Here is a 55,492-nt window from a genome sequence, read left to right on the forward strand (position 1 = left end):
TAGAACGCTGGCTCCCCACTTCTTCCTCCAATCCCTGAAACTACCGTACCACAAGCTTTTTAGCAGCTTTCAGCCAACTTTTGTCAGTCAACCAGGGATGGCACTCACTACGCCAACGAGCTGTACTACCGGGCGCTGATCGTTGAGGTTGACAAGCGCACTCGTCTCTACCACCTAGCCTGCAAATTTTCTGAGCAGCGGGCCGGGGCGCTGGTCTCGGTTACTGACGAGCAGTGTAGCCTGTGGATTAGCCTGCGCAGTCAGATGATGGCGACCCAGCTATTGCAGCAGCGAGTGGCGGGGCTGCCCCGACCTCGGCTCTAGGACTAGGTTGTCCAGTGCATTACGCCGCCGTCAAGCGCCCCTTTGACTGCCAATGTAACGGGGTCAAACAGGGCTACATTGGCCTGATAGCCAGGGGCGAGCCGCCCCAAATAGCGATCGACGCCGATCGCCTGGGCGGGGTAGAGAGTGGCCATCCGCAGGGCTTCATATAGGGGTAGGTTCATATGCTGTACGCAGTTGCGGATAGCTTCGATCAGGGTGAGGGCAGCACCGCCGAGGGTACCGTCGGCTGAGACACAGCGGCCATCGCGGTAAAACACTTCCTGACCGCCAATGGTAAAGGATGTCATCTTGGTGCCTACCGGCGGGGTGGCGTCGGTGACCAAGATGAGCCGATTCTGCTTAATTTTTTGGGCCAGATGCACAGAGCCAAAATGGACGTGGTGGCCATCGGCAATAATGCCAGCGTAGATCTCGGGCTGGCTCAACACCGCCCCCACTACCCCAGGACTGCGGCCCTGCCAGGGAGACATAGCGTTGAAGAGGTGGGTGGCCATCGTCACCCCGGCCTGGAACCCAGTCAGGGCTTCCTCGAAGGTGGCCTCGGTGTGCCCGGCGGAAACGACAATGCCAGCCTGGGCCAGACGCTGAATATATTGGTTGGGCACCACTTCTGGGGCTAGGGTGACTAGCCGCACCACCTCGGGGCCAGCGTCAGCCATGCGATCGATCATGGCTGCGTCTGCCGGGCGAATGTCGGCCCGGTTGTGAATGCCGCCCCTCCGGGGGCTGAGGTAGGGGCCTTCGAAGTGTAGCCCTAGCACCCGATGGAGGTGGCGGCGGCGATACTCGGTGACTAAGGCGATCGCGGCTACCATGTCCGCATCGGGGGCCGTAATCAAGGTGGGCAAAAAACTCGTAGTGCCGCTGCGCAGATTGGTGCGGTGCATGGTGTCTAGGGTTGCAGCCGCAATGGCATCGTTAAACATCACCCCACCGCAGCCGTTGAGCTGGAGGTCGATAAAGCCAGGGGCCGCTGCCCAGCCCTGGCCCTCTAGGCGGGGTAAGTCTGAGCTGATCTGGGCAGCGGGCACCAGGTCGAGAATGCGACTGCCCTCGATCACCAGGGCATGATGGGGCAAGACCTGGGTGCCAGTGTATAGAGTGCAGTGGGTGAGGGCGTAGCGATCGGCCAGGGAAATGTTGGCCTGGGGAATGGACGTAGCCTCCCCAGCGTTAGAGTTGGACATAAATCCAGAGGACATAATCTATGCTTCGACCCTTTCACGTGGCGTTTCCAGTGTACGACCTGGTCAGCACCCGCCACTTCTATGAGACTGTGTTGGGCTGTTCGGTAGGCCGCACTTCCTCTAGCTGGATTGACTTTAATCTGTTTGGCCATCAGATCACGGCCCACCAGGTAACGGGCACTCGCCCGACAGTACCCACCAATGCCGTCGATCGCCACCAGGTGCCCGTCAGCCACTGGGGGGTAATTTTGACCCCGACGGAATGGCAGACGCTGACCGATCGCCTGCGGGCTGCCCAGGTAGAGTTTTTGATTGAGCCCCACCAGCGCTTTGTGGGTCAGGTGGGCGAGCAGGCCACGCTGTTTATCACTGACCCTAGCGGTAACGCCCTAGAATTTAAGGCCTTTGCCCACGACGAAAGCATTTTCGCTCCAGATCAGGTGGCCTAGGCTAGGCAAACATGTAGGGGTGACCTGGTGTCTATCGCTGCCAGGGCTGGCCGCGATAGATGCCCTCGGTCGGCGCGTCGGGGTTTGACAGTGCGTTGTCATCGGCTTTGGGGACGCGGTAGCGAATGCCTCGGTAGCAGAGTTCTTGGCCATCTTCGTTCAGAACATCTTCTGCCTGGTCTGGCAAAGTGTGAGCTGCCGTAGAATCTGGTTCAGGCTTGGTCTGGGGAATGTCCCGTTCTTGGGCAATCTGCTCATCGACCCAGGACTGGCGCTGGAGGCCGTAGAGAGCCGCGACCAGGCCCATGAGCAGCAGCTGCCAGGGAGCTTCTACCAACCCCACGGTCACTAGAGCGATCGCAGAGAGCCCGCCAACTGCAATCGCTAATAAGGTGACAAAAGTCATGGTTAAGCCCTAGCTAAGGCGTCGGGTTCGATCTGGGTACCTTTCACCATACTGGAAGCGTTAAGGAATGTCACTGGAGCAGTTGCAGTTTTTGTAACCATCCTGGCCTAGGCCCGGCCATTGCGTAGTTTGAAGGTATCAATTCGGCAGGAGCAGGAACCACCGTGCGCAACATCAGGCTTTGGCTATCCGTGGGTGCGATCGCCCTAATCACCATCCCAGCGACTGGGCTAAAGGCCTCAGAGGCCGCCCCCTCAACATTTATCGTGCCGGGTTCCCCCCTGCCCTCTCAGTCAGCGCCTAATCTAGCGCCCAATTCAGAGTCCAGTGCACGACCTACTCCACCCATCGTGCAGCGTCGGCACTATGACCGCTATCGCCAGGTGATCGAGCGCACCCAGGCGATGGTCAGCGACCCCGTTGCCCGGCGGCTGGCCGAGGCCTTTGATCTCGACGTGCTCAATGTCACCTGGGAAGATACGGGGCGCTTCTACGGCTCTGCGGTCGGCCCCAACATCAGCGATATGACCATCCAGGTGCAGCAGCAAAACCCCGATACCGGCCAGTACCAGCTGCACCTGATGCCGGTGATTCGCCATCCCAACTTTGCTGACCTCAGCGCCGACATTCCTCTCGATCGGTTTGCGGTGCTGGTGGGCAATGAGCGCGGCGACGAGCTGCGTCGGGTGCCCTTGAACGAGCTACTGGGCGATCTGCGGAGCTACCTCCATACCCCTAGCTCTTGGGCCGGGCGGGGGCGATCGCTGCTGGCTCCTGCCCGCGATAGCCACGTATTGGTCAGCGCCCAGGCCTGTTTTTTGCCGGTGCCCCAGGCGGGCTTGGCCACCTTCAACCCAGTGCTCTTCAACTACCAGTCCTACCCTGGCAATCCGGCGGTGCTGACGATCTTGGCCACCCGCGAGGGCACCAGCGTCACCGTCATCGACAACCAGCGCGATGGGTTTGAGGCCGGGCGCACCTGGGGGCAGCGGCTGTTTTTTAACAAAAATGGGGAGCGGGCCAGCTTTACCGGGCAGCGGCTGAGCGATTTTCAAGCTGACCCAGACCAGACCCTTGGCCAACCCGGCGATCGCCCCAACAGTCCGGCTGAAGCCAACTCCGACGGGCTCAATATGGTGCTGCTGATTCAGGTGCCGCTGAAGCAGCGTGCCCCCAGGGCTCAGGCTAACGTTGACAGTGGGATTGCCCCTATGCCAGCGGCGCCCAGTATGGAGATGCTGCGGGCGCCCAGCGATGTGGAGGCAGCCGTGATTGGCCACGGCGAGGTAGAAGGGCCGTTTACAGAGATCGATCAGCTGGCCATTGAGCGCGACCCAGACTATCCCATTCGTGTAACGGTGCAGTTTTACAAGGCAACTAGCAATGGGGTGGTGTCAGAGGCCGATATGGCCGAGATTCGCCAGCAGATCGATCGCGTCTACGCCGACGCCGACTACGTGGGCAGCCTGGTGGTAGACGGCCCCAGCGACCGCCCCACCGAGCACGACGGCCCCAAAGATGAGCCCGCCGACTGGTGGCAGCGGTTTTGGCAGCGCCAGCGCGGCTGGCTGCACTCCGCCCCCGAGAATAGCCCCTAGGGGCTATAGATGGCCTGCACAAAGCGATCGCGCCCGGCCAGATCGAGATGGGTCTGCATCTGGCTATAGCAGCCCTGGGCAACCAGCAGCTCCTCGACGGCTACTCCCTGACCGGCCATCATTTCTACCAGCCAGAGGCCCCCAGGCACCAGGTACTCTGGCGCTTGAGCGGCAAGCAGACGGAGGGCGGAGAGGCCATCTTTGCCGCCATCGAGGGCGATAACGGGCTCGTGGCCAATCACCTCAGGCTGGAGAGTCGGCAGCAGGGCCGAGGGAATGTAGGGTGGGTTCGACACCAGGGCGCTAATCTGCCCCCGGTACTGGGCTAAGGGCTCAAACCAAGAGCCTTGGTAGAAGGTGATGCGATCGCTCAACCCCGCCCGTCTAGCATTGTCCTCGGCCACGGCCAGGGCTTCTGGGCTGACATCGACGGCCAAAATGCTGGCCTGGGGAAAGGTTTGGGCCAGGGCTAGGGCGATCGCACCGCTGCCCGTTCCCAGGTCGACCCAGAGCCCCTGGGTTAGAGGTTCTAACCCAGGTTGGTAGGCGATCGCCGCTGCCAAATCAATGATCAACTCTGTCTCTGGCCGGGGAATCAGCACCGCCGGAGAAACCGTCAGGGTGAGGTCACGCCATGGGGTGGCCCCCACCAGATACTGCACCGGCACCCGTTGGTGAAGGCGAGCCTGCCAGCGCTGGTCGAGCTGGTCGAGGGAATATTTAAGCCTAACCTGAGGCCACTGCTCCGCAGTGCCGAGCCGCAGTGCTAGCTGGTCAAGGTCGCCCATCGCCAACAGCAGCCAATCGACCTCCTGGGGGTCTACCCCAGCAGCCTTAGCTGTAGCCAGTGCTCTCTGCCGCCAGACCCACAGATCTGACCCCAAAACTTCAACTCTGTGATCCAAGCTACCCCCGTGGCCATCGCCACCAATCGGTCACCACCCCAGGTACGACGCCAGCCGTTGTTCCTCGCTGGCGGACCAGCCCTAGCTAAAGCCGTTGGGATATGCCCCATACATCTGCAGCGGCTCAACGTTATGGCCCTGTCCCAATTTTCACCAGGGGCGCGAGTCGGTGTCCTCCACCCAGTGACAATCGCTAAATTTTAGGGGCTGCGGTAGTTCATTCGCCAATGACAATTCTATAATGCTTGCTGTCAAGCTACGGTGGTATCTCGTTACTATTCTGTCTGGAGCACAGTTCCATGGTTTGGGTTTTTTCCCTAGCACAGCGAATGCAGCAGGCCGCTCCGGGGTGGGGGCGGACGGCCCTCGGGGGCGCGGCGCTGGCGATCGCTCTTGGCACCCTGCCCGCTCTGGCGCAAGCCCCCGCCGATGAACCCATTCCCGTCGGTCAGCCAGCGTCACCGACGGTGAGCGGCGGTCGCATTGTGCGGCCTACCCTACAACTGGGCAACCAGGGCGAATCGGTGCGTGAGCTGCAATCGATGCTCATGCTGCTGGGCTACTACCCCGGCCCTATGACCGGCATTTACGCTGAAGACACCGTTGCTGCTGTGCGGCGCTTTCAAGCCGCTGCCAATATTACCGCTGACGGCATTGCTGGCCCCGCCACCTGGAGCCGCCTCTTCCCCACTCCGCCTGGGGAAGCCAGCCCCCCGACGGCGACCGTTCCTCCCGCCACCAGTACTACGGCGCCCCCGGCCACCGGCAGCACTACGCCGACGCCGAGTCCTTCCCCTACTTCCCCAAGCTCCAGCCCTGCTCCAGCTACGCCTGTTTTGCGGCTGGGTGCTGAGGGTGATGCGGTGCGCCAGCTCCAGCAGCGGCTGCGGGCCAAGGGCTTCTACAGCGGCCCCATCGATGGGTTATTTGGCGAGCAGACCGAGGCCGCCGTGCGCCGCGCCCAGAGTGCCAACAGCCTCACCGTAGACGGTATCGTAGGCCCGGCTACCTGGCGCGTTTTGAATTAATCCGCTTGAACTCAATCTCATCCCAGTCCAGAAGTGGAGTTCTGTCGAGGACAAAGCTACAGTTCTCGATCTGGCTGTGGCTTAGCACAGACCCGAGGTTTACCGACGACTGGCTCTAGGAGACAGGTTCTACGATCACCAGAGAGCCAGTCCCTGGCTGATTTTAAGGTTCATTTAGGGAGCACCCATGGCTCAATTGCAGGAACAGGGGCGCGGTAGTGCTCTGGTAGTAGGCGCTAGCCAGGGCATTGGTCTGGGCTTTGTGCGGCAGCTGTTGGCGGACGATCGCTTTGATCGTGTGTACGGCACCTACCGCCGTCCTGAGTCAGCCCAAGCGCTGCTGGCCCTAGGGCAGCAGCAGTCTCATCTGACCTGCCTGCCGATGGATGTCACCGAAGAAGACTCGATTACTCAGGCGATCGCCATTGTTCAAGCCCACGGTTCTCAACTGCACCGGGTCGTGTACTGTGTCGGAGTGCTCCACGACGGCGACTTTCAGCCGGAGAAGAGCCTGCGGCAGGTGACCAGCGAAAATTTGGTGCGATCGTTCCAGACCAATGCGATCGGTGCGGCGCTGCTAGCCAAACACCTGATGCCCTTGCTCAAGCATGACCAGCCCAGTGTTTTTGCCGCTATTTCTGCCAAAGTGGGCAGTATTGGCGACAATCGACTGGGAGGGTGGTATGGCTACCGAGCCTCTAAGGCGGCGCTAAACATGCTGATCAAAACAGCCTCTCTAGAATATGCCCGTCGCAGCCCCAACACCAGGCTTGCCCTGCTGCACCCTGGCACCACCGATACCCGTCTGTCGGAGCCCTTTCAGCGGGGAGTGCCGCCAGAAAAGCTCTTCTCTGTGGAGCGCACTGTGGCCCAGCTCATGACGGTGATGGATGGCCTGACCCCCGTTGACAGCGGCGAGTTCTTTAGCTGGGATGGCACGCTATTGCCCTGGTGAGGAGATTTTGGCATTTGGATTGGCCTGGGTTCTAGGAGAAATAACTTGGGGGAAAACAGTTGACTGGTCTTTGGCCAAGAGAGACAGGAGTGGAACAATTTGGGACAAGGAGACCTTGTGCCGCACTCAGCAACTAATTTCTTGTCGTTGTTTTGATCCACACCGCCCGGACGCTTCTTCTAAGGAGGCAATAGAGTTATCCCGAACTAAGATTACAGTAGGGTTTGCTTCTTAAGCATGTTAGGCACAAACTACAGAGACAACCTTGCAGCTGACCGACTGATGGGAGTAGAGACTGGATCTTCTGCTACTAGCCGGTCGTAATAGGTCGCCCACTCCCGAATGATGTTGGCCCACCGCCACTGCTCGGCCTTTTGCCGCGATGCCAACGACATTTGCTCGGCCAATTTATCGTTGGTGGCCAACTCATCTAAGTGCTCAGCAATTTTATCAGTAACAAACTCCCGATTCTTGGGCTTGACCAAGTAGCCGTTTTTGCCGTGATCAACCAATAGTTGAGGGCCGCCCCAGTCTAGGCATACAGCTGGCAAGCCCAACGCCATAGCTTCTTGCACAGCAATGCCGTTGGCATCTTCAATACTAGGGAAGACCAGCCCTCTGTATTGGTGCAGAGAGCTAAGCAATTCCCCATGAGTTGGATACCAGCCCAAAAAGTTAACTCTGTCTTCAATATTGAGCGCTCGTGCTAAAGACTGGCAACGCTCCAGTTCTGGCCCCTTACCAACGATATCTAGCACAATTTCATGCTTAGTCTTTACCAGACTTTCAATAATCAGGAAGGTGCACTTGTGAAAGACGAGCCTACCGAAAAATACAAACCGCCGGTTTTCTCCTTGGTGCTGAGTACGCGGGAATTGGAGGATATCATCTCTTATACCAAAGTCCAGACATTCGACAATCTGCTTTGATGTAACCCCCGCCGCAATCATCGACGAGGTAGTTCGCTCCCCCCCAGCAAGTAACAGAATGTTGGCTTTTGAGGCCCAGGGAAAAAGAATTGAATTTAATCTTTGGAGGGGAAAGTGAGAGATTCGCCGCAGCTTAGCGCGCAGAGATTCATGCTTCCGAAACATTTTAGGGTAGTAAATATTGCCATTAATAGGACCAACAACATTCTTGAATTTCTTCAAAATAGTGCGTTGGGAGACTGGCGAATTTGGCTCAGTGTGATGAACAATTACTTGCACAGGATCCAGTCCATGCTCTTTGACGTAGCTTTCGACAAGGGAAACTGCCCTCCTTGAGAACCAAACGTCCACAAATGACTTCAGAACAAATGAATTCCAACATAGTATCGAAACCAGGTCATCACGGACAAAAAGAACATCTTTGAGCTTGAGGCTCTCGACAATCTCTCTCTCATTTCTCTCATGGGTGATCTGAATGGTATTTGGATAAATCCTTTTGAGTTCCTGGAAAATTTGAAGGGCTTTCATTGCCTCGCCACCCAGTTGTTCTGATACGTTAGGGGCAATTAGAAAAATAGTTTTTGCTTTATTCATATGACAGTTCCTGAGTATATGAGATATGCCTCGACTAAGAGAATCCTTAGAACTCATCAGCCGACTGCCTGACAGAAATCTCAAAAGCCCTGAAAATACGTTGACATGAAGCCTGAAGACATAGCCCATCGACTGGAGGCAAAAGACTTAGTCTCAGGATTTTTGGCGCAACGTCTCTAAAGAGAAATTAGGAGTTTTCAAAAATAATATGTCAAGCAGCAGGGTTTATCAGCTTGGATTACTAGTCTATATCTTATCTGTATGAGAACCGCTATATCCTTGAAACTGCGGGGCTTTACTTAATCTTTTTTTAGGAGTGGAGCTGTCTACATAGGCTTTATAGTCGGTCACATTGCCTGGGCGGGCTTTAGCTCTGACTCAATCGGCTCAGTAGAATTTGGCACAGAGTTCACTGCGCTCAAAAATGTGCCCAAAATTACCCTAAGCTAAACCTCATCTAAGTCTAGAGATGGAGGTTTGCATGAGTGAGAATAGCGGATCATGACCTAAGGGTGCTACGGCGATCGCCAGAATCTTGAGGACATGCTAAAAGCCCCTAGGTATAAGCCATTCCTGCTCTCTCTGGTGGCAAAAGCACGTTATCTTAAGCGATTGACCGATACTGTGCTAAGAGACAGCTCTGAAGTAAAGTCTTTCTGTTTTCTTAGGAGCCCAATGGGTATCGTGATATACAGCGATGACCATGTGGTTTAGGACAAGGATGATCGATTTATTGCTAAAACTGAGATGACTCGCTAGTTCACAACCGTCAAAAAGCCCCTATCGAAACTTTCTACTTTCTATAGCGATTTTGATGTCGAGTCAATACAGCCCTTTGGATTCGGTATTGGAGATGAGTTCTACAATACTGCCGGAGTTGTTCCTCCGTAGCTGTGGGGCTATTCTTAGGCCAAAGGTACGGTGGCTGACCGTTAGCAAATGACTGGAAAGGAAGGCGCAATGGATCTACAACAGATGGACTGGCAGTTGGTGGAGAGCATTGGCCTCGGCCTCGGCCTGGGGGTGGCGGCTGGGTTTCGAGTGGTGGTGCCCTTTTGGGTGCTGAGCGCTGCCGCCCTGTTTGGTCACATGCAGCTGACCGACAGCATGACCTGGCTGGGCGGTACCACCGCCTTTGTCGGCCTCTCAATCGCCCTGGTGGTGGAGATTGCGGCCTACAGCATTCCCTGGCTTGACAATGCGATCGATACGGTGGCGCTGCCCATTGCGGCGATCGCCGGCACGCTGCTGATGGCGATCGCCGCTAACCAGCTCGACCCCTTTGCCCAGTGGAGCATTGCGATCGTGGCTGGGGGCGGGGCCGCTGCCACGGTAAAGGGGCTCAATGGTCTCACTCGGTTGGTTTCTACGGCCACTACGGGCGGGGCGACAAATCTAATTATTGCGGCAGTGGAATTGGTGGGAGCGATCGTGATCTCGGTACTGGCCCTGGTCGTTCCCATTGTCATGTTTGTGGTGGTGCTAACCTGCTTTATTTTGCTGGTGCGGTTTGCGATCAAAGCCTTCTACCGCTCCAAAAAAGCGGCTCCCAATGTCGATCAGACCAATAGCTGAAGAGATTGTCCTTATTGGGCGAGTCGCGCTTCGACGTGGATAGCCAGGGCCGTCATCGGCAGCAGGGTGGCGGTCATCTGCCCGGCCCGGTTGACCAGCACCACCTGGGCTTCGTTGGTGCAGGCGTTACCATCAGCGGTGAGGCCACCCTGCACCACGTTGCAATAGCGGCCCTGGGGCAGCTGAGTTTGAAAGGTGTGGCTTAGCGGTGACTCTGCACGGTTGATCGCCACAAAGCCCAGGTGACCTCGGCCAAAGGCGATCTGGTTGGCGCTATTGCTCCACCAGTCGGTGACTGTGGGTACAGCTTGGGTGGCGTTGCGAAAGCCCACCATACCTGCGATCGCAGGCCAGCGGTGTTCGCAGACCCATTCTCCAAAGCAGCTGGCTTCTCCATTTTGGTAAACAGGGCGGGTGGTGCCATCGTCAAAGGTGGGTGGCCCCTGGTCAGAATTTTCAAAGGCGTAGCTCGACATCACCTGGGGCTTGCCGTAGGGGTGGGCCAGCATAAACACATTGGCCAGACCATAGAGGTCGCCATTTTTGTAGGTGAGGTAGGTGCCGCCACCGCCGTGGCCCCGCTGCTTGTCGTGGTTGTCGATAAACACCACCGCCTGGGCCGAGGGAGCCAAACCCCAGCCCTCGCCCAGGGTTTTCAGGTTGGCTAGGGTTTGCCCCTCTAGTCCTAAAAAGGCTTCACCGATAAACCGACCATACTTGAAGTCGAGCACATTGCCGCTGTCGTAGTAGTCTTGTTTACGGATGGCCTCGGTGCCCGGATCGATCACCTCCTGATAGATGTAGAGATCGCGGTCGGGGTAGCGATCGCGCAGCCGGTCTAAAATTTCCCCCAGCTCCTCATTGCGAATGTGCTTGGCCGCGTCGATACGAAAGCCAGCTACGCCCATATCTACCAGGTCACTCAGGTAGTCGACCACGGTAGCCTGCACATGCTCAGCGCTGGTGTTGAGGTCGGCCAGGCCCACCAGCTCACACTGAGTGACATTTTCAGCATCGCTGTAGTCGGTCACCGCCTGGCGGCAGTCGTTAAAGTCGGTGGGGCCGTAGAGACCAGGGTAGTCGTACTTGGTGAACTGGGTGCCAGCACTGCCCACCCCAGATTCAAAACCTGCCATATGGTTGATTACGGCGTCGGCGTAGATGGCGACCCCGGCTTCGCGGCAGCGATCGATCATCGCCTGTAGCTCGGCGCGGCTGCCGCTGCGGCTGTCGAGCTGGTAGCTGACGGGTTGGTAGCGTTGCCACCAGGGGTAGCCATAGTCGGGCAAAACCACATGCTCTTGGGGGGGCGAGATTTGCACCGCCTGGTAACCACTAGGGCCAAGGTAGCCCTCGCACTCGGCGGCAATATCGTTCCACGACCACTCAAATAGATGCACCAGGGTAGTGGAATCTGGTGTGTCTCCTGTCATCGGCGCGGCTTCTAGAGGGCTGAGCCAAACGGCTAGACCCAACAATCCGCTGGCTGAAACGATGCCTAAAATCAGCTTCCACATAGTTTGTTTTTTAAAAGAGTTATAAAACTAGCCTATTGAGCTCAGCGCCGGCTAAGAACGGTTCTACCTTAGCTTTACAACTGTCTACCCCTAGGGCACAACGGTTACAGCCTTGGCCACCGCTATGATGCACCCCTCCGGCAGAAAAATAAACGTTGTAGGAAATTGCACAAGGGCTGGGGCCGTCACCTCACAGCCTGAGCCGGTCAACCCATGGGGCACAAACCTATCTGTAATTGGCCAGACCCCAGCGATCGAAGTCAGGGTTACCAACGTACTTCGTGACATTTTATAGATATCTTGGCTTGCCGAGGTCAGTCCAAACCTGCGTTCCATTCCTGAGTTGGATCGTTACAACTTGTAATCTTATTGCGTTATGTATATAACAGAGTATATGTATAACCTTTGGCAAGAGTAATGGTTCGGAGCGTAGGTGCGCCGATCTCATTGCTCAGGTATGTCAGGTAAACCGCTCTTTGGCAGGTGAAGCCAGCATTTCTGGAGCGGGGAAGCAATTGTTTAGGGAGCTATATGTCGCTTAACGACACTGACTCGTCTAATACGTTTTGGGACTCTGTGCAGCATGTAGTCTTGTCAGCGATTCAGCTGATTGATCTGCGTCTGGCGGTGGTTGTCGGGTTGGCGGCTTTCATGGTGGCTGTTGGCTTTGACTCTTCTGGCAACCCCGCTGAGGCGGCAGATCTGATGAATCGGTCTGCCATGGTGCCAGTGACCATCGCCCCTGCACCTCAACCCCCGGTCACGAGTGGCTTCTATGGAGATGATCTGGCTCAGCTTTCTACCGCTCGTCGACTGCACCATGGCGGTTTGACCAGCGCTATTATGACCAGCAATCGGTTGACCGACGCCCACTTCTTCACCGACTTGCCCTCGGCACCATAACTCCCCACAATCTACAGAACCCCTGACAACTGAATAAACTCGCGGCGCTGAGGGCTTAAAATGTGAAGTTGGCTCTCAGCGCTGTTGTTTTAGCCGCTGGGGCTGTGCGCCCGCTGCCATGACTGCCTCTTCCTCCGCTCGACCGTTCTGCTTTTTCTTCACTCCCGATCTTCCCCTATGACCTCCTCCATTCGCTTTCTCATGTGCGCCCCCCACCACTACGAGGTGGACTATGTGATCAACCCCTGGATGGAGGGCAACATTCATCGCTCGTCGCTGGAGGCCGCCCAGGAGCAGTGGCAGAGTTTGTACCAAATCATTAGCGATCGCGCCGATGTCGATCTGGTCAAGCCCCAGCAGGGTTGGCCAGACATGGTGTTTACCGCCAACGCCGGGCTGATTTTGGGCAACCAGGTAGTACTGAGCCGCTTTCTACACCCCGAGCGCCAGGGAGAAGAGCCCTTCTTTCAAGAATGGTTTGAATCTCAGGGCCACCAGGTGTTTACCTTGCCCCCCGACCTGCCCTTTGAGGGGGCGGGCGACGCTCTGCTCGATCGCGAGGGGCGCTGGCTGTGGGCGGGCTACGGCTTTCGTACCGAGCTCGACTCCCACGGGCTGGTAGCCCAGTGGCTCAATATCGAAGTGCTGTCGCTGCACCTGATGGATGAGCGCTTTTACCACCTCGACACCTGCTTTTGCCCACTGACCGGGGGCTATCTGCTCTATTACCCCCCCGCCTTTGATGCCTACTCAAACCGGCTGATCGAGCTGCGGGTGCCCCCTGAAAAACGCATCGCTATCGATGAGCCCGACGCCGTCAACTTCGCCTGCAACTCGGTCAATATCGGCCAGACCGTGATCATGAACAAGGTCAGCGACGAGCTGAAGGCGCGGCTAAACGAACTGGGATTTGAGGTGGTCGAGACGCCCCTGACCGAGTTTCTCAAGGCTGGTGGCGCAGCCAAGTGCCTCACCCTGCGGGTGACCGAGCCTTTGCACCCCGAACCAGCGGGCGATCGCGGCCTGATTTCCCGCACCGTCACCATGACTGGCCATCTGCTCGACTCGGGTCTGGTCAGCCGGGCGCTAGACTTGATCATGGAAGGCGGCGGCAGCTTCCAGGTGATGAACTTTGACCTGGGCGAGCAGCGCCAGAGCACCTCATCGGCAGAGATTCGCGTGTCGGCCCCCGATCGCGAGGTGATGGATGAGATCATGGCCCAGCTGATCGACCTGGGTGCAGTCGCTCTGCCCGCCGAACAGCAGGATGCACAGTTGGTCACTATCACCCAGGCCGGTGTAGCCCCCGACGATTTTTACAGCTCGACCATCTACCCCACGGAGGTGCGGGTGCGGGGCCAGTGGGTACGGGTGCAGGGCCAGCGCATGGATGGCGTCATTGTAGTCTCAGAGACTGAGCCGGTGGCCACCTGCAAATTGCTGCGCGAACTAGCCGTGGGCGATCAGGTGATCGTCGGCTACGACGGCATTCGCAGCGTGCGCAGTACCACCGATCGCAGCCGCGCCGCAGCCACCACCGAAGAGTTTAGCTTTATGGGTTCCGGCGTCTCCAGCGAGCGCCGGGTGGAGCTGGTGGTAGAGCAGGTGGCATGGGAACTGCGCCGCCTGCGCGACCAGGGCGGCAAGGTGGCTGTGGTGGCTGGCCCGGTGGTGATTCACACCGGCGGCGGCGACCACCTGGGGCGGCTGATTCGCGAGGGCTATGTGCAGGCGCTGCTGGGGGGCAATGCGATCGCCGTTCACGACATTGAGCAAGCCATGCTCGGCACCTCCCTCGGGGTCGATATGAAGCAGGGCACCTCAGTGCGCGGCGGCCACCGTCACCACCTGCGGGCGATCAACAGCATTCGCCGCTGCGGCAGCATTGCCAATGCCGTTGAGCAGGGAGTGCTGCCTCGGGGCGTACTCTACGAGTGCGTTAAAAACAACGTGCCCTTCTCCTTGGCGGGCTCCATTCGCGACGACGGCCCCCTCCCCGACACCAAGATGGACTTGCTTGAGGCCCAGGCCGACTATGCCCGCCTCATCGAAGGGTGTGACCTCATTCTCATGCTGTCGACCATGCTCCATGCCATTGGCGTCGGCAACATGACTCCCTCTGGCGTGAAGATGGTCTGTGTGGATATCAACCCCGCTGTGGTTACTAAGCTGGCCGATCGCGGCTCCCTAGAGTCGACCGGGGTCGTGACCGATGTGGGTCTTTTTCTCAGCCTACTGGTGAAGCAGCTCGACAAGCTGACCCAGCGCCACGTGGTGACCCAAGCCTAGGGGGCGATCGCCCTGGAGAATCCGCTGGTATTGCAGGGGTTGCTTGGTCACTTGACCCCTGTCCCCGGCTCTACCCGCAGGAATCCTGCGGGTAGAGCCGGGGACATCGCTGCCATGCGCTGGTGGCGACGGCGCTGCCACAGTTTAGGAATCACTCGCATGCGGCGCTTAAAGATGTCCCACTCTTCTGCGCTCAGCTCGATTTGCTGCCAGGTGGGGCGAGCCAGCAATCGCTCAGACCAGCGGCTTAGCCCAGGGTAACCGGCCAGCGAGACCCCTAGATCGGGCAGTTTATGGACGATGGTGCCCGCCACAATCTCCGCCAGCGTCAGCTGATCACCTGCAAAATACTGCGAGTCTGCCAGCAATTCTTCCAGAAAAACCAGGGTTGTTTTTGCCCGTAGCTGAGCATAGGCTATCTCAGCCGAGTTCTGGCCAGAGCGGTTGTCTTGCATGAGCAGCTTAAAGACTGGCGGCAGCAGTTCGTTGAGTGCTACCAGCTGCACCATACGGACGGTGGCCAATGCCCTAGGCGCGGCAGGCAGCAACGGGCGATCGGGATAGCGGGCTTCTAGGTAATCTAAAATCGCCAGCGACTCAATCACCCGAAAGTCACCATCCAACAAAACCGGTATGTGGCCAAAGGGGTTCGCCGCCAGGAAATCAGGCTCAAATTGCTTACCGCTGAGATCGACGGGCATCAGCTCAAAGGGCAGCTGCTTTTCGAGCAGGGCTAGCCACACCGGGCGGGCATAGACAGAAGGACGGGCATAGTACAGCTTCAGCATGGGGGTATTTCTCTAAAATTTTACAACCAAGAAAAAAGACCGATCGGTCTGTTGGCGAGCAAAAAAATTAACCGGGTGTCGCTAGCTGGTGTTGAACATAGGTCGCCAGATGGTCAAGGGCGCGGTCTAGGTGGGAGGGGTCGTCGTACAGTTTGCTCAGCATGATGCCCCCTTCAATGGTGGCAATCAAAACCGAAGCCACCGTTGCAGGGTCTACCGTGGGTTGCAGCTCGCCACGGGCAATGCCTTTAGCGACAATGCGCTCGATCAGCGATCGCCAGCGATCCATCGCCTGCTGCGTCCGGGTTCGTAAAGCCGGGTGGGCATCGTCACTGTCTACCGCCGTATTGAGAATGGGGCAGCCTCCCTGGAGAGGCGGGTGAACAATGAAATCTTCGTAGACGGCGAGCATAGCCATCAACCGATCTACCGCGTGCCGTTGGCCCTGCAAAGCCCCTCTAAAGCGCTGCTGAATGCGATCGACAGCGAAGTCAAACGCAGCCAGAGCCAGCTCGTCTTTGCTGCAAAAGTGGTTGTAAATTCCTCCCTTTTGGAGGCCCGTAGCCCTCATTAGGTCAGACATCGAGGCTCCGGCATAGCCCTGCTGGTTAAACAGCGCCGCCGCCTGTTCGACAATATGTGCTCGGGTGAGCTGAGCTTTTGACATAAAAAGACCGATCAGTCTTTTTTGAGATTATCACCATAAAGCCAGCGCGAGCAATCCTTGGACAGCAGGCTTTTGGCTCTCAGCGAGATAACTTACCCCGCCGAGGCGATCCGAATCACGGCTTTCCCCATCACCTGCCGTTGCTCTAAATGGCGAATCGCCTCAGGAACCTCGTCTAGGTCGTAGCGCTGGCCGATGTAGGGGGCAATCTTCCCTGTCGCCAGCAGATCCCGCACGGTCAGTAGATCGGCTGGGTTGGGCTGGGTCGCCAGGCACCGCACTCGGCAATCGCGCCACCTCCCCAATAACGGCCCCAGCACCATATCCTGGAGAAATTGCGCCCCGCCGCCGCCCACCAGCACGTAGGTGCCCCCCGTTGTCAGCGCCGGCAGATAGTCCCAGATTGGCCGGTAGGCAGCAGTGTCGAAGATCAGGTCGTAGCGCTGACCGGTTTGGGTGAAGTCGGTTTGAGTGTAGTCAATGATGTGATCGGGGCGGAGGGATCCGTTCCGGAGTCGCACCATCTCCAGTTTCTTCGTGCTGCACACCGCCGTCACCTCAGCGCCAAACTCCTTGGCCAACTGCACCGCCAGCGACCCCACCCCGCCTGCCGCGCCATTGATCAGCACCCGCTGCCCCGCCTGTATCTGTCCCACATCCCGCAGACCCTGAAGCGCCGCTAGAGCCGACCCCGGCACCGCCGCCGCCACCTCAAAATCAACATTCTCAGGCTTTAGCACCAGGGCCGATTCTGGCACACAGACATATTCTGCAAAGGCCCCAAAGCCGCACTCCGACAGATCGCCGAACACCTCATTCCCCGGCTGAAACTGGGTCACTCCCGACCCAATTGCCTCCACGGTGCCTGCCATATCAGAGCCGAGGGTTTGAATTCTGGGTTTGAATACGCCGCCAAACATCGGGCGAATGAACAGCGGCTCGCCCCGCATCAGATGCCAGTCACCCGCGCTGACCGAGGCGGCATGAACCCGCACCAGCACCTCGCCATCGCTGGGAACAGGCTTGGGTACCATTTGCAGACTCAGCACCGCTGGCCCGCCGTACTCGCTCTGGGCGATCGCCCGCATCAGGGCACTCCGGCAATGTTCGTCGTCAGCGACAGACGCACCTGAGATAGTCATCGCACCTACTCCCAACGAAAGGATTCGATCAAAAAACGCTGGTCTTGATGGACTTACACCGTAAGTCTAGCGTACACTGTAAGTCCATGAGGTTAAAAAAGTTAGCCGCTCCCGAAACCGGGTTGCTGTGCAGCGGTTAGTCAACTTGGCGCAGTCGACCGTAGAAACCGGGTTTCTACGGTCGACCAGATTCCCTAGCCCGACCCACGCTCCATGACTGAGATCAGCCGCCCTATTTCTCCAGCTCCCCTCAGTAGAGAGCGGATCTTGGCGGTGGCCATGGCCCTAGTCGATCAGAAAGGGTTGGCAGCCCTTTCCATGCGCAAACTGGCCCAGGCCTTGGGGGTAAAAGCCATGTCACTCTACAACCATGTGGCCAACAAAGACGACATTATTGACGCCCTAGTCGATAGAGTGGTCAGCGAGATTGAGCTGCCCAGGCTGGATATGGACTGGAAGGCGGCTATGCAGCGGCGGGCGACCTCGGCCCACGCAGTGCTATTGCATCACCCCTGGGCGGCCCTGGCCCTAATGTCGCGGGTCAACGTTGGCCCCGCCATGCTGCGTTACATTGATGCCACCCTGGGTTGTCTGGTCGAGGCGGGCTTTTCCTATGAAATGGCTGACCATGTATGGAATGCGATCGACAGCCACATCTACGGTTTTACGCTTCAGGCGCTAAACTTTCCTCTCGATGCAGCGGAGTATTCAACTATGGCCGAGAGCTTCATGGCTCGCATTCCCGTTGATCAGTACCCCTATATGCATCAACTCACCCGCCATGTGATGGATGGCCGCTATGACGGTCTGCATAAGTTTGAGTTTGGGCTGGAGTTGCTTCTCAACGGCCTCGATCAATTTCGTAGCTGAGTCAAACCCCATTCCCCGGCTTGGTTCTCTACAGAAGTCAAGGGGGAATGGGGGTCGACACGCGACCTCGATTACTGGCCAGAAAGCGCCTTTTGGCTGTCTTTTGGATCGAGTTTCAGCACAATCACCCCCAGGGGTGGCAGAGTCAGATCGAGGGAATAGGGCCGACTGTGAAAAGCCCAGTCTTCCGACCATTTACCACCCAGGTTGCCCATATTGCTGCCGCCGTAGTCACGGGCATCACTGTTGAAGAGTTCTTTGTAATAGCCCTGCTCAGGCACGCCTACCCGGTAGTGGCTGTGGGGCTGGGGCGTAAAGTTGCACACCACCACCACAAAGTCGTCGCTGCCCTTATCGCGGCGGATGAAGGCCACTACGCTGTGGCGGTTGTCGCTGCAATCGATCCACTCGAAGCCTGCCTGGTCAAAGTCTTGGGTAAACAGGGCGGGTTCACTGCGGTAAAACTCGTTGAGCTTGCCCATGAAGTGCTTGAGGCTGGCGTGGGGCTGATATTGCAGCAGGTGCCACTCCAGGTCGCCCCACACATTCCACTCGCTCCACTGGCCAAACTCCATGCTCATGAACAGGGTCTTTTTACCCGGATGCATGAACATGTAGGTGTAGAGGCAGCGCAGGTTGGCAAACTTTTGCCACTCGTCGCCGGGCATTTTGCCCAGCATGTTGCTCTTGCCATGCACCACCTCGTCGTGGGAGAGGGCCAGCATGAAGTTTTCGGTAAAGGCGTACCAAATGCTAAAGGTGACGTTGTTTTGGTGAAACTGCCGGAACCACGGATCCATGTTGAAATAATCCAACATGTCGTGCATCCAGCCCATGTTCCACTTTAGGTTGAAGCCTAGGCCCCCGACGTAGGTGGGCCAGGAAACCATGGGCCAGGCGGTAGATTCTTCTGCGATCGACAGCACGCCGGGGTAGTAGGTAAACAGCACGTGGTTTACCTGGCGGAGAAAGTCTGCAGCCTCAATGTGCTCGCAGCCGCCGTAGTCGTTGGCTACCCACTCGCCGTCTTTGCGGAAGTAGTTGAGGTAGAGCATGGAGGCCACCGCATCGACGCGGATTCCGTCGATGTGGTACTTCTCAAACCAGAAAATGGCATTGGCCACTAGGAAGTTGCGCACCTCGTTGCGGCCATAGTTAAACACCAGGGTGCCCCATTCTTTGTGCTCGCCCTTGCGGGGGTCGGCGTGCTCGTAGAGGTGGGTGCCATCAAAGAAAGCCAGCCCGTGGCCATCCTTGGGAAAGTGACCCGGCACCCAGTCGACAATGACTCCAATATCGTTGGCGTGGCATTGATCTACGAAGTACATAAAGTCTTCGGGGGTGCCGTAGCGGGAGGTGACGGCGTAGTAGCCAGTGACCTGGTAGCCCCAGGAGCCGTCGAAGGGGTGCTCGGCCACGGGCAACAGCTCAATGTGGGTAAAGCCCAGCTCTTTGATGTAAGGAATTAGGCGATCGGCCAATTCTCGGTAGGTGAGAAAGCGAGCCCCAGGCTTGAGCTCGGCGACGGTGACGACCGGCTCTGGAGTGCCGTCGGGGCGCAGGGCTGGGGTGGCCGACGACTCGTGCATCCAGGAGCCCAGGTGGAGCTCATAGATGGAAACGGGCTGAGTCAGGGGCTCTGTCTGGCGGCGCTTCTCCATCCAGTCATGATCGTTCCAGGCGTAGCTGTCAAGGTCGGTGACAATAGAGGCGGTTTTGGGCCGAGTTTCTTGCTGAAAGCCGTAGGGGTCAGACTTTTCGTAGATGTGGCCGTCGTAGTTTTTGATCTCGTATTTGTAGTGGGTTCCTATCTCTAAACTGGGAATGAAGAGATCCCAAATGCCGTTGGAGAGGCGGCGCATTTGGTGCTTGCGGCCATCCCAAGCGTTAAAGTCGCCCAGCACCGAAACGTTGCGAGCGTTGGGTGCCCACACGGCAAAGTACACGCCAGCGACACCCTCGATCTCGGTATAGTGAGCACCGAGTTTTTCATAGATGCGGTGGTGGTTGCCCTCGCCAAACAGATGAATATCGAAGTCGGTAATGGCGCGGGTTTTGAAGGCGTAGGGGTCGTAGATGACGTGGACGTGATCGCCGATGACGTACTTGAGCTGATAGTTGGCCAGGTCTTGTGCCTCTAGCACGCACTCAAAGAAGTGGGGGTTGTGGTTAGCCTCCATGGCCACTTCTTTGTGCTCTTCAGGCAGCACTACCCAGGCTTTGTCGGCCTGGGGCAAATAGGCTCTGACGGCCCAGACTGTCTGACCATCCTGCTGCACCATGTGTGGCCCAAGGATCTCAAAGGGGTCGTGGTGCTGGTTCCAGACAATTCTGTCAATCTGCTCAGCGTCAACGGTTGCAGGCATGTTGTTAAAAGTCCACTGGGGATAAAAACGGTCTGTGGAATATTACTATCTGCGGAATAGAGTAACAAAACTTAGTGATTTCCACAGGGAAATTTTTGCAAATTGTGGCACCTGAGGCCTCTATCGCAGGAAGGGCAAGACGGGTTTAATGATGCGTCGGAGCTGCAACAGATTGATCAGCTGACGCAGGTCGGCGTTGAGGCTGGGATCGGTATTGGGGTCGCGCAGGCGCGCTTGCAGCACGGCGTAGTCGGTGGCGGAGACCGGTTCACCGGTGAGGGGCGATCGCGCCTCAGTAATAATCTCGGTGCGCCAGACTTCTTCGGGCACTTCCTCCGGTGGTGGCAGGGCTAGGGCCGCACTCCCGAGGCTGGCAATCAGCCCTGACCCGGTGAGTAACAAATACAGACGAGACATAGCTAGAGTGGATAATGTCGTTTCAGTATTACCATAGCCTGCTGGGGGGACTGGCCTGCGCTATTTTGGCCTGTGCTAGGCTGCATGGCAAGATTTGTCTCTGTGTTCGTTGTGTCTTGAGGAAAAGTGCCATGGGTTGTTTAGGGTTCTCAACGGTGGGACGTCGGTTGCTAGCAGGAGTACCGGTGGCCATGGTGGGGCTAGTGGTCGGTGCGATCGCCCTGCCGGCCCGCGCCGATACTGTGCTGCAAGAGGCCGGCACCATCTACCCCGCAGAGGCTACCTATACCTTTGAGGCCACTGCTGGGCAGTCTATGACCATCAACCTCGAAAGCACAGATTTTGACCCTGTATTGACGCTGCTTGACGCCAGTGGCAATGAGATCGCCTTCAACGATGACTTTGGCGGCAGTTTTAACTCAAAAATTATCGTCACCCTACCCGCAGATGGTACTTATACCGTGGTGGCTCGGTCATTTTCGGGGCAGGGGGGTGACTATGACCTGGTGGTCAGGTCTGCCACCGAGTTTGAGGTGACCTATGCTGCGGCTGAAGCTCTGAACCTGGCCGAAGACTATGCAGGGGCGATCGCGACTTTTACCACAGCCATTGAGATTGACCCCACCCAGTCATCGGCCTATCTGGGGCGGGCCCAGGCGGTGCTCAGCCAGGTCTATATGGAACAGGGCGATGCCATCCAAGGGCCAGAGGACATTCCCCTAGCAGCGCGGGAGTTGGTGATCGACGATTTTGAGCAGGCGGCGACTCTGCTAGAGGCCAGCGGGTCTGAAGACTGGGCAGTCTCACTGCGTGAGCAGGCCAGCGTGTTGCGTAGTCTCGAAGAAGACAACTAGCGCAGCGAACTAATTTACGAAAGTCACTGGCAACTTTTCCGGACGGGGGTGCGTCTGGGCAGAAAAGGTGAATGGTAGATGCACCCTGATAAATCCCACTGGCGAAAGCCCTGGGATTTTTTTTTGCAGATCTGGATCAGTAGCGATCGCTAGCGCAATGAGGACACCGCCATCGACCAAGCTCAGGGCACTGAAGCTATTCTCGTCTCATCGTCTCGGTGATGGCGATCGAGGGCAAAAAAAAGATGCAGACCTGAGCCTGCATCTGGTGTGTTGTTTTAGCAACCTAGTCAACGGTAGTTGAGTACCTTAGTCAACGGTGACCTTACGGTAGGGTACCGCCGTGGCGATGTTGATATTGCTGGTAGACACCCGGGCCGGGGCTGCGCCGGTAGCGCCGATGCTGCGGGCCATGCCGAGAAAGGCTTGGGGGTTGCCCGCCGTGACCTTTTTCTCCTGGGGTACAAACCGCTTGACCTGAGACTGCCACACGATCTGGGGAAAGCCCAGCTGGTTGCGGTGGTAGGCGTCGTAGCGGGGGTTCTTGATGTGGATGGGGCGCTCACCTTCGGGGCGACCGGGCAGCACCCGACGCTTCTGGTAGGGCACCGTATTGTAGCCAAAGCTGGTGAGATACTCTTCGCTGTCGAGGAGCTCATCGACTAGACCCTGGATACCTTTGTTGGCAACGACAATAGACCAGGCAATTTTTTCGCGATCGCTATACACGTCGCGACCCAAAATTTTCTGGACGCAGTGCTCAACAAACTTGTAGTTGCTGTTCTTTTCGTAGAAGCTGCTATAGAAAGTGGGCGACAGGGCCAAACCGCGAATGAAGTCGCGCACGGTGATCTGGCCATTGCGCAGCTGCGACTCCAGGAAGGTCTGGCGATCGCACTTGAACGCATGGAAGAACATCTGCCGATAGGCTGCATTGATCAGCGCATCCATGTCGCCGGTCGTATACAGATCATCGGTGGAGAAAACCCTAGGCTGCTCATCGCCACCAATTTCGTAGGCGGCAACACGCTGGTTTTGGCTGGACGGAGAGTAATTTAGTAGCGGAAGAGACACGTTTGAATCTCCAGAATCTTAGGAAAATTTACAAACTTTGATGATGATCATACGGGAATGGCTGCCACGAACCTGAGAGAGCGAAGCAAATCAACATAGTCCTTAACATTCGCGCTGGATCGTCTTGAAAGGGCTATTGGGCATGGAGTTGATCGATCTCTGGAGAATCGGTTGGAGCGTTAGCACGTTAAGAACGTACCAACGCTCCAACCCTCAAGGCTGGGTCATGCGGCGCGGGTCAATCAGCTGGTCAAATTCTGCTTCAGAGATGTGCCCCAGGGCCAGGGCTGCCTGTCTCAGGGTCAGGTCGTGCTCAAAGGCGTGGTGGGCAATTTGCGAAGCCTTGTCATAGCCGATCGCCGGACTCAGCGCCGTCACCAACATGAGGGATTGATCGAGGTATTGCTCGATTTTTTTGCGGTTAGGGGTCATGCCCGCCACCAAAAACTCCCCAAAGTTGCGGCAGCTGTCGGCCATTAGCCCTGCCGATTGCAGCAGATTAAAGATCATCATCGGTTTGTAAACATTCATCTCCAGATAGCCACTGGCTCCGGCAAAGGCTACGGCCGCGTCGTAGCCCATCACCTGCACCGCCACCATGGCCAGGGCCTCGCACTGGGTGGGGTTAACCTTACCCGGCATGATGGAGGATCCGGGCTCATTTTCAGGCAGGTAGAGCTCAGCAAACCCGGCCCGGGGGCCACAGGCCAGCAGGCGAATGTCGTTGGCGATTTTGTAGAGGGAGACCGCCAGTGTCTTCAGCACCCCGCTGGCCATCACCATGGCGTCGTGGGCACCCATCACGGTGAACTTGTTGGGCGCAGTGACGAAGGGCAGCCCGGTGAGGTTGGCGATGTGGGCGGCGGCCGCTTCGGCAAAGCCTGGCCCAGCGTTGAGCCCTGTGCCCAGGGCTGTGCCCCCCAGGGCCAGTTGGTAGAGGCCGGGTAGCGCTCCCTCAAGGCGCGTCAGGTTGTCGTCGAGCATACCCACATAGCCTGAGAACTCCTGCCCCAGGGTGAGGGGGACAGCGTCTTGCAGGTGGGTGCGGCCAATTTTGACAATATCGCCCCAGGCCTGAGCTTTTTCATCTAGGGCCTGTCTCAAATCGGCAACGGCAGGGCACAGCTGCTGGGTCAGGGCCTGGACAGCCGCAATGTGCATCGCCGTAGGAAACACGTCGTTAGATGACTGCGACAGGTTGACGTGATCGTTGGGGTGAATGGGGGTCTTGCTGCCAATCATTCCACCGGCTAACTCGATCGCCCGGTTGGCAATCACCTCGTTGACGTTCATGTTGCACTGGGTGCCGCTGCCGGTCATCCACACGTGCAAGGGGAAGTGGTCGTCAAGCTGACCCGTAATAATCTCATCTGCTGCCTGCACAATTAGGTCGGCTTTCTCCTGGGGCAGCTTGCCCAGGTCGGCATTGGCCAGGGCTGAGGCTTTCTTGGTCACAGCGATCGCCCGCACCACCGCCATCGGCATCTTGTCTTGGCCAATGGAGAAATAGCGGATCGACCGCTGGGTTTGTGCCCCCCAGTAGCGATCGCTGGGTACGGCGATCGCCCCCATGCTGTCGGTTTCTTGGCGGGTTTGCGGTGCAGTGTCGGCCATGGCAGGGGTGTTGAGCTCAGTATTATCTGCCCCGATTCAACCACAATCTAGAGGTGAGGGCACAGGCTAGACCACCACCGATTGCTGGAGCAGCGCGATCTTAAGTTCGCAATCAACCTATCCCCTCCTCGGAGGGGTGCCCGGCGGGCGGGGTGGGTCAACCCTGACTAGCGCCGCCGCTGTTTGCTGACCATTTTGCGCGACAGGCGCAGGTTGATCTCCTCCCGCTCGGCCCAGTCTTGCAGCACCCGCAAAAACAAATGCTTGTCTTGGCCTTGCAGCACGGCGGTCTGGTCGGCGGTTTCAATGCTGTAGGGGTAGCCGCCGCCGATGATCACCTCGCCGCGCACCCAGTTGAGGTACTGGGTGATCTGGCCGCTCTCCCACATCCAGCGGGGCATCTCTAGCCGCACGGGGTAGCCGTCGCGGGTCGTCTTCAGGTAACAAAAGGCGATCTGATCCCCGTAGGGGCCGTAGTGGTCGAGAATGCCGCCGCGATCGCACTGAAACACGGCCGAGCGATCGCCCCAGTCCATCAGCCGGGCCAGCAATTGAGCATCGTGAATGCCCTCGGTGGCCTCTAGACCATGAGAGTGGTGCAGCATGCCGGTGAGGTCGTGGGCGTAGGAGGTGTCAACATAGCCCACCAGGGGCACTCGCCTGCGATCGCTGGCCTCTAGCAGCGAGAGTATCGACTGCACGTAGGCCGCTTGGCTCTCCTGGTCAAAGGCCTCGGCAAAGGTAACCACCAGCGCCCCGTCAAAAAACACCAGGGTGCGATCGGGTTCTTCACAGGCGTTGATGTACTCCACCAACCGCTCGACTTCCATTTGAAAGCGGCGAATGTTGACCCGGCGCTCCACCGGCTGGGCGGGGTTTGGCCCCAGCTCGGCGGGGGTCATCAAATCGACCCGCACATCTTTTTTGTAGGGACGGCTGGCGCTGTGGGGGTTCTCAAACCAGCCAATTTGCAACAACGCCAGGGGAATCGAAATATCTTTGCCAGGAGAAATCTGGGAGCCGTCTACGGCAAAAGTCGTAATGTCTTGGAGCACTGTCTGCACCCACTGGGCGCTCTGCTCGCGGTTTGTCCAGCGATCGCCCACCGGCCCAGACTCGGCAAAGAAAAACGGCAGAATGCCCTTAGTGGCGGCCTGGACGGCAAGAGGCTCTAGAGGGCGTGCCCCAACGGGGTCGGCGTCAGGTAGAAGCGCCATTTGCTGAGCTAGGGGCCGGGCGGCAAACTCTATCCACGCCCGATTGTAAGCCGTCAACAGCTCAAACTTGGCCCGATTAAAGGCCCCAAAGGCCTCGCGCTTTTGATCCAGCAGAGCTTTAATCTGGCCTGAACTCACTGGCATAACCCATTCGCTGTTTAGAACATCTGTATTGATGGCTGATTTTAGCGATTTTAGGGTGGTCTGTCACTAGTCCCCTTGAGAATAAAGACTAAAAACGTTGTAGCTTTCCTAGTCCAGGTAGAGAATGCTGCTACCCTTCATCCGGGAGTGAGGAACTTTTTGCCCTGGACTCAGGTCTATATCCACAGCTTTGGAACACTGGTAAATCCCAGGTTGGTTGTGAATTTCAAGATTCTCGAAGCCTCTCGATGAGCACATGCCTATCGATGGCTCGATGACCTCCAACCGATGCCTGGGTCGACTTTAGAAGTAACCTTGTCCAACGCCTCCCCATCAGTTCTATGATCTTTAAACTCTACATCGCCCTCTCGGCACTCGTTTTTTTGCTGGTCATTGGGCCATTGTTCAACGATACGTCGGGTGCTAAGGCTCGGCTAGAGGTATGGCTGGTTCTCATCCTGGCCATCGTGCTCAGCCCAGTTACTCTACCCAACATGATTTGGAGCAGGCTCCAAAAGCGCCTTTGCCTTAATCTGCAAACCTTTCAGTATGATTACCCTGGCGTTCTGCGGTGAGCTCGCTAAGCTGATGCCAGAGCAATTCATCGAGCAAAGTCTATGGCTCTATCACTCTATTTGTCAGCTTCGCTGCTGGTCTTTCTGCTGTCAGCTGGCCCGTTTTTCCGAGATCCGTCTAACCCTAAGGTGCATCCAGGCAGTTGGGCATTTTTAGCTTTAGCTATGGCTTTAAGCCCGCTGACGTTGCCCAGCATGGTCTACAAGCGCTTGGGAAAGCAGTCTTTAGCTGTGACAGGTAGCTTGATTTCATCAGAGACTTAATCTGATTCGCTACAGGCTGAGTCGTTGCATCTACCAACCATTTGGCAACCCTCGACATTGGCTAGTCTGGCATTAATCTCAACCAACAAAATTGCCCCTGGCTAAGTTTAGCCAGGGGCAATTTTGCTAGCAAGACCGTCGTCACCTGCGGGTTAGTGGTGATGATCGTGGCTGTGGCCATGATCGCCGCCGTGGGCATGCCCCGCCAGATGGTGGTCGTGGGTGTGACCGTGGTGGCTGTGCACCGCCGCTGCCTGGGAAACTGCCAGGGAGGGGTTAATCGCCAGGGCCTCTTCTTCAAGCAGGTCGGCGATGTGCTTGTCGGCCCAGGTGGCGGCCATGGCCAAAAAGTCGGGGCGGTCATTTACGCAGGGCATCTGCACGTAGGTGACATCGGGGCGCTTGCGGCGCAGCCCTTCGATCACATGCTCCACATCCAGCAGGGTTTCGTGGTTTTCAGTGGCAAAGCCGATGGGCATAAACACCAGGGCAGTGGCCCCCAGGTCGATCAGGTTGCGGGCAGCCAGATCAGCGTTGGGCTGGGTCCATTTGATCAACGGTGTGTCGTGGTTGAGCCAGCCCACGGAGATCAGCGGATACTTGTACATGAGCTTTTCGCGCACCCGGTCGTAGAGCTTTTGGCTCTCGTCGATGCCGCTGGTAAAGCCCTTGGCCTCGTGGGGGCAGCCGTGGTTCATCAGCACAATGCCGGTTTGGGAGGGCAGGTGGGCCACCGCCAGGTGATCTTTGATTTTGTCTTCGACCATGCGGGCCAGCAGGTCGATGTAATCAGGCGCATCGTAGAAGGAGGGAATATAACGAGTGCCCTGCACCCAGTGCTGATTGCCGTCGGCAAGCTGATCGAGCGCGTTGTTCACCTGCTCGATCGCAATGCCGCTAGTAAAGATTGAATCGACCACCAGCAGCGGGTAGATCAGCAGCTTGTCGTAGCCCTCGGCTTTGATTTGCTCGAGCACTTGCTCTGGCAAAAAGGGCTTGCAGAAGTTGAAGGCCTTGAACACCTTGACGCGATCGCCCCAGCGCTCCTGCAAATTTTGCTCGATGCCTGCCCGCTGGGCCTCAAAAATAGCGTTGTGGGGAGAGATAAAGTTGCCGTGCTGGTGGCTCCACTCGTGCAGGTCAAAGGCGGCCAGCAGCTTGGCCAAGGGCGGGTAGACCCAGGTGGGCACGGGGGCAAATTTGGCGGTGAGCAGGTTGAGCGCCTGCTCGTTGTAGTTGGCAAAGTCGTCGTAGCTCTCAACTTCGCCGTAGCCCATCAGCAGCACCGCGACCCGGCTTTCGCCAGAGGCTGAGGAGTGGGAGTGAGATGCAGACGTTTGCATAACGTCGGGGGTTGCAACCATAATGCCTGTTCTGTGGAGATGTCATTTCCCACAGGCTAACATCCCCCCACGGGGGATGACATTAACAAAACCCGTAGGTTGGTAACGGGCGATGGCCATATCAAAGCTTTTAGTCACTTGCCTAGACGGGCTATGTACGCTCTAAAAATTCCGAACTGGACTTGGCGGGGCTAGCGCTGGCCCTGCCAAGTCCAGAACTATCTCTGCTATTATTGGAAACTGCGCCATTGTGCCTTGAAGTTTACTGACCTGCTTATCCTGCCGGAGAATTATCCATGGCCCGTCATTGCGAACTCACCGGAAAGAAGGCCAACAACGCCTTTTCCATCTCCCACTCCCACCGTCGTACCAAGCGCCTGCAAGAGGCCAACCTGCAAGAGAAGCGGGTCTGGTGGCCCCAGGGTAAGCGCTTTGTGAAGCTACGCCTGTCGACCAAGGCCATCAAAACCCTAGAAACCAAGGGCCTCAGCGCCATGGCCAAAGAAGCCGGCATCGATCTCAATAAGTACTAACCACCGCTAACGGCCAGTAGCGCTACCTACACCAAGTCCAGAGCAAAAACTGTGGGTTTCCCACCGGTAGAAGCTTAAGGCCTGGACTTGGATAAGCTTTACATTGCTGCCTGCTATGGTCGATCGCCCTATCTCCCCCATTGTCGATACCCGCCGTGCTGTGCAGCGGGTATTGCTGATTACCTTGGCCCTCAATCTGACGGTGGTAGCTCTCAAGGCCACAGTGGGCTGGCTGACTGGATCCCTCAGCCTGCTGGCCGATGCTTTGCACAGCGTCACCGACGGGGCCAACAATGTCTTGGGGTTGGCCACTAATCGCTTGGCCGATCCTCGTCCCGATCGCGATCATCCCTACGGGCATCACAAGTTTGAGGCCGTGGGTGCCCTTGGGGTGGCGGCGTTTTTGGGCATTGCCTGTTTTGAGATTCTTAAGAGTGCGGTTGAGCGCATTGTCGCTGGCAGCAACCCCGTCACTATGAGCCCCACCGCCCTGTGGATAATGCTGCTGGTGCTGGGCATCAATATTTTTGTTGCCTTTTACGAAAGGCGGGTGGGGCTGGCCCTTAAAAGCAAGATTTTGGTGGCCGATGCCCACCACACTATGAGCGACATCTGGACCACCATTGTGGTGCTGGCTGGGCTGATTGGCGTTTGGAATGGTCTTGAATGGCTGGATATAGCCCTGGCTTTTCCAGTGGCGCTAATGGTGTTTAAGAGCGGCTGGACGGTGCTGCGCGAAAATTTGCCCTGGCTGGTAGATGAGATGGCGATCGCTCCCGAGGCCATTCACGCCCAAGTCATGCAGGTATCCGGCGTGGTCAACTGCCACAACATTGCCTCACGGGGCCTGCTAGGCCGTCAGGTGTTTATCGACATGCATCTGGTGGTGCAGCCCACTGACATTCGCGCGGCTCACACGATTACCGAAGCGGTCGAAGACCACCTCAGCGCTATCTACGGGCCTGCCCGCATCACTATCCACGTCGAGCCGAAGGAATATACCTCAGAAGAAATTACCTATTAAGCAAGCTTAATAGTCGAGTTCTTCTTCATACTCAATGACTTTCTTTTTTTGAGGAATGTTGAGAGGTTTGGGCTCGTAGGGTGTGCCTTCGTCTTCCTCGGTCCACACATCTTCGGTGACGTCTTGGAAGTCGGCATCATAAGCTTTAGGGCTACTGGGCTCGTCCATCATGGCGGCGGCCTGATAGCGTTCTTCGGGCTGCTGGGCGCGCAGAGGGGCTTCAACGCGCTCGGGCTCACCCCAGTCGTCGTCGCTCCAGCGCTCCTCGGCAGTGGCAGGGCGGGCCTTACTAAACTCGGCGGGCACCTGCACCCCTGAGGGCAGCTGGTTGGCCGTCGACACCGGCATAATATATTCGCTGTCGTTGTTGCGATCCCACGGGGCGCTGCCGATGCCCAGTCGCTCAAGCAGCCCCACACTGAGCTGCACCATTTTTTCTTCGGCACCTTCAAAGACGATCAGGCGATCGGGGCCGCTGCTGACCACTTCGTCAATAGAAAGCTCATAGGTGCTGATCACCTGGTCAGGAATTTGAGGCAGCCCAAAGGAAGCAATCACAATGGTTTCGAGGCGACCGTTGGTGACGTCAAACTTGAAGCCGCGCACCCGTCCCAACGGTTCACCGGTTTCAGTAATCACTTCGCAGTTGACTAGGGTGCTGAAGGGAGCGACGCTCATCTCGTCTTCGAGCACGGTCTCGTCGTCAACCAAAATCACATCGCCAATCTGGCGAATGCTGGTAATGGGCATGACCTGCAGAGCGGTCGACACTAGCCCCGACATAATATTTTCGCGTAGGCCGATGGCCACCACATCGCGCTGGTCGACATCGACCCATACCTGGCTCACAATACCCAGCCGCTGGCCAGAGTTGCGGGTGATTACCTGAGTACCTAAGAAGTCAGAACGGAGACGATACTTGTCTAAGGTCATGTTTAATCCATCTCGTGGGCCGAGACAACATAGCGCTAGGTTAAGGGCCGGGCTAGGGAAAAGCCGCTGTACCCAAAGTGAATGGGATTTTAGGCCTGAGCTGCTATCTTAACCAGAATCGTCTAATTCTACAGGAGGGAAGACCGAACCACCAGATACATTCTGCTGTCGTTGAGCTAGGTGTTAGCCCGCCTTTATTAAACAGGCGATCGCGGCTGTGCGACTCCGAGCCCAGCCGTGGAGCTCTGCCTGTCGGAAACCTACTGGGCCTGAGCTGGACTGAGTAGAGGCCTTTCTCCCGATTTGTTTAGTCTGATCCTGTCTGACACTATAGAAATATCGTTGCTCTGGGCTGTTTTTATGCTTGACCAATCGCTCCAGTTTCTCACCCCTGAAGAGTCTGCCGAGGTCGATCGGGCACTGCTGTCTTCGCCAGAAAAGTTTCTCGCTCGTCTGACCATTTCCACCGCTAAGCTGCTGGCAGTGATTGCCGCCGATCTGGATACTCCGATGGAGCAGTTAACTGCAAAACAGATCACCCAGTGGTTTGAAAACGATGCCAAAGTCAAGCGCGAACAGGGGGTAAATGCGTCGGTGCTGAAGTGGCAGGCGGAGGAGTTGGGCGAGGGATGAGGAAGTTGGCGGAGATCGGGGGAGCTAACCGGTCGTTACGCGTTCCTACCGTCCCCACCCTCCGTCCGATCGCTGCTGACATTCTGTAAACTAGGGAAGACCATCGCACACCACAGATTTAAGGAAGCAGCACGTCATGGGGTTATTTGATCGCGTTAGCCGAGTGGTTCGCTCTAACCTAAATGCGGCGGTGAGTTCGGCAGAGAATCCAGAAAAGATTCTTGACCAGGCGATTATCGATATGCAAGAAGACCTGGTGCAGATGCGCCAGGCGGTGGCGGGCGCGATCGCCAGTCAGAAGCGAGTGCAGCAGCAGCACGACAAGGCCCAGAGTGAAGCCAGCACCTGGCAGCAGCGAGCCCAGCTGGCTTTGCAAAAGGGCGATGACGAGCTGGCCAAGCAGGCCCTGCTGCGCAAAAAGACCCAGGCAGAGACGGCGGCAGCTCTCAAGAGTCAGCTCGATACCCAGAGTGTCACCGTTGAGCAACTCAAGCGCAACCTGATTGGGCTGGAGAGCAAACTGTCAGAGGCCAAGACTAAGAAAGACATGCTCAAGGCTCGGGCCAGCGCCGCTAAGGCCAACGAGCAGCTGCAAAATACCACTAGCCGCATGAATACCAGCAGCGCCATGGCTGCCTTCGAGCGGATGGAAGAAAAGGTGCTGCAAATGGAGGCCACTTCCCAGGCGGCGGCGGAGCTGGCTGGGGCCGATCTAGAGAGCCAGTTTGCCTCTTTGGAGGCTGGCGGCGATGTCGATCTAGAGCTGGCGGCGATGAAGGCCCAGCTGTCGGGTGGCACTGTGGGGCAGGGGGCACTGCCCGCTGCTGAGACGGCTATTCCGGCTAGCGAGTCGGCAGAGGTCGATGCGGAGCTAGAAGAGCTGCGATCGCAGATTGACAAACTCGACTAGAGGCGCTGGACTAATTCTGGCTAGGGGCAGGGTAAACGCGATTGCCCGCCCCCTAGCCAGGGCACTTCAGCGACCAGCAGCGAGCATGTGGTCGACGCTGATGGCGCGATCGCGGCCATTATTTTTGGCCCAGTAGAGCGCTTTATCGGCCAGGGTGATCAGGCTGTGGGGCGTTTGGCCGTGGTTGGGAAAGCTAGCGACCCCGAGGGAAATTGTCAGCGGCGGCAGCATCTGGCCGTTGAAGCTGGTGTTGATGTATTTGACTGCTCGGCGAATTTTTTCGGCCCGTTTGAGGGCTACCTCAGGGGGGGTGTCGAGCAGCACCATGCAAAACTCTTCGCCGCCGTAGCGGCAGACAATATCCTGCGATCGCACATGACCCCGCAGCAGCATGCCGATATTCTTTAACACTTCGTCTCCGGCCTGGTGGCCATAGGTGTCGTTGACGGTCTTAAAGTGGTCGATGTCGATCAAAATAATGCTGATCTGCTGGTGCCCATTGGCTGAGTTGCAGAGGCTGTTGAGCACGGTTTCGACATGGCGGCGATTGAGCAAGCCCGTCAGCGGGTCTTTGAGCGCCTGATCGTGCAAGTCATCGAGCAGCATTAGCCGTTGCATCACATACAGCACCTGCTCAGAGAGCTTTTTGAACAGTGCGGTTTGCACGGGGCTAAAGGGCGTTGCCTCGGCTTGTACCATCTGCACAATGCAGGTGGTGTCGTTGACGAGGCCCAGGACAATGCACTTGGCTCGCTGGGTGGGGCAACGGGCCATCTCGCACTGGTGGCACTCGTGGCCCACCCCCGGCAGCTGATGGGGGTCGTCTTGGGGGTAGCAGCACTGATAATCGAGGGCAGATAGAGCCTCTTCTTCGCCCCACTGGGTCAGCACGGTCAAGTCTGTCGGCAGCCTGTTAAACAAGGCCAGCCGCCCCGACTGGTGCGGAAAAAAGTAGGGTAGATGGGTCGATAGCAGCTGCCCTAGCTGCTGGTACGACAGGCACGACTGGAGCTGAGCCACCAGATCGACCAGGCGGGGATGGCCCTGCTGCAGGCGCTCATGGACTGGGCCAGTAGGCCCCAGGGCCACCACCCGGGAGAGAAAGTCGAGGTTGCTGGCCGGGGGGGCTACTGTGATCCCGGCGGGCATCACCGCTCGAAGGGCTGTGGGCTGAGCTAGGGTAAGACACAGCAGCAGCTGCTGGCTCAGGTATTGTAGGGTTTTAATCTGTACTTCACCCAAGGTCTCGGTGGAGCGATCGGGGACGTAGAGGGTGAGGTGGTAGCGGTCATCAGCACTGTGGAGATGGCCCACTAGCACCGGGTCGGCGATGGTAGCGGGGGCCTCTTGGGAGCGGCTGTAGGTCGCCAGCGAGAGCTGATCGCCAGCGATGGTCAGACCGGCTACCGGCTGGCTCGACAGCACCTCTCGCAGGGTGGTGGCGGGCATTTGACCGTAGTTCATCACTCCACCGTGGCGCCAGTCATTGCCGACCTGCACGGTCAGAGCCAGATGCGGGGCCGTCAGGGTCAGAGAGGTCAGCCGCATGAAGTTGCACAGGGCCGGGTAGGCATCCCCTAAGGACTTAGGTTGAACTCGGTTCATGGCATGGTGCAGCGACAGTACAAAGAGTCTGGAGTCAAGCGGGGCGTTTATTTTTATAATGGTTGTTCCCGAACAGTGTCACTGACTTACCCCAGGGCGTCACTGACCCGATGGCTCTTGCTCCATGACACTTACTCCTTCGTGTGGCCGAGAGCTAGTTCTCCTTAGAGTTTGCCCTAACTTAGACCGGTCTGCCCTAGTCCCTTTACTGCCAATGTCATAGATTTACAAACTCAAATCTTCCGCCAGCGTATCCTGGCGAATCTTGGCTCAGTTCACCCCCAGCCTATCTCTAAGAGTGCCATGCAGATTGCCCAGCGAATGAAGCCCCTTAAGGCTAACGTGTTTTCCGATATGGATCGGGCCAAGGCCAGGGCTAGAGCCAAGGGTAAAGCGATTGTGGATCTGTCTTTGGGGTCGTCAGATTTACCGACGCCGCCCCATGTGCTCGCTGCGATCGCCGCCGCCCTGCCTGACCCAGCCACCCATGGCTACTGCCTGTTCTCAGGCACCCACGATTTTCGCGCGGCGGCAGCCCGCTGGTATACCGATAAGTTTGGTGTGCCAGTTGATCCAGAGACTGAGGTGCTGCTGTTGATTGGCTCCCAGGAGGGTACGGCCCATCTGCCCCTGGCCATTCTCAACCCCGGCGACTTTGCGCTACTGATGGATCCTGGCTACCCGTCCCACGCGGGAGGGGTCTACTTGGCCAACGGGCAAATTTATCCTATGCCCCTGCTAGAAGAAAATGGCTTTTTGCCGCGCTTTGAGGATATTCCCCCGGCGGTGCTAGAGCAGTCGCGGCTGATGGTGCTGAGCTACCCCCACAACCCCACAACCGCCACAGCGTCCCTAGAGTTTTGGCGGCAGGCGGTGGCCTTTTGTCAGCGGCACAATCTGGTGTTGGCCCATGACTTTCCTTACGCTGATCTGACCTTTACGGGGCAGCCAGCGGTCTCGGCTCTCCAGGCTGACCCAGAGAAAAGCTGCACCATCGAGTTCTTTACCCTGTCGAAGTCTTACAGTATGGGGGGCTTTAGAGTGGGCTACGCGATCGGCAATGCCGATCTAATTGCGGCCCTGCGCCAGGTCAAAGCCAGCGTCGACTTTAATCAGTATCCCGGTATTCAACGGGGGGCGATCGCCGCGCTCACTGGCCCCCAAGACACCGTAGCCCACATGGTCGCCACCTTTCGCCAGCGGCGCGATGCAGCGGTGCAAGCTCTCCACCGTATAGGCTGGGCGGTGCCAGTGCCCGAGGCTACTATGTACATCTGGGCCAAGCTGTCCGAGCCCTGGAGTCAGCGTTCTAAAGACTTTTGCCTCAGCCTGGTGGAGCAAACTGGAGTTGCTTTGGCCCCTGGCATTGGCTTTGGCAAGGCTGGGGAGGGCTACGTGCGCCTAGCTCTAGTACACCCCCCTGAGGTGCTCGAGGCGGCGATCGATCGCATGGCTCAGTTTTTGGCTGGGTCCTAGACCGGTGGTCACTGGCGCAATACCTCGTTTAAAATGGGGTATTAAGGTTTTTTCAGTCCCACTGACGAGAGAAATACGCCGGGAGATAGCAAGCAGGCTGGGCGATCGCAGGCGGCAAGCGACGTGAACGCATTTGCTATAGGTTGGGGTGACCAGCGATCGCAGCAAGCCGCAGGGTGCAACTCGTCGGGCTACCTAATGTGTCCACTGGTTAAGTAGCCCAAGACCTAAGCATTTAGGATCTAGGGGAGCATGGTGACACCGCTACCGGGTCGGTCTGACACCACAATTCGCATTGTGGTCGTAGAAGACGACACCGCCAATCGACTATTTTTTACCGACTATCTCATCTATGCCGGGTTTGAGGTGCTGCCCTTGCCCCACGGTCTAGATCTAGATCACCACCTCAAAGACTTTCAGCCCCAGGTGCTGCTCCTAGATCTGGGCCTGCCCGAGATCGATGGCTACACCCTGCTTCAGCAGCTGCGGGCATCGCCCCGATGGCAACAACTGCCGGTCATCGTCGTGTCAGGCTATGCCTTTGCCGAAGACCAACACCGCGCCCTGACCCTGGGGGCGCAACAATATTTGGTCAAGCCCGTGCCCCTTCACCAGCTGGCTCAGGCTATTCAGTCGGTTTTGTCGCCTTCCCAAGGCCCAGGTTGACCCTAGACTCAAGCACAAATTGATACCCGCTCGGGCGCTACCCCCTGGGGCATTACATTTTCGGAGCAAATTAGACGGCAAGCTGCGTCTGAAGAAACGTTGAGTCGCTTCGTCATCTCTGCCGCAATGACATTTAAAGACCGCACCGGTAGGTAAACATCCAGTATCGACAGTAGCCGCCAGTGAGGTTGGCCATCTCCAAGAGATCACCGTAGTAGCCGACAACGCAAAACACCTGATCAAAGAATCGCTGCCCCTCTTCTAGAGAGACACTGCTGTCATTGTTGCGCTAGGGCTTGCTCCTAATTTCAGCGCGAATGGGCAGCCAGCGGTGTATGAACTTGACTTACCAACGAATTTTCTTGGACTGAGAGTGAAGAATCTCACCCCGAGACAGCTCGTGAATGCCCCCGTTTTACAACCGTTAACTCAGCCGCCCTTAGCCAAACCGTCCTGACACATAGTCTCGGGTTGACTCCTCCCGAGGATCGCTGAAAATCTGTTCTGTATCGCCGTACTCCACCAAATAGCCCACCTTGTTTCCAGACTCGGTGGCTTCAGCGTTGAAAAATGCGGTTTTATCAGACACGCGGGAGGCCTGCTGCATATTGTGGGTCACGATTACGATGGTGTAGCGGCTTTCCAGCTCTTTCATCAACTCCTCAATCTGAAGAGTTGAGATCGGGTCAAGGGCCGAACACGGCTCATCCATCAAAATGACTTCGGGCTCAATGGCGATCGTGCGGGCAATGCACAGACGCTGCTGTTGACCACCCGACAGCGACAGGCCGCTTTCCTTGAGCTTGTCTTTTACCTCGTCCCACAGGGCGGCCCGCCGCAGCGAATTTTCCACCAGTTCATCCATGTCGCCCCTGTAGCCGTTAATGCGGGCAGCAAAGGCAATATTTTCGTAAATCGATTTGGTGAACGGGTTGGGCTTTTGAAACACCATGCCAATGCGGCGGCGCACGTAAACCGGGTCAACGCCGTCGCCGTATAGATCACCTCCCTGAAAGGTAACCTTGCCCTCTACCCTGGCTCCAGAAATCAGGTCGTTGGTGCGGTTAAAGCAGCGCAGCAGGGTGCTCTTACCGCAGCCTGAGGGGCCAATAAAAGCGGTGACCTCATTCTTGAAAATATCAAGGTTGACATCTCGTACCGCCAGGGTGGACCCGTAGTACACACTGACGTTTTTGGCCCGTAAAGCCGCCTCTGTGGCAACTGAGCTGACAGATTGTGAAGTCATGGCGATACTCTATGCAGCAACAAACAACTGGCACTAAAACGTCTTCTGGAAGCGATTGCGCAGATAAATCGCGGTGCCATTCATCATCAACAAGATTACCATCAGCACAATGATCGCCCCCGCCGCTAGGACGTGGAAATCGGCTTGGGGCCGAGAGACCCAGTTGTAGATTTGAATGGGCAACACGGTGAACGGGCTCTGCAAACCAGCTAGCGACAACGGTGGCAGAAAGGGAATGTAGGTGAGCGCCCCAATGGTGATCAGCGGTGCGGTTTCGCCAATGGCCCGAGACAGGGCCAAAATGACCCCGGTAAGAATGCCTGGCAGCGCCAACGGAAACACGTGGGAACGAATCACCTGCCAGCGGGTAGCACCGAGAGCAAAGCCCGCCTGGCGCAAGCTGCCGGGAATAGACCTGAGAGATTCGCGAGTGGCAATGATGACAATGGGCAGTACCAGCAGCGCCAGAGTCAGCGCCCCCGACAAAACACTGCGCCCCTGGGTAATCGGGAACAGAATGCGCACAAACACCTGCAGGCCGAGCAGACCATAAATAATCGAGGGCACCCCAGCCAGGTTGGAAATGTTGATTTCAACCGCTTTGGCAATCAGGCTGTCGGGCACAAACTCTTCTAGAAAAATACCGGCCCCCACGCCAATGGGGAAGGTAAACAGCGCCACCAGCACCATCACCCAAATTGTGCCCACCAGGGCAGATACGATACCCGCGTCCTCAGGTCTTCTAGAAGGAAAGCTGGTGAGAAAGCTCCAGCTGAGCACAGGCGCACCATCGGCTAGCACATCGATCAACAGCACCGCCAGCACAAACAGCGAGAAAAGAACCGCCAAGAGCGCTAGCCAAGAAAACCCTTTGTCAATGAGTTGGCGCTTGCCTAGAGCATCTAGAACTTGTTTCTGCTCAATATCCCACCCAGCATCTAGGGGGGTAGATTGAGACGATGTAAGGGGCGTCATTCGTAGGTCTCCCGAAACTTGCGAACAAACCAGAAGCTGAGGATGTTGAATACCAGCGTGAGTAAAAACAGCGTCATCCCCACCGCAAAGATCGACTTGAAGGCAATGGAGCCAGCGGGGGTATCGCCTAGGCTGACCTGCACAATGTAGGCGGTCATGGTCATAATCGGTACGAAGGGGTTAAGACCCAGCCGGGGGTTTTGCCCAGCGGCCAGGGCCACAATCATCGTCTCACCCACAGCCCGAGACACCGCCAAAATCACCGATGCCACAATTCCCGAAAGGGCGGCGGGCAGTACTACGCCAAAAATGGTTTCTCGCTTAGTGAGGCCCAGAGCGTAGGAGCCATCTCGCAGGGCACGGGGCACCGCATAGATGGCATCTTCACTGAGGGAGGCAATCAGCGGCGTGATGGCAATACCCATGACGATGCCTGCGCTGAGGGCGTTAAAACCACCCAAGCCAGGAATGAATGACCGGAGAAAGGGGGTGACCAGCAGCAAAGCAAAGTAGCCGTAGACCACCGTAGGCACACCCGCCAAGATCTCTAGGGCAGGCTTCAGCCACTTGCGCAGCTTGGGGGAAGCATACTCACTGAGGTAAACCGCCGAGAGCAGCCCCAGGGGGACGGCCACCAGCAGGGCAATCAGAGAGGTTAAAAACGTGGCGCTTAGCAGCACCATAATTCCGAACTGCGGGTTTGAGAACAGAGGAGTCCATTGTCTATCGGTTAAGAAGTTCCAGATGGGAACAACTTTGAAGAACTCCACGGTCTCAAACAGCAGCGAGAGCACAATACCAATGGTGGTGGCCACTGAAATTAGAGCAAACAGGCCAAACAGCCAGATAACGGCTTTTTCGACCCACTTGTTAAGCCCTCGGTTGGGCTGCCAGAGATTATTGGAGTCGGGCGGCAAAGAGTTTGTCGTCATGATGCAGAACTCTAAAAGACAAGGGGGCCAGTGCTCACTGACCCCCCAGAATCTGATCGGCTCAACCTCAAGAAGGTTTAGCTAGAGGGCACTTAAGACTAGACCTAGAGCACTTCGTCCAGTTTGACGCCAACGGCAGAGCCGCCTTCAAACACACTGCCCGTGGTCTTGCTCGCGAAGCGCTCGACAGCCTTGGAATTGATGGCTGAGGGCACGCTAACGTAGCCCACTTCATCTACTAGGCCGGCATTGTCGGGCGAGAGGTAGAAGTTAACAAAGGCAGCCACAGCGGGGTCATCTGCTTTGCTGAGCTTGACGTAGATAAACTCAGGCCGCGAGAGCGGCTGGTAGGTACCGTCGGCAACAGTTGCAGAACTTGGCTCGACGCAGCCGGCCCCATTGTCGATGGCTACAGCTTTCACTTTGTCTTGGTTGGCGACAAAGTAGGCTAGACCAAAGAAGCCCGTGCCGTTCTCATCACTAGACACGCCCTGCACAATCACGTTGTCATCTTCGCTGGCGGTGTAGTCGCCACGGCTCTCGCCATCAGCACCGATCGCTTCCATAAAGAAGTCGTAGGTACCCGAGTCAGTACCAGCCCCATAAAGACCGAGGGGTGCATCGGGGAAGTCAGAACGAATCTGGTTCCAACTGGTGATGGTGCCCTGGGCAGAGGGTTCCCACATGGTCAAGAGTTCGTCGATGGTTAGGCACTGAGCAAACTCGTTGGCGGGGTTGACGACTACGGTCAGACCGTCAAAGGCGATAGGCAACTCAATAAACTCAACGCCGGCTGCCTCACAAAGATCAATCTCTTCTTGAGAGATGGGGCGAGAGGCACCGGAAATATCGGTCTCGTCAGCACAAAACTTCTTGAAGCCGCCGCCAGTACCAGAGACGCCGACGGTGACTGCCACACCAGGGTTGGCGGCACCAAACTCTTCAGCCATGGCCTCAGAGATGGGGAATACGGTGCTGGAACCATCGACTAGAACGGCCCCGGTGAGGTCAGAACCGGGGGTTGCCGCCGTGTCAGTGCCGGCATCGGGGGTGGCGGTCTGAGAACCACCACCACAGGCTGCAAGACTAACCGTAAGAGCGGCTAGGGTAAGAGAGAAACTGGTGCGCATAGCGCGGCTATTCAAAAACATAATCTTTTGACTCCCGTCTAAACTTTTTCATCAAACTAGCTTTTGGCTTACATTTGCGCCAACAAACTACACTCTTGTCGATTCAGATACCAGCACCCACAGTTACTCAATTGCCGTGCTCAATCTCATTAGCGATCGAGATCTGAAGAACTCATCTCATCTGTCATCAGGCTAAATTGTAGAGCTAAGACAAAAGTCAAATTGCTCTACTAAGCTGACCTATTCAAACTCTAAAGCCATAGCCTTTTCAGATGAAACTGTCATTAACAAGTGTGCAGTCCATGATGGAACCTAAACCACATTAGGCGAAACCCATTCTTTCTGGGTAAAGATGAGATTAAAACAGCAGCCTTAAAAACTTTAACTGTCGGCCATGGGTGCGAGATCGCATGGGCTTGACAGATACCAGCTTGTCTACTCTGTGGCTTTTATAAACCAATCAAAATAGGGTCTATACACCAGATCTAGATCCTTTTAGAAAAGTATTTAAGGAGATTCTATTTTCCGCAAAATTAGCGATTTTTATAGGCTAGGAGAGAGCGATCGCACCCATACCATCAGAACATAGAGCGACAAGTTTAAGCAAAGCTTTTCAAAAGATTATCAATCGAGTAAGCAATGGTTAAGCAAGGATTAACCATTGGGTTGCGGTAGCCTCAGCTAGGCCACCGTCACAGGGAGATATGAGTGCCGTCGATACCCTATTGACGCGGGCAAGATACCTGCGTCGCAGTTGCTGTGAGTGGCTGCCTGCTGTTTTTAGGCAGTGCTGAGCTGCTTTCGGCCGGTCAACGGCGTGAAGAGCAACAATAGGCGAGGTTGTGGAAGCTTCTCTGCGCAAAGCAGCGATCTGAGATGAGGTGAAGGACAAGCGGAAAGACCTGGGCCTCACACCAGGTTGGCTTTGGGGTGCAATGAGGGAGATACATTGTGTATCAAAAAATGCGGGTTTGTAGCGCGGCAAACAGATCGAACCAAGCAGATGTCGTGGACTAGGTCTGAAGTCTATTGGCTCTGTTGACGATACTGGTCAATCAGCCATCTATAAGGAGTGCTAGCGTGACCCACCCCACTGAACAGTTGCCCCAGTCACCCCCCAGTCCAGGGTCGGGCAATAAAATTGCAGAGTTTTTTAATTTCGACAGCTTAAAAACTGACTTTCGCACCGAGGCGCTGGCGGGGCTGACTTCCTTCGTCACCATGGCCTACATTTTGATCGTCAACCCGTCCATTTTGTCGAATGCTGTCTTTCTCAGTGAGTCGGGCGATCTTTTTAGTGAGTTAGTGGTGGCTACGGGGCTGTCTGCGGCCCTGGCCACGCTGATCATGGCGCTCTACGCCAAGCTGCCCTTTTTGCTGGCACCAGGTATGGGCATCAACGCTTACTTTGCCTTTACGGTGGTGCTGGGTCTGGGCATCGACTGGCGAGTGGCTCTGGCCGCGGTGCTCATTGAGGGCGTCATCTTCATTATCATGACCCTGACCAATGTTCGCAGCGCGATTGTAGAGGCGATTCCCGATGCGGTGAAGCATGCCACTACGGCGGGCATCGGCATGTTTATCGCCTACATTGCCCTTAAGGGGGCGGGCGTTATTGTGGCCTCTGAGGCGACGCTTACCACTCTGGGCGACCTGCGATCGGGGCCGCCGACCATGGCGTTGTTGGGCTTGGCCATTACCGCTGCCCTGTTTGCTCGACGGGTGACCGGGGCGCTGCTGTGGGGCATTTTGGCTACGGCTCTGCTCTCCTGGGTATTTGGCATTGCTCCCTGGCCGTCTGGGCTGGTGGGCATTCCCCAGGCACCGACCGACCTGTTTGGTCAGGCCTTTGTCGGGTTGGGCGAGCTCTTTCGGATCAATTTTTGGGAGATGATCAGCATCATCTTTGTGTTTTTGTTTGTCGATTTGTTTGACACTATTGGCACTCTGACTGGCCTCGGGTCTAGGGCGGGCTATATCGATGCCGATGGCAAGTTTCCGGGTGTGGAGAAGGCGTTTATGGCCGATGCTGTGGGTACTACTGCCGGGGCTGTGCTAGGTACCTCGACGGTGACCACCTACATTGAGTCGGCCTCGGGGATTATGGAAGGGGGGCGTAGTGGCTTTACTGCCCTGGTGGCCTCGGGGCTGTTTTTTGTATCGCTGTTATTCATTCCTTTGATTCAGGGTATTCCAGCCTTTGCCACAGCACCGGCGCTGATCATTGTGGGGGTGTTGATGATGTCGGGGGCCAGACAGATTGACTGGGATGAGCCCGCCGATGCGATCGCAGGTTTTCTCACCATCATCATGATGCCCCTGGCCTTTTCTATCGCTGAAGGGTTGGCCATGGGCCTAATCGCCTACCCGTTGGTCAAAGCCTTTCAGGGCAAGACCAGCCAGACCACCATCGGCATGTGGATTTTGGCCGCGATCTTTTTGCTGCGCTATATCTTTGTGGCTTGAGGCTCACGAGTCGGTATAGCCGCTGAGCGTTAGATAGAAACCCACAGGGGGCAGGCTGAGGCACTGCCCCTTTTTTGGTTTGGAGCTAAATGCCACGGCCTGCAACGCCTGCCCCTAGAAACCGCAGAGAAATAGCAGGGAGACCGTTTGGGTGCGGCAAAATCTGGCAAAATTCTCTCTTCACCCATCTCGACCTCAGGCTATGACCGATTTGTTACCCGCTACCCCTGGCGATCGCCCCTGGGTGCGCCTCGATACCTACGACCAGAGGGGGTACCATCCCGGTCGATCTAAGGCGGTGATAATGCTCTGGTGGTGTTTGCAGGCCGCAATCTTTCCCCTCACCCTCCATGCCCACCACGGGCCTCGGCGCTGGCTGCTGCGCCGGTTTGGGGCCAGGGTGGGGCGTGGCGTGGTGATTCGCCCCACCGCTCGATTTACCTACCCCTGGCATGTCACCCTGGGCGACCACAGCTGGATTGGCGACGATGTGGTGCTGTATAGCCTGGCGTCGATTACCGTTGGTCAGCACTGCGTTATTTCCCAGCGCAGCTACCTCTGTACGGGCAGCCATGACGTTAGCGATCCAGGCTTTGGTCTGGTGGTAAAACCGGTAACGATTGAAAATGGCGTCTGGATTGCCACCGACTGCTTTGTCGGCCCAGGCGTGAGCGTGGGAGCCAACAGCGTAGTGGGGGCGCGCAGCAGCGTGTATCGATCGCTGCCCGCTGGTCATCTGTGCTTTGGCAACCCCTGCCGCCCGGTGGCCCCCCGCACCCTAAAGCCCACACCCTAAAGCCCGCACCCCCAGAGGCCTGCTCACTCTTGGGTCGAATTGACGATGATCTGGTAGACAAACAGGCGGCGCAGAGCCAGCGTCTGGGGGGCCTGCTGGTTGGCCGCCCCGTGAATGTCAGCCGCCACCACTAGGGCACTGGCCAGCAGGGTCAGGCCTAGGGAGACATTTCTCACGATGAGATAGATCGGCAGATGACGGTGTTTCATGGGCAATAGCGATGCAACAGGGGGGCAGCCCCAGTGGGGCGCTGGAGTGGGGCGCTGGAGGCAGGACATAACTAACAGTATTTCATCACAATAACCGTCTCCTCTGGTGTAGCCAACTTAGCCTGTGGGGTCTGCTGCCGAGGGCAGTTGCCTGCCTCGATCTCATCACTTCGGTAGAGAGCCCCTTCACTCCTTCTGTAGATGGCTCTGGCCACACCGACCCCTAAGCTGTAGACATACTGTCTGATTAGGACTTATTGCTATGTCTATCGAAGATCGCGCTAAAGCTACCGCCAAAAATATTGAAGGCAAGGTGCAAGCTGCCGCAGGCGAAATCACCGGCAGCACCAAAGACAAAGCCGAAGGTGAAGCTAAGCAGGCCCAGGCCCAGGCCACCCACGCCCGAGAAGATGTGAAAGATGCGCTGAAAAATGCGATCGACTAGGGTAGTGGCTTGCAGCCAGGTTCTCCCCACCCGACGGGGTGTTGTCTGACTTGATATTGCAAGATGAGCCCTGACCCCTAAACAAGCTCATTAGAGCAGCCAATGGCTGCTCTTTTTCTTTTCTAAAGCCCAGGCGCTATCGTAGAAAAATGAGCGAATACAGGGTTAGACGGGTTCAGGCTTCTAAAAAGCAGGGGCGGTGGCACCACTGGCGCAATCTGGGTCAATCGTTAGCGATGTATCGCTATGGCCAGCGCGCCATTCAACTGGTGTGGCAGACCGACTGGCGGTTGACCATGGCCCTGGGTGCCCTCACCCTGGTGGCCGGATTACTCCCAGCGGCGATCGCCTACGTGGGCAAACTGATTGTCGATGCGGTGGTGCAGGCGGCGCAGTCGGGGCTGGCGGTCGATCGCCAGGCCGCACTCATGTATCTGGCCTTAGAGGCGGTGCTAGTGGCGGTGCTGGCGGGCACTCGCCAGGGGTTGGCCCTGTGCCAATCGCTGCTGCGGGTGCTGCTGGGGCAGCGGGTTAATGTGATGATTCTCGAAAAGGCCCAGACCCTGCCGCTGACCTACTTCGAAGATTCTGAGTTTTACGACAAGCTGACCCAGGCCCGGCGAGAGGCGTCGTCGCGGCCCCTGAGTATGGTCAACCGCACCTTTGGCGTGGTGCAGGATGTGCTGTCGCTGGTGACCTTTGGCGGGCTACTGCTGCAATTTTCGGGCTGGGCGGTGGCGCTACTGGCGATCGCCACTCTACCCGCCTTCATTGCTGAGACCCAGTTTGCGGGCGAAGCCTTTCGCCTGTTTAAGTGGCGATCGCCCGAGACGCGGCAGCAGATCTATCTAGAGGCACTGCTGGCGCGGGAAGATTTTGTCAAAGAGGTAAAGCTGTTTGGCCTGGGGCCGCTGCTGTTAGAGCGGTATCAGGATATCTTTCGGCGGCTCTACAAAGAAGATCGCAGCTTGACCGTACGCCGCAGCGGCTGGAGCTATGGCCTGGGCTTGCTGAGCACAGCGTCGTTTTACCTGGCCTACTGCTGGATTGTGCTGGAGGCGATCGCCGGGCAGATTTCCCTCGGCGAGCTGACCATGTACCTGACGGTGTTTCGCCAGGGGCAGACCACCTTTGCCAGCACCCTGACGGCGATCGGCGGCATGTACGAAGACGGTCTCTACCTGGCCAACCTCTACGAATTTCTAGAGCAGCCGGTGCCGGAGGATGTGGGCACCGCCGATCGCGGCATCGACCCGACCGATGGCCTGCGGTTTGAGAATGTGTCGTTCAGCTATCCGGGCAGCGATCGGCTGGCCTTAGAGAATGTTTCCTTTCACCTGAAACCGGCAGAAAAGCTGGCCATTGTTGGCGAAAACGGCTCGGGCAAAACCACCCTGATCAAGCTCCTTACCCGCCTCTACACGCCTAGCCAGGGGCGCATTTTGCTCGATGGCCGCGACCTGCAAGAGTGGGATGCCGACGTGGTGCAGCGGCGCATTGGCGTGATCTTTCAAGACTTTGTGCGCTACCAGTTTAAGGTGGGCGAAAACATCGGCGTCGGTGATGTGACTGACTTTGAAGATGCCCAGCGCTGGCAGGTGGCCGCCGCTAAAGGCACCGCCACCGAATTTATCGCTGACCTGCCCGAGGGCTTCAACACCCAGCTGGGCAAATGGTTCTTTGGTGGGCAAGAGCTTTCTGGCGGGCAGTGGCAAAAGATTGCCCTCTCCCGCGCCTTTATGCGTACCGAGGCCGACATTTTGGTGCTCGATGAGCCCACCTCGGCGATGGATGCCGAAGCCGAGACCCGCCTGTTTGAGCAGTTTCGCGAAGCCACTCAAAATCAGATGGCGATTTTGATCTCTCACCGATTTTCGACGGTGCGGCGGGCCGACAACATTATTGTGCTGGCCAACGGCAAGCTGATCGAGCAGGGCAGCCACGAAGAACTGTTGCGGCAAGATGGCCGCTACGCTCGCCTATTCACCATGCAGGCGGCGGGGTATTTATAGAATGTTCGATGAATCGGTCTATGACAGCAGCGTTGTAGATTGATGAGGTAAAAGGTCAAGCCGCTGCATTAACTAATCACGCTGGTGCATTGACGTTGCTAGGCGGCGCATTGGCATTGCAGCGCGACACATGCCTGCAACAGGGCTGTGCATCAAAGGTCATAGGGTTGCCCTAGAGTTGCACCTAGGCGCATTGACAAAATCAACGATGGTTATGACAGGCTTAGCCAGTGCAATCGTATGGTGGGCGATCGCAATCGCTAAATGGGGCACCGCCCACCGAGCTTCACCATGGTGTTGACTAACTACGCCATCAAACTGCTGGCCGCCGCCACTATGCTCATCGACCACATCGGCGTGGTCTTTTTTCCCGATGCGATCGCATTTCGCATCGTTGGCCGCATTAGCTTTCCGCTGTTTGTTTGGCTGCTGGTGCAGGGCGAAGCTCACACCCGCAATGTTTGGCGCTACGGCCTGCGGCTGGCGGCTCTGGGCGCCGTGACCCAGCCGATCTATCAGCTCACCTTTGACACGGCAAGGCCCAATATTTTGTTTGAGCTGCTGCTGGGCCTGGTTTGTCTGCGCCTAGCCCGCAATTTTCCTCGGTTTGAGATTGCTATCTGGCTGGGGGCGGTGGGGCTGAGCGCAGGGCTTAACCTGGGCTATGGCAGCTATGGCCTGGGCCTGATGATCTTGACCCGCTACTTTCGCCGCGATGGGTGGTGGGCGCTGCTGTGGGTTGGGTTTCATCTGCTCTGGGCCTGGATGGAAGGGCCATTTCAACTGCCTGCGATCGCAGTGCTGCTGATTTTTTGGTTTGCCAACGGCGATCGCGGCCCCCAGGCACGCTGGTTCTACGCCTTTTACCCCGGCCATTTGGCAGCGCTGTGGCTGATTCGATCGGTCGGATAAGTTATCTATGAGCTGGGCGATCGCCTGCAAGAGCTGCTTGACAATAAAACAACAGACGCACTCACCCCAGAGAAATCCCTCTGATTAGAAACCCTTGGTGAGTTGAACAACATCTTCCTTTACAACTGTTTAACCGCTTGGGGTTGCTCTAGAAAGCGGTGGGCATACTGTCTCTAGAGTGAGTCAGTAGCCCGTGAAGCCCGTCCGATTTTGGCTGAGTAAGTTAGATCTACGCCGCAGCTTTCGCAAACGCCTGGGGGCCGCGATCGCCGCCACAATTCTCCTGTTTTCTCTGCTGCTGGCCTCGATTGTGGGCAACATTAGCCAGCGCCAGACCCAGGCCGATCGCGGTGAGCTGCTGGCCCAGCTGGCCTACCAGCTGGCGGGGGCACTCGATCGCGACATGTACATCTATTTTCAAGAAATTCAGACCCTGGCCTCGCTGGAGGAGATGCGATCGCCCGATCGCCCCCAGGCCCAAAAGCAGGTACTGCTCGATCGCATGCAAGAGGCCTATAGCGACTTCGCCTGGATTGGTCTTACCAATACCCAGGGCACCATCATGGCCAGCACCCAGGGCCTTTTAGCCGGGACAGACGTCTCTGAGCGACCCTGGTTTATCAAAGGCCAGACCCATCCCAATGTGCAAGATGTTCACCCCGCCAAGCTACTGGCTAGCCTGGTGCCCAACCCCAGCTCCGACCCCCTGCGTTTGGTAGATGTGACTGCTCCCGTGTTTGACGACGAGGGCACGTCCGTGGGCGTGCTGGGCGGACACCTCTACTGGCAGTGGGCCACCACCCTGCGAGATAACCTGCTTCAGCCGCTAAAAGACTACAAGCAGGTAGAAATTCAGATTTTGTCGAGTACTGGAGACGTACTGCTGGGGCCAGGGCGCAGCCCTGACGACGACAGCGCGCCGCTCAATCTGAGCCAGCTAAAAAGCTTTCAAGCCGCGCAGCAAGGAAAACCCGATGCTCTAGTAGAGTCTGGGCTTGACAACGCCCCGGCCCTGACAGGCTACGCGCAGACCCAGGGCTATCGTAGCTACCCTGGGCTGGGCTGGGTGGTGCTAGTGCATCAGCCCACCCAAGCGGCTTTTGCTTCCGCGCGATCGCTCAAGGCCAGCATCTTGCTCTGGGGCGCAATTCTAGGCCTCATCAGCAGCGCCCTCAGCTGGTATATTGCTGGGCAAATGGTGAAGCCGGTACTGGCGATCGCCTCCACTGCCGAGCGCATTCGCACTGGCGATACCCGTAGGCCCATGCCGATCTTTCCAGGCCGCGACGAAATTGCCCAGCTCTCGCGATCGGTGGCACAGCTGTTTGCCAACCTAGAGCAACAAAAGGCCCTACTCCAGCGGTTCAACACTGACCTAGAGGGCCAGGTCGCGGCCCGCACCGACACCCTCAAACAGCTCAATCAGCAGCTTCACCAAGAAATTGAGGTGCGCAAACAGGCAGAGCTGGCCCTACAAGGTGCCAACCAAGAGCTGCAACGTCTCACGTTGGTCGATGGGTTGACGGGCATTGCCAACCGCCGCCACTTTGACCAATATCTAGAGCAAGAATGGCAGCGCGCTGTGCGAGAGCACCTGCCACTCTCTCTGATTTTGATTGATGTGGACTATTTCAAACTTTACAACGACCACTACGGCCATCAGGCGGGCGATGCCTGCCTGCGCCAGATAGCCCAGGCGATCGCCATTCCCCCCCGCCGCGCCACTGACCTGCCTGCCCGCTACGGCGGCGAAGAATTTGCGGTAATTTTGCCCAACACTGACGAGACTGGGGCCGTCTATCTGGGCGAGACCCTGCGCCAGGCGGTCAAGGCACTCCACATGCCTCACCAACAATCGGCTGTTGGCCCCTGGGTTACCATTAGCCTTGGCGTCGCCACTTGCCTGCCCTCAACCACCCTCAACCCCATTAACCTGATCGCAACTGCCGACAATTTGCTGTATCAGGCCAAGCAGCAGGGGCGCGATCGCGTTCAGGGCAGTGTTTAACCGCCGCCACCTGGGTATAACGCTCTAAAGGTGCTCAAACGTTGGCTGTTTGAAGTCATAGCCTGTGGCCTTGAGCTTTTGGTTTGACACTCGCACGTTGTAGGGCCGAGCACTGGGTTGAGATGCGTCCCACTGGACGGGGGCCAGATGGTTGACCTGGCAGACCCGGTCAATGAGTTCACGCACGGTAGGAATTTCGTCTTGCACTAGGTTGTAGAGACCGCTAAGAGCATGGGTCTGGGCATGGGCGATCGCCCCCACAATGTCATCTAGGTGAATCCAGTTGCTGGCTTCGTGGCCGCTGCCGGGGCGGGTAGTGCCAGCGGCCCGGCTATAGATTTTGGCCAATTCTCGACCCGGCCCGTAGATGCCGCCGAGACGAAAGATGCAGACTTTGCGCTCTGGCGTGGCGGCGTTGAGCAGGGTGTGTTCGGTCTCCAACATAATTTTGCCATTGTCGGTGGCAGGCTGGGCCGGATCATCTTCTCGTACCCAAGCGCCGTCGTAGTTGCCGTAGACCGAGTAGGTGCTGGTAAAGATAATCTGTTTTAGATTGGGTGCCTGGTCGAGAGCGTTTACGACGGTTTTGGCGGTGTTGAGATACACCTCTTTGTAGTCGGCCTGGCGACCCGCCCCCACACAGATAAGCAGGGTGTCCTGATCTTGCAGCAGGGCAGTAATGCCGTCTGTATCTGACCCGTTGACGACCTGTACGGCGGTTGCGACCTGCTGGAGAGTGGGGATGCGATCGCGGTTTGTCGTGGTCGCGGTGACCTCAATGCCCTGGGATTGCCAGAGCTGAGCTACCGCTGTACCCACGTAGCCACAGCCTAAAATTGCTGATTTCATTGTTTTAGCTTCCTCAGTGCTGCGATCGCCGCCTGTTTGCGGGCTTCTTTAATGCTGTTGCCCTGACCAGTACCGTAGCTTTCCCCCGCCACTTGGACTTCGTAGACAAAGACCTTGGCATGGTCGGGTCCAGATCGCTCTACTTCTACGTAGTTGGGCAACGTCCCACCCCAATTGGCCTGCACAAACTCTTGGAGGGCCGTCACTGGGTCAGTCACCCATAGCTCATGGACGCGATCAACCAGCGGATCAAATATAGACTTCACGTAGGCATAGGCGGCAACGATACCAGTATCTCGGTAATAGGCTCCAATCACCGCCTCAAAGACATCGGCCTGGACGCTGGGATTGTTGCGCTCTGCTTGGGCGCCTACCCCTAGGCGTATTCGAGCGGGAATGCCCAGTTGTACAGCTAGCTCAGCCAGCCGTGACTCATCTACCAAAACATCGGCCCGTTTAGACAGCTCTCCCTGATTCCACGCCCTGTGGCGCTCAAATAGCAGATCGCGCACCACAAACTCCAAAATGCTATCGCCCAGAAATTCTAACCGCTCATAATCTGCCCCTGCTTTGGGGTGCTCGTTTTCTTCGGGATGCTCGTTGGCGTAACTGCTGTGGGTTAGCGCCCGTCGCAGCCAGGCCTCGTTCTGAAATTCCGGTAGTTCCATTGGTGAGAGGTTCAGAGTTGCTCTAGTGAAATGGTGCAGGCCAAAGAGTAGGGTGACTGGGGTTGGTTATGGCTGGAGTCCCCCTCTTTCAGTCATCATAGGGAATCAAGCGCATTCGTTTTTCGGGCTGCCCGATGACTCTGCAACTGCAACAGACGATCAAGTCTTTCATTCGGCCTGGAGAGCAAAGCGGCTATGTCGCTGAATGCCTGGAAATCTCTGTGCTTATCCAGGGTGAAACCCTCGATAAAGTGGTTAGCAATCTGCAAGCGGCCATTTCTTTACATTTAGAAGATGAGGATTCAGCACAGTTTGGTCTAGTCGCCCATCCTTCAGTGTTGGTGACCTTTGAGCTGCAACCTAGCTAGGCCGAGGTTTAAGCGTTTATATTCCAGAGTCTGAGCTAGCCAAGTATTTCTGCCAGTGACGTGGGCATCCGTGTAGTGATTTGAGTAGCGATCGCCCATCCCGAGGCTTCTCGCCGTCCTGTATCCTAAATCAGTCCAGACCTCTCTGACACCCTTGTACCTGACCCACCTATCGCTGAAGCACTTTCGCAACTACGGCGAGCAGCAGATCGACTTCGCCGCGCCGAAGACTATTTTGGTGGGCGAAAATGCCCAGGGTAAGTCAAACCTGCTGGAGGCGGTGGAGCTGTTGGCAACGCTAAAGTCGCACCGAACGGGGCGCGATCGCGATCTCGTGCAGCAAGACCAGCCCATGGCCCAGATCACCGCCTCCGTGCGCCGGGAGTTGGGCATGGCAGACCTCTCGCTGGTGCTGCGCCAGGCGGGCCGACGCACCGCCATTCTCAACGGCGAAAAGCTGCGGCGGCAGCTCGACTTTTTGGGGGCGCTCAACGCCGTGCAGTTCTCCAGCTTAGATCTCGATCTGGTGCGGGGCGGGCCGGGGGAGCGGCGCGCCTGGCTCGATACGCTGCTCAGCCAGCTAGAGCCGATGTATGCCTACATTTTGAGCCAGTACAACCAGGTGCTAAAGCAGCGCAACGCCCTGATCAAGCAGTTTTACAGTGACGACGATGGGGAGTCTGAAGCAGCGATCGACCTCACCGAGCTGGCCCTGTGGGATGCCCAACTGGCTGCTCTAGGGACGCGGGTGATTCGGCGGCGGGCGAGGGCGATCGCCCGGCTGGCCCCGATCGCTCACCAGTGGCACCAGGCGATCAGCGGCCAGCGCGAAGACCTCCAGATTCACTACCAGCCCAACGTGCCCATGGTAGACGATGACCCCCAGGTGATTCAGGCCAGCTTTTTGGAGAAGATCAAGCAGCGGGCGATCGCCGAACAGCACCAGCGCACCAGCCTGGTTGGCCCCCACCGCGACGACATTGAGTTTGCCATCAACGATACCCCTAGCCGCCAGTACGGCTCCCAGGGGCAGCAGCGCACTCTGGTGCTAGCCCTCAAACTGGCCGAGCTGCACCTGATCGATGAAGTCGTGGGCGAACCGCCCCTGCTATTGCTGGATGACGTGCTGGCCGAGCTAGATCTCAACCGCCAAAATCAGCTTCTAGAAGCCATTCAAGACCGCTTTCAAACCATCATCACCACCACCCATCTGGGAGCCTTTGGCAGCCAGTGGATGACTTCATCGCAAATTCTCACTGTCAAAGCAGGCCAGATTGTGGCTTAGTCTTTAGCCTTGAGCAGGGCCATCGATCGCGCTAGGCGAGCCTGGGTCTGGGTCATCAGCGGGCCGCGCAGCCGCAGCCGACCGATGGTCAAAAAGAGCAGTCCAAACACCAAATTACCCCCCGCTACGGCACCAATGGCTTGCAGCCACGACAGACCCAGCTCTTCGGCAAACACAATGGCTGCCACCTGAGCCAGCACTGCCACCGTCACCAGCAGGCCAATACCAATGCTCACCATGATGACGCCGCTAATGAGCCGACGGCTTTCATAGTTGGCTTCTTGCACCGCCACATCGAGGTGCGTGTCAACCAGCACCGACAGCAGCCGCAGCAAGCGCCGCAGGTAATCTTCGAGCTGATCCCAGGTGGAGTTGGAGCTAGTCACGCTTACCTCCCAAGATCAGGCCCAAGACAAAGCCGATGCCGAGGGCAATCAACAGGCTTTGGCCCAGGTTGCTGCGGGCGCGCTGCTCTAGCTCGGGCAGCATCTCGGCCTTGAGTTCTTGAATCAGGTGCTCGGTGCGCGACTCTAGATCATCGAGCAAATTCTCAATGCTTGACGGCGGTGAAACGTCATCTTTAGAGGTGCTCGGAGCTTTTTTCCCCAGTTTAGAGACGATCGAGGCTTCGTCCTCGGGCTCAACCAGGGAGGCTAACTCATTGATCTGGCGGCGAATGAGGGTTTGGGTGCGATCGGTTTCGCCGCTGATATAGGCGACGGCCAGGTCTAGATCGCCCTCGGTAGCCAGCAGATTTTCTTCGATCAGCTGGGGCCACTCGGCCATAACCAGCGGCACCATAGCGTCAAAATGTTGGCTGAAGGTCTTCTGTACAGGGGAAATGGTGTTGGCCATAGCTCAAGCTCCCATGGAGGGGTTCACGGCGGGCGCAGGGGCTGCCACAAGGCAACTGTACAACGTCTAATAGCTGCGCCATTTGCGGCGGCGGCGACGGCCCACAGCGAAATACAACAGTACGCCCACTATGATGAGTACCAAAATCGGCACGGCGATCGCCAGTACCGAAAGGATGGTTGAGCTGGCCAGCTCTGTGGTCGATACTGCAATATTGCCCACCGGCCCCGTCGTTGCCGTCGAGGCCAGCCGCGCCAGCCCGGTAAAGGCCTGGGTGCCACTGGCTACCCCACCCCCGGCTATCAGCGCCAGACTCCACTGCAAGAAGGGGTTCATATCGCCCCCTGTGACGGCAGCGGTTAGCACGGTACCGGCGATCGCCGCCGCCGGCAGCTCTACCGCATCCATCAGGTTGTCAACCACCGGTATAAAGTAGACCAGCACCTCTAGAGCCGTGGCCACAAAAAAAGCGATGATGGCTGGAGTTGTACCCATCCAGGCCATGCTGGGAGAAAGGGTGAGATAACCCTGGTGAGCGGCAATGCCAGCCACTAAAAAGGGTACTAAGATCCTAAATCCAGCGGCAGCACTGAGGCCTATGCCGATGGCTATATGCAGCAATACGTCCATTGTGTTTTGCCTCCAATGCCGTAAAGCCTAGTTTATGGGCAGATCGACAAAAGTGAGCCTCTCAGACAGTTAACTTTTGATAGCCAAACGGTGGAGTCGATGAGCCTTACTCATCGATGGTCGTTACCCATGCCTCTGCCGGATCGCTGTCCAGAGAGAATACCTGTCCATCAATAAACAGACGGGTAATGCCCTTAGCCTGGAGGTAGGCGCTCGTGGTTTGCAGCAGGCTGCCGTCGGGCACCTTTACCACCCGCTGGTTGCGCCGCGAAAATCGCCGCGCCACATTGTGGTTTTCAAATACGGGCAAGGTTTGCGACTCGCTCTCAGACTCAGGAATCTGACCCAGCTCGGCGAAGGTGCGCAGGGGCAGCACCACAAGCTCCGACGACGTGCGCTCGACCACCACGTAGCATAGGGGGGGCAGCACATCGGCGGTGAGTGGAGAAATTTCGATAGTCTCCATAGCCGTCGCGTCACCGTGGTGGTGAAGCCTCTCCGTGGGGGAGTCAATACCGCCCCAGGGGTAGATATTCTCCCCATCGTTATCCCCGTCGTCGCTGTCGTCATCGCCGTAGTCGTCGCCGAGTACGGGGCTGTCCCAGTCGTCGCTATCGTCATCACCGTCGAGGTCAGCCTCTGCCTCGGGGGGCTCGGGGGCGATCGCCTGGGCCGACTTGAGTACCGGTCGGGCTGGCTTTGCTGGGGCGGGCTCGGGGTCAGGCAGGGTTAGCTGGGTGGGCTCTGGGGTCGAGTCTGTGGCCTCTGGCAGGTCGATAGCCTGGGCTTCGGGTGCCGAGTCACGCTGGGTGCGCCGTCGGCGGGCGGGCTTAGTGGTTTTGGTGGTAGCCTCTTCGATCGCAGTCGAAGGGAGGTCTTCAGGGCTAGCACCCTCTGCTGCGCTGGCGGCGATCGCAGACGCAGGCTCATCAACTTTGGTCTTGCTGCGGGGCTTAGCCTTGGGCGTCACCGCCGGTGGGTCGGCGGCAACCGGGCTAGCGGCTTCTGTAGGCTGCTCGGCTGCCGGTGGTGCTGGGGCAACTTCAGCCTTCTTTCTACCTCGGGGCTTAGCCTTGGGCACAGCGGGCTCTAGCTCTACTGGGAGAGCGATCGCAACTTTCTCTGCGGCGTCTTTCTCGGTAGAGCTTTTTTCTGGGGTGCCCCGTTTTTGCTGAATTAAAAGGCTATATTCTGCTTCGGGCAGGCTGGACTTGAGCAACCGGCTAATGGTGCTATTGCTGACCCCATAGCGATCAGCTAGGGTCGAGGTCGTCTCTTGGGGCTGGCGGTACAGGCTCAAGATAGAGGTCTTGTCAGCCTCGGTCAGCTTTTTTGGTGCCATGCCAGGGGTCTCGTAAGTGCCATCTAATATCTTAAGCCCAAACTCCTAAGCCAAGGAGCGATCTAGCCCTGGGCTTACTGACCCAGGAATTACCGACGACGACGGGCGCTGCGCCTGGTATTGGTCGAGACGGCATATTCCACCACGGCCCCCAAGCCAAAGAAAACCGCTGAAAAGGTCCAAAAGACCTCCCACAGGCTGCCTTCGATATAGGTATCGGTGTTGACGGCGTAGGCAAAAAACATATCGGCGATGTAGAGGCAAATAGCGGCGATCGCAATCAGCTTCCACGACTGGGAGTAGCGACCGCCCCAAAAGGCCACCAGCAGAGTACCGGCAATGATCAGCAGCACAATGTCGCCAATCAGGTAGAGCAGCCCGACTCCATCGGCCAACGGCTCTAGAATTTGGTCAAACTGCGAAACCCACCCTGGCGCTGACGAGGGCTCGTCTAAAGGTTCTGGAGCAGCCACCGGCTCTAGCTGAGCCGGTGCTGGGGGAGCCGCCTCAGCCAGTTGGGCCGGGGGAGCGGGGGCGGGCAATGGCACCGCCGTCGCCGCCGGCAA

Annotated in this window: 54 protein-coding genes (1 of these 54 cut by a window edge); 25 read left to right on the forward strand and 29 right to left on the reverse strand. The window is 57.3% G+C overall.

Translation table 11 applies throughout. The annotated features are described in order from the left end of the window. Positions 1–326: 326 nt before the first annotated feature. Positions 327–1,535: an N-acetylglucosamine-6-phosphate deacetylase gene (gene nagA, locus AC0QKW_RS13125; protein WP_473151525.1), complete on the reverse strand. Its 1,209-nt coding sequence runs from the start codon at positions 1,533–1,535 to the stop codon at positions 327–329. A gap of 20 nt (positions 1,536–1,555) precedes the next feature. Here nagA and AC0QKW_RS13130 point away from each other — a divergent pair, with 20 nt between their 5' ends. Continuing rightward, positions 1,556–1,984, forward strand: a complete 429-nt coding sequence (locus tag AC0QKW_RS13130; RefSeq protein WP_473151526.1) for a VOC family protein — start codon at positions 1,556–1,558, stop codon at positions 1,982–1,984. A gap of 31 nt (positions 1,985–2,015) precedes the next feature. Here the strand turns inward: AC0QKW_RS13130 and AC0QKW_RS13135 are convergent, their stop codons facing one another. Continuing rightward, a complete protein-coding gene (locus AC0QKW_RS13135; RefSeq protein ID WP_473151527.1) occupies positions 2,016–2,390 on the reverse strand; it encodes a hypothetical protein in 375 nt (124 codons plus the stop codon). Positions 2,391–2,554: 164 nt separating this feature from the next. Between AC0QKW_RS13135 and AC0QKW_RS13140 the strand changes: the two genes are divergently transcribed. Further along, positions 2,555–3,988 carry a hypothetical protein gene (locus AC0QKW_RS13140; protein ID WP_473151528.1) on the forward strand — a complete coding sequence of 478 codons (1,434 nt, stop codon included), beginning with the start codon at positions 2,555–2,557 and terminating at the stop codon, positions 3,986–3,988. Here the strand turns inward: AC0QKW_RS13140 and prmC are convergent. Then, complete coding sequence (gene prmC / locus AC0QKW_RS13145) at positions 3,985–4,893, reverse strand: peptide chain release factor N(5)-glutamine methyltransferase (protein ID WP_473151529.1); 909 nt, start codon at positions 4,891–4,893, stop codon at positions 3,985–3,987. The two genes, AC0QKW_RS13140 and prmC, sit on opposite strands and share 4 nt — an antisense overlap. A 299-nt stretch (positions 4,894–5,192) precedes the next feature. Here prmC and AC0QKW_RS13150 point away from each other — a divergent pair, with 299 nt between their 5' ends. After that, complete coding sequence (locus AC0QKW_RS13150) at positions 5,193–5,921, forward strand: peptidoglycan-binding domain-containing protein (RefSeq protein ID WP_473151530.1); 729 nt, start codon at positions 5,193–5,195, stop codon at positions 5,919–5,921. 187 nt (positions 5,922–6,108) lie between these two features. Then, a complete protein-coding gene (locus AC0QKW_RS13155; protein WP_473151531.1) occupies positions 6,109–6,876 on the forward strand; it encodes an SDR family NAD(P)-dependent oxidoreductase in 768 nt (255 codons plus the stop codon). Between the two features lie 251 nt (positions 6,877–7,127). Here the strand turns inward: AC0QKW_RS13155 and AC0QKW_RS13160 are convergent, their stop codons facing one another. Next, on the reverse strand, positions 7,128–8,399 hold the full coding sequence (locus AC0QKW_RS13160) for a glycosyltransferase (protein WP_473151532.1): 1,272 nt from the start codon (positions 8,397–8,399) through the stop codon (positions 7,128–7,130). A 960-nt stretch (positions 8,400–9,359) separates the two neighbouring features. On the opposite strand from AC0QKW_RS13160, the gene AC0QKW_RS13165 reads away from it, so the two are divergent. Next, positions 9,360–9,974, forward strand: coding sequence for a DUF4126 domain-containing protein (locus AC0QKW_RS13165; protein WP_473151533.1), 615 nt, complete (start codon positions 9,360–9,362; stop codon positions 9,972–9,974). An 11-nt stretch (positions 9,975–9,985) separates the two neighbouring features. Here the strand turns inward: AC0QKW_RS13165 and AC0QKW_RS13170 are convergent, their stop codons facing one another. Together AC0QKW_RS13170 and AC0QKW_RS13175 are read right to left on the reverse strand one after the other, a co-directional pair. After that, positions 9,986–11,407, reverse strand: a complete 1,422-nt coding sequence (locus AC0QKW_RS13170) for an alpha-amylase (RefSeq protein WP_473151534.1) — start codon at positions 11,405–11,407, stop codon at positions 9,986–9,988. 174 nt (positions 11,408–11,581) lie between these two features. After that, entirely contained in the window at positions 11,582–11,779 is a 198-nt protein-coding gene (locus AC0QKW_RS13175; RefSeq protein WP_473151535.1) for a hypothetical protein, read from the reverse strand. A gap of 243 nt (positions 11,780–12,022) precedes the next feature. Between AC0QKW_RS13175 and AC0QKW_RS13180 the strand changes: the two genes are divergently transcribed. Together AC0QKW_RS13180 and argZ are read left to right on the forward strand one after the other, a co-directional pair. Further along, positions 12,023–12,394 carry a hypothetical protein gene (locus AC0QKW_RS13180; protein WP_473151536.1) on the forward strand — a complete coding sequence of 124 codons (372 nt, stop codon included), beginning with the start codon at positions 12,023–12,025 and terminating at the stop codon, positions 12,392–12,394. A 177-nt stretch (positions 12,395–12,571) separates the two neighbouring features. Beyond that, the gene (gene argZ, locus AC0QKW_RS13185; RefSeq protein WP_473151537.1) at positions 12,572–14,683 is read left to right on the forward strand and encodes a bifunctional arginine dihydrolase/ornithine cyclodeaminase; all 2,112 of its coding nucleotides are present in this window, start codon (positions 12,572–12,574) and stop codon (positions 14,681–14,683) included. Positions 14,684–14,730: 47 nt separating this feature from the next. On the opposite strand, the gene AC0QKW_RS13190 is transcribed toward argZ, so the two are convergent. The 3 genes from AC0QKW_RS13190 to AC0QKW_RS13200 form a co-directional block, all read right to left on the reverse strand. Then, the gene (locus AC0QKW_RS13190; protein WP_473151538.1) at positions 14,731–15,471 is read right to left on the reverse strand and encodes a glutathione S-transferase family protein; all 741 of its coding nucleotides are present in this window, start codon (positions 15,469–15,471) and stop codon (positions 14,731–14,733) included. Between the two features lie 67 nt (positions 15,472–15,538). Further along, positions 15,539–16,138 (reverse strand): TetR/AcrR family transcriptional regulator, encoded by a 600-nt coding sequence (locus tag AC0QKW_RS13195; protein ID WP_473151539.1) that lies wholly within the window; start codon positions 16,136–16,138, stop codon positions 15,539–15,541. 92 nt (positions 16,139–16,230) lie between these two features. Next, a complete protein-coding gene (locus AC0QKW_RS13200) occupies positions 16,231–17,280 on the reverse strand; it encodes an NAD(P)-dependent alcohol dehydrogenase (protein WP_473151540.1) in 1,050 nt (349 codons plus the stop codon). Positions 17,281–17,493: 213 nt separating this feature from the next. Between AC0QKW_RS13200 and AC0QKW_RS13205 the strand changes: the two genes are divergently transcribed. Beyond that, on the forward strand, positions 17,494–18,150 hold the full coding sequence (locus AC0QKW_RS13205; RefSeq protein ID WP_473151541.1) for a TetR/AcrR family transcriptional regulator: 657 nt from the start codon (positions 17,494–17,496) through the stop codon (positions 18,148–18,150). Positions 18,151–18,221: 71 nt separating this feature from the next. On the opposite strand, the gene glgB is transcribed toward AC0QKW_RS13205, so the two are convergent. Next, positions 18,222–20,516 (reverse strand): 1,4-alpha-glucan branching enzyme, encoded by a 2,295-nt coding sequence (glgB, locus tag AC0QKW_RS13210; RefSeq protein WP_473151542.1) that lies wholly within the window; start codon positions 20,514–20,516, stop codon positions 18,222–18,224. A 120-nt stretch (positions 20,517–20,636) separates the two neighbouring features. Beyond that, the gene (locus tag AC0QKW_RS13215) at positions 20,637–20,933 is read right to left on the reverse strand and encodes a hypothetical protein (protein ID WP_473151543.1); all 297 of its coding nucleotides are present in this window, start codon (positions 20,931–20,933) and stop codon (positions 20,637–20,639) included. 155 nt (positions 20,934–21,088) lie between these two features. On the opposite strand from AC0QKW_RS13215, the gene AC0QKW_RS13220 reads away from it, so the two are divergent. Beyond that, positions 21,089–21,787, forward strand: a complete 699-nt coding sequence (locus tag AC0QKW_RS13220) for a PPC domain-containing protein (RefSeq protein WP_473151544.1) — start codon at positions 21,089–21,091, stop codon at positions 21,785–21,787. Between the two features lie 309 nt (positions 21,788–22,096). Here the strand turns inward: AC0QKW_RS13220 and AC0QKW_RS13225 are convergent, their stop codons facing one another. The 3 genes from AC0QKW_RS13225 to AC0QKW_RS13235 all read right to left on the reverse strand — a co-directional run bounded on the left by AC0QKW_RS13225 (position 22,097) and on the right by AC0QKW_RS13235 (position 25,836). Continuing rightward, complete coding sequence (locus tag AC0QKW_RS13225) at positions 22,097–22,861, reverse strand: phycobilisome rod-core linker polypeptide (protein ID WP_473151545.1); 765 nt, start codon at positions 22,859–22,861, stop codon at positions 22,097–22,099. 213 nt (positions 22,862–23,074) lie between these two features. Continuing rightward, a complete protein-coding gene (gene fumC / locus AC0QKW_RS13230; protein ID WP_473151546.1) occupies positions 23,075–24,475 on the reverse strand; it encodes a class II fumarate hydratase in 1,401 nt (466 codons plus the stop codon). Positions 24,476–24,642: 167 nt separating this feature from the next. Then, positions 24,643–25,836 carry a DNA double-strand break repair nuclease NurA gene (locus AC0QKW_RS13235; protein WP_473151547.1) on the reverse strand — a complete coding sequence of 398 codons (1,194 nt, stop codon included), beginning with the start codon at positions 25,834–25,836 and terminating at the stop codon, positions 24,643–24,645. Between the two features lie 341 nt (positions 25,837–26,177). On the opposite strand from AC0QKW_RS13235, the gene AC0QKW_RS13240 reads away from it, so the two are divergent. Continuing rightward, complete coding sequence (locus tag AC0QKW_RS13240; RefSeq protein ID WP_473151548.1) at positions 26,178–26,411, forward strand: hypothetical protein; 234 nt, start codon at positions 26,178–26,180, stop codon at positions 26,409–26,411. Between the two features lie 42 nt (positions 26,412–26,453). Continuing rightward, entirely contained in the window at positions 26,454–26,675 is a 222-nt protein-coding gene (locus tag AC0QKW_RS13245; RefSeq protein WP_473151549.1) for a hypothetical protein, read from the forward strand. 152 nt (positions 26,676–26,827) lie between these two features. On the opposite strand, the gene AC0QKW_RS13250 is transcribed toward AC0QKW_RS13245, so the two are convergent. Beyond that, entirely contained in the window at positions 26,828–28,039 is a 1,212-nt protein-coding gene (locus AC0QKW_RS13250) for a ferrochelatase (protein WP_473151550.1), read from the reverse strand. A 275-nt stretch (positions 28,040–28,314) separates the two neighbouring features. Here AC0QKW_RS13250 and rpmB point away from each other — a divergent pair, with 275 nt between their 5' ends. Beyond that, a complete protein-coding gene (gene rpmB / locus AC0QKW_RS13255) occupies positions 28,315–28,551 on the forward strand; it encodes a 50S ribosomal protein L28 (protein ID WP_473151551.1) in 237 nt (78 codons plus the stop codon). Positions 28,552–28,666: 115 nt separating this feature from the next. Further along, a complete protein-coding gene (gene cdf31 / locus AC0QKW_RS13260; RefSeq protein WP_473151552.1) occupies positions 28,667–29,575 on the forward strand; it encodes a CDF family zinc efflux transporter Cdf31 in 909 nt (302 codons plus the stop codon). Positions 29,576–29,581: 6 nt separating this feature from the next. Here the strand turns inward: cdf31 and AC0QKW_RS13265 are convergent, their stop codons facing one another. Next, positions 29,582–30,508, reverse strand: coding sequence for a PRC-barrel domain-containing protein (locus AC0QKW_RS13265; protein WP_473151553.1), 927 nt, complete (start codon positions 30,506–30,508; stop codon positions 29,582–29,584). 360 nt (positions 30,509–30,868) lie between these two features. Between AC0QKW_RS13265 and AC0QKW_RS13270 the strand changes: the two genes are divergently transcribed. Both AC0QKW_RS13270 and AC0QKW_RS13275 read left to right on the forward strand, forming a co-directional pair. Further along, positions 30,869–31,141, forward strand: coding sequence for a hypothetical protein (locus tag AC0QKW_RS13270; RefSeq protein ID WP_473151554.1), 273 nt, complete (start codon positions 30,869–30,871; stop codon positions 31,139–31,141). Between the two features lie 136 nt (positions 31,142–31,277). Then, positions 31,278–32,051 carry a PspA/IM30 family protein gene (locus AC0QKW_RS13275; protein WP_473151555.1) on the forward strand — a complete coding sequence of 258 codons (774 nt, stop codon included), beginning with the start codon at positions 31,278–31,280 and terminating at the stop codon, positions 32,049–32,051. A gap of 66 nt (positions 32,052–32,117) precedes the next feature. Here AC0QKW_RS13275 and AC0QKW_RS13280 read toward each other — a convergent pair whose 3' ends face one another. Then, positions 32,118–33,656, reverse strand: coding sequence for a GGDEF domain-containing protein (locus AC0QKW_RS13280; RefSeq protein WP_473151556.1), 1,539 nt, complete (start codon positions 33,654–33,656; stop codon positions 32,118–32,120). Between the two features lie 303 nt (positions 33,657–33,959). Between AC0QKW_RS13280 and AC0QKW_RS13285 the strand changes: the two genes are divergently transcribed. Both AC0QKW_RS13285 and AC0QKW_RS13290 read left to right on the forward strand, forming a co-directional pair. Further along, a complete protein-coding gene (locus AC0QKW_RS13285; RefSeq protein WP_473151557.1) occupies positions 33,960–35,132 on the forward strand; it encodes an LL-diaminopimelate aminotransferase in 1,173 nt (390 codons plus the stop codon). 252 nt (positions 35,133–35,384) lie between these two features. Next, a complete protein-coding gene (locus AC0QKW_RS13290) occupies positions 35,385–35,798 on the forward strand; it encodes a response regulator (RefSeq protein ID WP_473151558.1) in 414 nt (137 codons plus the stop codon). Between the two features lie 439 nt (positions 35,799–36,237). Here the strand turns inward: AC0QKW_RS13290 and pstB are convergent, their stop codons facing one another. The 4 genes from pstB to AC0QKW_RS13310 all read right to left on the reverse strand — a co-directional run bounded on the left by pstB (position 36,238) and on the right by AC0QKW_RS13310 (position 40,102). Further along, the gene (gene pstB / locus AC0QKW_RS13295) at positions 36,238–37,044 is read right to left on the reverse strand and encodes a phosphate ABC transporter ATP-binding protein PstB (RefSeq protein WP_473151559.1); all 807 of its coding nucleotides are present in this window, start codon (positions 37,042–37,044) and stop codon (positions 36,238–36,240) included. Between the two features lie 33 nt (positions 37,045–37,077). Beyond that, positions 37,078–38,019, reverse strand: coding sequence for a phosphate ABC transporter permease PstA (gene pstA, locus AC0QKW_RS13300; RefSeq protein WP_473151560.1), 942 nt, complete (start codon positions 38,017–38,019; stop codon positions 37,078–37,080). Further along, positions 38,016–38,951 carry a phosphate ABC transporter permease subunit PstC gene (gene pstC, locus AC0QKW_RS13305; protein WP_473151561.1) on the reverse strand — a complete coding sequence of 312 codons (936 nt, stop codon included), beginning with the start codon at positions 38,949–38,951 and terminating at the stop codon, positions 38,016–38,018. The genes pstA and pstC overlap by 4 nt, the downstream gene beginning before the upstream one ends. 104 nt (positions 38,952–39,055) lie before the next feature. Then, positions 39,056–40,102, reverse strand: a complete 1,047-nt coding sequence (locus tag AC0QKW_RS13310) for a PstS family phosphate ABC transporter substrate-binding protein (RefSeq protein ID WP_473151562.1) — start codon at positions 40,100–40,102, stop codon at positions 39,056–39,058. A gap of 1,059 nt (positions 40,103–41,161) precedes the next feature. Here AC0QKW_RS13310 and AC0QKW_RS13315 point away from each other — a divergent pair. Together AC0QKW_RS13315 and AC0QKW_RS13320 are read left to right on the forward strand one after the other, a co-directional pair. Continuing rightward, positions 41,162–42,547: an NCS2 family permease gene (locus tag AC0QKW_RS13315; protein ID WP_473151563.1), complete on the forward strand. Its 1,386-nt coding sequence runs from the start codon at positions 41,162–41,164 to the stop codon at positions 42,545–42,547. A gap of 202 nt (positions 42,548–42,749) precedes the next feature. Continuing rightward, complete coding sequence (locus AC0QKW_RS13320; RefSeq protein ID WP_473151564.1) at positions 42,750–43,343, forward strand: WcaF family extracellular polysaccharide biosynthesis acetyltransferase; 594 nt, start codon at positions 42,750–42,752, stop codon at positions 43,341–43,343. Positions 43,344–43,366: 23 nt separating this feature from the next. Here the strand turns inward: AC0QKW_RS13320 and AC0QKW_RS13325 are convergent, their stop codons facing one another. Further along, the gene (locus AC0QKW_RS13325) at positions 43,367–43,552 is read right to left on the reverse strand and encodes a hypothetical protein (protein WP_473151565.1); all 186 of its coding nucleotides are present in this window, start codon (positions 43,550–43,552) and stop codon (positions 43,367–43,369) included. 262 nt (positions 43,553–43,814) lie between these two features. Here AC0QKW_RS13325 and AC0QKW_RS13330 point away from each other — a divergent pair, with 262 nt between their 5' ends. The 4 genes from AC0QKW_RS13330 (at position 43,815) to AC0QKW_RS13345 (ending at position 48,929) form a co-directional block, all read left to right on the forward strand. Beyond that, complete coding sequence (locus AC0QKW_RS13330) at positions 43,815–43,997, forward strand: CsbD family protein (RefSeq protein WP_473151566.1); 183 nt, start codon at positions 43,815–43,817, stop codon at positions 43,995–43,997. Between the two features lie 236 nt (positions 43,998–44,233). Then, positions 44,234–46,009 (forward strand): ABC transporter ATP-binding protein, encoded by a 1,776-nt coding sequence (locus AC0QKW_RS13335; protein ID WP_473151652.1) that lies wholly within the window; start codon positions 44,234–44,236, stop codon positions 46,007–46,009. 291 nt (positions 46,010–46,300) lie between these two features. Next, positions 46,301–46,921, forward strand: a complete 621-nt coding sequence (locus AC0QKW_RS13340) for a TraX family protein (protein WP_473151567.1) — start codon at positions 46,301–46,303, stop codon at positions 46,919–46,921. A 193-nt stretch (positions 46,922–47,114) separates the two neighbouring features. Then, positions 47,115–48,929: a diguanylate cyclase domain-containing protein gene (locus AC0QKW_RS13345; RefSeq protein ID WP_473151568.1), complete on the forward strand. Its 1,815-nt coding sequence runs from the start codon at positions 47,115–47,117 to the stop codon at positions 48,927–48,929. A 24-nt stretch (positions 48,930–48,953) separates the two neighbouring features. On the opposite strand, the gene AC0QKW_RS13350 is transcribed toward AC0QKW_RS13345, so the two are convergent. Together AC0QKW_RS13350 and rnc are read right to left on the reverse strand one after the other, a co-directional pair. Continuing rightward, the gene (locus AC0QKW_RS13350; protein ID WP_473151569.1) at positions 48,954–49,778 is read right to left on the reverse strand and encodes an SDR family oxidoreductase; all 825 of its coding nucleotides are present in this window, start codon (positions 49,776–49,778) and stop codon (positions 48,954–48,956) included. Further along, entirely contained in the window at positions 49,775–50,446 is a 672-nt protein-coding gene (gene rnc / locus AC0QKW_RS13355; RefSeq protein WP_473151570.1) for a ribonuclease III, read from the reverse strand. The genes AC0QKW_RS13350 and rnc overlap by 4 nt, the downstream gene beginning before the upstream one ends. Before the next feature lie 134 nt (positions 50,447–50,580). Between rnc and AC0QKW_RS13360 the strand changes: the two genes are divergently transcribed. Together AC0QKW_RS13360 and recF are read left to right on the forward strand one after the other, a co-directional pair. Then, entirely contained in the window at positions 50,581–50,814 is a 234-nt protein-coding gene (locus AC0QKW_RS13360) for a type II toxin-antitoxin system HicB family antitoxin (protein ID WP_473151571.1), read from the forward strand. Between the two features lie 154 nt (positions 50,815–50,968). Then, positions 50,969–52,099 (forward strand): DNA replication/repair protein RecF, encoded by a 1,131-nt coding sequence (recF, locus tag AC0QKW_RS13365; RefSeq protein WP_473151572.1) that lies wholly within the window; start codon positions 50,969–50,971, stop codon positions 52,097–52,099. Here the strand turns inward: recF and AC0QKW_RS13370 are convergent. The 5 genes from AC0QKW_RS13370 to AC0QKW_RS13390 all read right to left on the reverse strand — a co-directional run. Further along, positions 52,096–52,485, reverse strand: coding sequence for a phage holin family protein (locus AC0QKW_RS13370; RefSeq protein WP_473151573.1), 390 nt, complete (start codon positions 52,483–52,485; stop codon positions 52,096–52,098). The genes recF and AC0QKW_RS13370 overlap by 4 nt on opposite strands. Then, positions 52,478–52,954, reverse strand: a complete 477-nt coding sequence (locus AC0QKW_RS13375; RefSeq protein WP_473151574.1) for a hypothetical protein — start codon at positions 52,952–52,954, stop codon at positions 52,478–52,480. The genes AC0QKW_RS13370 and AC0QKW_RS13375 overlap by 8 nt, the downstream gene beginning before the upstream one ends. A gap of 66 nt (positions 52,955–53,020) precedes the next feature. Next, positions 53,021–53,584, reverse strand: coding sequence for a DUF4126 domain-containing protein (locus tag AC0QKW_RS13380; RefSeq protein ID WP_473151575.1), 564 nt, complete (start codon positions 53,582–53,584; stop codon positions 53,021–53,023). 106 nt (positions 53,585–53,690) lie between these two features. After that, entirely contained in the window at positions 53,691–54,926 is a 1,236-nt protein-coding gene (locus AC0QKW_RS13385; RefSeq protein ID WP_473151576.1) for a hypothetical protein, read from the reverse strand. An 89-nt stretch (positions 54,927–55,015) separates the two neighbouring features. Further along, positions 55,016–55,492 carry the final stretch of a hypothetical protein gene (locus AC0QKW_RS13390; protein ID WP_473151577.1) on the reverse strand. The gene runs 498 nt beyond the window's last position, so only the last 477 of its 975 coding nucleotides appear in the window; its start codon lies off the right edge, out of view; its stop codon occupies positions 55,016–55,018.

This window comes from Pseudanabaena sp. PCC 9330 (assembly GCF_055795045.1).

What these genes read in the sequence shown, in the direction of transcription:
- AC0QKW_RS13360 (WP_473151571.1), top strand. Translation starts at nt 50,581, where the DNA reads ATGACTCTGCAACTGCAACAGACGATCAAGTCTTTCATTCGGCCTGGA.
- AC0QKW_RS13335 (WP_473151652.1), top strand. Translation starts at nt 44,234, where the DNA reads ATGTATCGCTATGGCCAGCGCGCCATTCAACTGGTGTGGCAGACCGAC.
- glgB (WP_473151542.1), bottom strand. Translation starts at nt 20,516, where the DNA reads ATGCCTGCAACCGTTGACGCTGAGCAGATTGACAGAATTGTCTGGAAC.
- AC0QKW_RS13380 (WP_473151575.1), bottom strand. Translation starts at nt 53,584, where the DNA reads ATGGACGTATTGCTGCATATAGCCATCGGCATAGGCCTCAGTGCTGCC.
- AC0QKW_RS13135 (WP_473151527.1), bottom strand. Translation starts at nt 2,390, where the DNA reads ATGACTTTTGTCACCTTATTAGCGATTGCAGTTGGCGGGCTCTCTGCG.
- AC0QKW_RS13240 (WP_473151548.1), top strand. Translation starts at nt 26,178, where the DNA reads ATGATCTTTAAACTCTACATCGCCCTCTCGGCACTCGTTTTTTTGCTG.
- AC0QKW_RS13340 (WP_473151567.1), top strand. Translation starts at nt 46,301, where the DNA reads ATGGTGTTGACTAACTACGCCATCAAACTGCTGGCCGCCGCCACTATG.
- AC0QKW_RS13205 (WP_473151541.1), top strand. Translation starts at nt 17,494, where the DNA reads ATGACTGAGATCAGCCGCCCTATTTCTCCAGCTCCCCTCAGTAGAGAG.
- AC0QKW_RS13150 (WP_473151530.1), top strand. Translation starts at nt 5,193, where the DNA reads ATGGTTTGGGTTTTTTCCCTAGCACAGCGAATGCAGCAGGCCGCTCCG.
- AC0QKW_RS13325 (WP_473151565.1), bottom strand. Translation starts at nt 43,552, where the DNA reads ATGAAACACCGTCATCTGCCGATCTATCTCATCGTGAGAAATGTCTCC.
- AC0QKW_RS13215 (WP_473151543.1), bottom strand. Translation starts at nt 20,933, where the DNA reads ATGTCTCGTCTGTATTTGTTACTCACCGGGTCAGGGCTGATTGCCAGC.
- pstA (WP_473151560.1), bottom strand. Translation starts at nt 38,019, where the DNA reads ATGACGCCCCTTACATCGTCTCAATCTACCCCCCTAGATGCTGGGTGG.
- rpmB (WP_473151551.1), top strand. Translation starts at nt 28,315, where the DNA reads ATGGCCCGTCATTGCGAACTCACCGGAAAGAAGGCCAACAACGCCTTT.
- pstB (WP_473151559.1), bottom strand. Translation starts at nt 37,044, where the DNA reads ATGACTTCACAATCTGTCAGCTCAGTTGCCACAGAGGCGGCTTTACGG.
- AC0QKW_RS13200 (WP_473151540.1), bottom strand. Translation starts at nt 17,280, where the DNA reads ATGACTATCTCAGGTGCGTCTGTCGCTGACGACGAACATTGCCGGAGT.
- AC0QKW_RS13375 (WP_473151574.1), bottom strand. Translation starts at nt 52,954, where the DNA reads ATGGCCAACACCATTTCCCCTGTACAGAAGACCTTCAGCCAACATTTT.
- AC0QKW_RS13180 (WP_473151536.1), top strand. Translation starts at nt 12,023, where the DNA reads ATGTCGCTTAACGACACTGACTCGTCTAATACGTTTTGGGACTCTGTG.
- AC0QKW_RS13155 (WP_473151531.1), top strand. Translation starts at nt 6,109, where the DNA reads ATGGCTCAATTGCAGGAACAGGGGCGCGGTAGTGCTCTGGTAGTAGGC.
- cdf31 (WP_473151552.1), top strand. Translation starts at nt 28,667, where the DNA reads ATGGTCGATCGCCCTATCTCCCCCATTGTCGATACCCGCCGTGCTGTG.
- AC0QKW_RS13130 (WP_473151526.1), top strand. Translation starts at nt 1,556, where the DNA reads ATGCTTCGACCCTTTCACGTGGCGTTTCCAGTGTACGACCTGGTCAGC.
- AC0QKW_RS13190 (WP_473151538.1), bottom strand. Translation starts at nt 15,471, where the DNA reads ATGCTGAAGCTGTACTATGCCCGTCCTTCTGTCTATGCCCGCCCGGTG.
- AC0QKW_RS13275 (WP_473151555.1), top strand. Translation starts at nt 31,278, where the DNA reads ATGGGGTTATTTGATCGCGTTAGCCGAGTGGTTCGCTCTAACCTAAAT.
- AC0QKW_RS13270 (WP_473151554.1), top strand. Translation starts at nt 30,869, where the DNA reads ATGCTTGACCAATCGCTCCAGTTTCTCACCCCTGAAGAGTCTGCCGAG.
- AC0QKW_RS13285 (WP_473151557.1), top strand. Translation starts at nt 33,960, where the DNA reads ATGCAGATTGCCCAGCGAATGAAGCCCCTTAAGGCTAACGTGTTTTCC.
- nagA (WP_473151525.1), bottom strand. Translation starts at nt 1,535, where the DNA reads ATGTCCAACTCTAACGCTGGGGAGGCTACGTCCATTCCCCAGGCCAAC.
- pstC (WP_473151561.1), bottom strand. Translation starts at nt 38,951, where the DNA reads ATGACGACAAACTCTTTGCCGCCCGACTCCAATAATCTCTGGCAGCCC.
- AC0QKW_RS13170 (WP_473151534.1), bottom strand. Translation starts at nt 11,407, where the DNA reads ATGACAGGAGACACACCAGATTCCACTACCCTGGTGCATCTATTTGAG.
- AC0QKW_RS13280 (WP_473151556.1), bottom strand. Translation starts at nt 33,656, where the DNA reads ATGAACCGAGTTCAACCTAAGTCCTTAGGGGATGCCTACCCGGCCCTG.
- argZ (WP_473151537.1), top strand. Translation starts at nt 12,572, where the DNA reads ATGACCTCCTCCATTCGCTTTCTCATGTGCGCCCCCCACCACTACGAG.
- fumC (WP_473151546.1), bottom strand. Translation starts at nt 24,475, where the DNA reads ATGGCCGACACTGCACCGCAAACCCGCCAAGAAACCGACAGCATGGGG.
- AC0QKW_RS13165 (WP_473151533.1), top strand. Translation starts at nt 9,360, where the DNA reads ATGGATCTACAACAGATGGACTGGCAGTTGGTGGAGAGCATTGGCCTC.
- AC0QKW_RS13160 (WP_473151532.1), bottom strand. Translation starts at nt 8,399, where the DNA reads ATGAATAAAGCAAAAACTATTTTTCTAATTGCCCCTAACGTATCAGAA.
- AC0QKW_RS13350 (WP_473151569.1), bottom strand. Translation starts at nt 49,778, where the DNA reads ATGAAATCAGCAATTTTAGGCTGTGGCTACGTGGGTACAGCGGTAGCT.
- AC0QKW_RS13175 (WP_473151535.1), bottom strand. Translation starts at nt 11,779, where the DNA reads ATGTCACGAAGTACGTTGGTAACCCTGACTTCGATCGCTGGGGTCTGG.
- AC0QKW_RS13385 (WP_473151576.1), bottom strand. Translation starts at nt 54,926, where the DNA reads ATGGCACCAAAAAAGCTGACCGAGGCTGACAAGACCTCTATCTTGAGC.
- AC0QKW_RS13290 (WP_473151558.1), top strand. Translation starts at nt 35,385, where the DNA reads ATGGTGACACCGCTACCGGGTCGGTCTGACACCACAATTCGCATTGTG.
- AC0QKW_RS13250 (WP_473151550.1), bottom strand. Translation starts at nt 28,039, where the DNA reads ATGGTTGCAACCCCCGACGTTATGCAAACGTCTGCATCTCACTCCCAC.
- rnc (WP_473151570.1), bottom strand. Translation starts at nt 50,446, where the DNA reads ATGGAACTACCGGAATTTCAGAACGAGGCCTGGCTGCGACGGGCGCTA.
- AC0QKW_RS13310 (WP_473151562.1), bottom strand. Translation starts at nt 40,102, where the DNA reads ATGTTTTTGAATAGCCGCGCTATGCGCACCAGTTTCTCTCTTACCCTA.
- AC0QKW_RS13245 (WP_473151549.1), top strand. Translation starts at nt 26,454, where the DNA reads ATGGCTCTATCACTCTATTTGTCAGCTTCGCTGCTGGTCTTTCTGCTG.
- AC0QKW_RS13330 (WP_473151566.1), top strand. Translation starts at nt 43,815, where the DNA reads ATGTCTATCGAAGATCGCGCTAAAGCTACCGCCAAAAATATTGAAGGC.
- AC0QKW_RS13195 (WP_473151539.1), bottom strand. Translation starts at nt 16,138, where the DNA reads ATGTCAAAAGCTCAGCTCACCCGAGCACATATTGTCGAACAGGCGGCG.
- AC0QKW_RS13235 (WP_473151547.1), bottom strand. Translation starts at nt 25,836, where the DNA reads ATGCCAGTGAGTTCAGGCCAGATTAAAGCTCTGCTGGATCAAAAGCGC.
- AC0QKW_RS13320 (WP_473151564.1), top strand. Translation starts at nt 42,750, where the DNA reads ATGACCGATTTGTTACCCGCTACCCCTGGCGATCGCCCCTGGGTGCGC.
- AC0QKW_RS13265 (WP_473151553.1), bottom strand. Translation starts at nt 30,508, where the DNA reads ATGACCTTAGACAAGTATCGTCTCCGTTCTGACTTCTTAGGTACTCAG.